A 57,671-nucleotide genomic window follows, 5' to 3' on the forward strand; every position below is an offset into this window, starting at 1 on the left:
TATTACCGGTACAAATAACTAAAATTCGGTCAAACAACAGCTCGTCTCCGTAGAGTTTGAAGTGTATCTCTCATTAACATTATCAAACGCCACAAGAGTCCATGAAATAAATATCATTAAAAGTAAGAAGAATCATTTTAAATACTTTTATTCATGTAGGCAAAGTTTCTATCACATAGAATAGACAAATACTAAGTATCAGTAATAAAAAAATAGCCGCTAATCAATAGCGGCTACTTTTTAGCAATTTAATTGAGCGATTAACTCTAAAAAAATTCGCTTAGAAACTTACGTTCATACCAACAACGTAACCTGTTTCGGCATCATCTTGGTCAGTAAAACCAACTTCCGCATAAGTACTAACGTTGTCTGTGAAGTAGTAAGTTGCATTAACATAAACATCATTAATTGCGTCATCTAAATTATCACGGTCAACAAGAGCCCAACCTGCAGAATAAGCCAAGAACTCACCTGGATCATAAACCGCCGCCAATCCAACAATGCTCTGATCGATATCATCACCAACAGCTTGCTCTGTTGTCGAAATACCATAAGTTGCAGCAAGATTAATATCACCACGCGTGTAACTTGCTTCTAAGATATAAGCATTTGATGATAGGTCACCAGTTTCAACTTGAGCACCAAATAGAGTAAAGTCAGCATCACCTGAACGTAAACCAATCTTACCATCTACTTGATAATCGTCAGAAACGTCATCTTTTTGAAGAATATACGCAACCGATGCGTACATAGTTTCTCCACCATCGTAAGAATACTTAACAACTTGATCACCAGCAGTTGCGATATTACTATTCGAGATGTGAGAGCTAAAGCCAAAATCATAATCACTACCGATACCTGCATCATCAAATACACTAGATTGTGTACCAACAGATAAGGTAGAAGAATCATTTGCAACTAAATAAACATACAAGTCACTAACTTCGAAACCTGTGTCTCCAGTACCATCAATCTCATAATAAGCACCAGCAACAAGAGCTTCAGAAGCTTCATAGCTAAAATCAGCGCTGATAGTAGAACTCTCGAGATTTAATTCAGCGTCACTGTCTTCTGCTTGACCCTTAATATATTTAACATCAGCCTCACCAGAAATTTCCAGTGCTAGGCCATCCGATGCATAAATTTCAGCTGCATTAACAGAACCGATAGTCGATAACAGAGCCACTGCAATTAACGTTTTTTTCATTTTTTTTGTCCCTATATATTCTATTAGCCAGATAATGCTTGGCTGATCAAATAGCAATTTAATAAAAATGACACTATGGAAAAGCATAGCACCTAATTTGATGATCAAATATGAAGCTATTGAGCAAAATAACATTAAAGTTAAACCGCTCTCTTTAATTTATTACTAAATTAGATAACGTACAAATAATTACAACAAGTGTTACATCGTCTTATTATGATGTTCCTCTCAACAATAAGACAAACCATATTCTAAGGTTCTACTTTATTATTTTTAACAACAGGAAGCGAACTACTTGCGCCAGCCAATACTAAAATCATGATAAACATCACTGCATTTGCTGGAGGCTGAAGATTAAAGTCAACAGTAATGTGGATAAGCATACCCACGATTGCCATCAAAGCACCTAACGCTGTACCTTTAAGAGTTTTGCTGTTTCGCTTACGTATTGCTTTTAAGCTAAGCCAAATAGCCCAAAGGACCGCAGAACCTAGAACTAGAGTTGCAGGCACTCCAGCTTCAACAATAAACTGAATATAGTCATTATGAGCAAAGTCATAGTAACCAATATTGTAATGCGAATAGCTAGGAAAAGTCGAATAAAAACTCCCCATCCCAGTCCCCGTTACTGGATAATCTTTAATAATATCCATACTCCACTCAACAACTTGGTCGCGGGTTTCTGCTTGTGCAGATGTCGCCTCTAAACGATCTTTGACTTTCGATAAACCAAATACTGTCCCCACCACCAATGTATCGATCGCAATTAACGATATGATCATCACTGTTAAGGCGCGTGGGCGATTTTTATAGAAAATCATGGCGATGATGCCACCAATCACCGTCACCGAGAAAAAAGCACTGTTACCCATTCGAGAGCGCGTCATTACTAAAGCGATGACCATTACAACCAAACAAAGACGTACAATCATTTTTGTAGACATCATCGCACTGGTCCAGCGATTCAAGCGAACATTCCAAGAACCTGATGGAGTCTGATGAAGTTGCGATATAATCAAGCCCGTTCCAATACAGAGCGACATCATCAAATAGTTAGCGAAATGGTTATGATATACAAACGTTCCGTTAGCTCGGTTGCCCTGCTCTAAACCAAATATCCAACTAATATCAGTATGGAGTAATACTTCTAACGCACCATAAAAGGCTTGGAAAGTACCTGAAATAACAATGGTATAAAGAACAAGTTTGATACGTGATATTGAATTAACCAAAATCACTGCATTAAATGCGAACAGAGTATAAGCTACGCCTTTCAACAACCCTGATAGAGTTGCGTATCGGTCAAGGGAAATAGTAAAAGAAGTACTGCCAACTAACTGATATACCTCGCTCGCATTAGGTGAAATAATTGCCAATAAGCTAGAAGGAATCGGAATTATTTGCAATAACACCCACACTTGAAACAGAGCCAATGGAACCAATAGCCATAGATAACGCTTTACTCTTTTCCAAGGAAAATGCTCACGATAACTATATAGAGTGAGCAAGGTAATAACTGCAATCCAACTTTCAAATAACGACCAAGCCCAAGGGCGATGACTCGCCAAAGGAAGCGGTAGAAAAACCAACAGAGCCAGAAGATTATAAAAGCAAAAACGTTCAGTACGAGACATACATTCCTAATTATTAAATAAACAAATTAAAAAATAAAAGCCCAAAACAGTTATAACCATTTTGGGCTTTGTATATCATTAGGCTAAGACAGTATCGTCATTAGTTTCCTGAAATACCACTACCTGAAGTAGAACGAAGACGACGAGCTGTCGTTGTACCAGCGGCAGCAGCGTCTGTTAAGGTAGTTGGATCTGCTCCTGCTAAGACAGCTGCTGTAACAACGTCATCAACACTTGCGCCTGCAGCAACAGCTGCAGCGACGATGTCACCAGCAGACTCTGGGGCTACTGTAACAGCAGAAGCGACAATAGCATCAGTCGCTTCAGGAGCGATAGCAATAGCAGCTTGAACCGCTTCCGCAGCACTTGCTGGGTCTGCTGCGATAACACTAGCAACAATATCAGACATCGCTTCAGAACAATCAGAAGCGCCTGCGCCAATACCTAGATTGACACATTGCCCAAAGATTGAAGCAACTTGTTCTGCAGCACTTGATCCTGATTGTGCTGCTACAGCTTGATCAACGATCGCTTGCTGAGCATCAGTAATAGCATAAGCTGGTGCAGCGGAGATAGCTAACGCGGCAACAACACCTAGAGATAACGATTTAAGTTTCATAGAGTTCCCTCATATATTAAACATTGAATACACTAGCTGGCGTTAGCAGGCCAATAAGTTATTCGACTAATATCACGTATTCTAGTGGATCTATGTTCTCTTATCCAATTTAATTTTAACGGTTTCATGACATTCTCACAAACAAGAAATGCAACCGCTCCTATAATAAGATCATCTTTTTTATCAGATGACTAAGTTGATATAAGTATCAACTACCTTATTATTTTGTTACCCATAGTCGTCGAATCAGGATGCAAACTGCTGCTCCGACCACTATCCCAGCATAATTAACGGCTAGATCTGATAATGAAAACGCTCGTCTCGGCAAATAATATTGACTCAATTCATCTAGCGTCACCGCGCATAACAATACTAAAGTCGGCCATCCAATAAACATCACTCGACGCTTAGAGGAAGGCATCACCAAAACCGATAAAAAACTCAATCCACTGGCGATTAAAAAGTGAAGGTGCTTATCCCCTCCTAATCGCCACTCTAAATGTGAAATCTGTTCAGCTAATATTCCCAATGATTTAAACAATGACACCAAACCGCACACTCCAGCCACCGCCACAAACAACCATAGACGATTTACCGCTGGGTAAACCTCAGTTCCGTTCGCTTTACATCGGTGGTTCTGTTGCATTCGTTAAGGCCTCACTTTTTGCGACATGACCTTAAGTCTAGACCAACAAATGTCGCTACGCTGCAAAGTTTTTCTTTTTCCAAAGACACTGCAACTAAGTCGTTGAGTTCATATCTATTAAACCCATATTTAGAATGCTCGGAAAAATAGCGAATGGCTAACAGTCGCTGATCGGTATCCAATTCCTGCCAATTAGCAAATAAAAGATCGATGCCGGTGCTTGCAGTCAAGTTCTGATAAGGACCAAAATGTTGCGCCAGTTCAAGTCGTTGCTGAACCAATTCAAAAGGTTGATTTTGATAAGTTAAAACGTACGCCTCTTCGGCATAAGTAGCAGAATAAAGGGGACGTATATGACTTGCTGAGCGATAAACCTCACTGGCTCGAGTCAGTGCAGTTTCAGCATCTTCTCCGTCCCAGTAATTAGTTGTAGCAATGTAGCCCAGTAACGCAAGTACATCAGGGTTTGCCGAATTCATATCTAAAATGTCATCGGCAAGGCGATTTACCGTATCACGCTGCTCTTGAGCTTTATCTTCAAAGTCAGGACTTTGTGTATCAGCACTGAGCATAAACTCTGCATAGCGGTCAACTTCGTTCTCGAGTCCAATCTGAAAAAGCGAACTAATCCCGAAATGCATCGATAGGTAGAGTAAAGCAAGTGAAATAACAATCAGCGGAGACTGTCGCAAAGCCGATTTTAATGTTGCACTATTTATAGTCACAATCCATCACCTTGGTTACGCTTCATTAGCTGCAGGTTAAAACATAGGCGCGTAGTTTGATAAAGACAAAAGAGAGAGTCAACATGATATCGACTCCCTCTCCTTGACGTATTTAATTAGAGTTAATCAAATAATGCCTGTTCAGAATCGACATAGCCTTGACGTTCAATACGCTCGACATCATCTTCTTCTAAATAACTTCCCGAGCGCACTTCAATAATCTCAAGAGGCAATTTGCCAGGGTTTTCAATAGCATGAGATACCCCTAGCGGGATATAAATAGATTGGTTTTCAGAAAGTAAAAACTCTTCATCACCTTTGATGACTTTTGCGGTTCCCGAAGCGACAACCCAATGTTCAGCACGATGGTAATGCTTTTGGAACGATGTTTTACCACCAGGTTTTACGGTTACTTTCTTAACATTGAAACGTTGGCCTTCTGCAATCAAGTCCGCAGATCCCCAAGGACTGTAGGTTTCACGATGAATAAGACATTCAGCACGACCTTGATCTTTTAAAAGGTTAACAATGTTTTTTACGTCTTGAACTTTGTCTTTGCTCGCCACTAACAATGCGTCTTTGGTTTCAACGATAATTAACCCATCGACTCCAACTGCGGTAACCAGTTTGTTATCGGAATAAAGATAACTATTGCTCACGTTTTCAATCAGCACGTCACCACGAATCGCATTACCATGCTGGTCTTTTTCATTCACTTCCCAAAGAGAACTCCACGAACCAACATCGCTCCAGTTAGCATCCATAGGCACCACTACCGCTTTATCGGTGGGCTCCATAACCGCATAATCAATTGACTCATCAGGACAAAGTGAGAAAACATCTTTATTTAATCGAATGAAATCAAGATCAGGATAGGCGGTTTTATCGGACTCTTGGCACGCTGCAAGAATATCTGGGCGATGTTTTTCTAACTCTTCCAAAAATGCAGATGCTTTAAAAAGGAACATTCCACTATTCCAGTAGTAACCACCCTCAGACAAATAGGATTTTGCCGTATCTAGGTCTGGCTTTTCGACGAACTGTGCCACTTCATAACTAGAAGCATCAAGGGCATTGCCTTGTTTGATATAGCCGTAACCCGTTTCAGGAGCAGTAGGAACAATACCAAATGTCACTAGTTTGCCTTGTTGCGCTTGAAGCTTTGCTTTGTTTACCGAGTCAGTAAAAGCTGCTTGGTTCTTAATTACGTGGTCAGCGGCCAAAACAAGAAGTAACGGATCATCGCCATTTTTAACCGCATTTAGTGCAGCAATCGCGACAGCCGGTGCCGTATTTCGACCAACAGGTTCCAATACAATACCACTGTGAGATAAAGATGATGAACGAAGTTGCTCCGCAACGATAAAGCGATGCTCGTCATTACAAATAATGAAAGGCGCCAAATGATCAATATCGTCAAGACGTTCGATAGTGTTTTGCAACATAGTGCTATCACTGGTCAGCGATAAAAATTGTTTAGGATAATGTGTTCGAGAGAGCGGCCATAAACGACTGCCAGAGCCACCTGCCATTATTACGGGTAAAATCATAAGTCACCAAATTTTATTATAAAAGTAATTCTAATAAGCCAATTTAACGCTGTCACTAAAGCTTGATCCCTGCTCATCTTTAGAAGAAAGCAGAGGTTGAACATTGTCAACCAACGGCCATTCTATTCCAAGGGTAACATCATTCCAAACAATAGATTGCTCAGCCTTCGGATTATAATAATCGGTGCATTTATAAACAAATTCGGCTTCTGGACTCATAACATAAAAACCATGAGCAAACCCTTCTGGCACCCATAATTGACGTTTATTTTGTGCAGAAAGAACAACGCCAACCCATTGCCCTAATGTTGGTGATCCTTCACGAATATCCACCGCGACATCATAAACTTCACCGCTGACAACTCGAACCAACTTACCCTGAGTATTTTCAGTTTGATAGTGCAAACCACGTAAAATACCTTGGTTGGATTTAGAGTGGTTATCTTGAACAAAGTGAGTCGGCTTTCCGGTTACAAGTTCTTCAAATTTCTGCTGGCTCCAAGTTTCCATAAAAAAACCACGTTCATCGCCAAAAACAGCAGGTTCTATAATTTTTACATCTGGAATGCTTGTCTGTATTACTTTCATTATGAATCCTATTTGGAATATGCTTCGATATTATTCAGCGCATCTCGCCAGTTACTGGCTGGAATGGAAAAGGTTTGCGTAATTTTTGTGGTATCAAACATTGAGTTAGCAGGTCGCTTGGTAAACGTTGGATATTCGTCGGATGTTAAGCTGATGACTTCCGGTATTTTATCTATCAGATCAAACTCAAAAGCTTTAATAAAAATTTCCTGAGCAAATTCACTCCAACTCAAGTTCGGCGCACCTGAAAAATGGTAAAGACCAAAACCTGAAAACGACTCACCTTGGCTATAAATGGTATCAGCAATCTTGATCAAAGCCGCTGCAACATCGCCGGCGTACGTTGGCCCACCAAATTGATCGCCAACAATACCAATACTCTCTTCTGATCTCGCCAGCCGAATCATTGTCTTAACAAAGTTGCTGCCTCGCTCCCCAAATACCCAAGCAGTGCGCAATATAATGTGCTTATCACAAGCTTCGCTTACCGCTTGTTCTCCAGCAAACTTACTCCGTCCGTAAACACCTTGAGGTGCGGGTACATCGCACTCTTTATACGGGCCATTTTTATCCCCAGCAAATACGTAATCACTAGAGATATGAAGAAGCGTTGCATCATGTTGTTGAGCAGCTTGCGCTAGATAACGCGGTCCCTCGCAATTGACGGCATAACAATGCGGCTTTTCTAACTCAGCGATATCGACACCGGTGTGAGCAGCTGCATTAATTATGATATCGGGAACGAAAGAGGAGACCTTATAGAACACCGCTTCTTTATCGGTAATATCGAGATTTTCTCGACCTGTTGCCAGTAATTCGATGTCATCACGTATGCTAAGTTGGTCTGTTAAACACCTACCTACTTGGCCATAGCATCCAATTACCATTACCTTCATTAAGCGTTAGCCTTCCTGCTTTCTTCAATCAAACGAACAAGGTACAAACCGTATTCATTCTTAATCATTGGCTGTGCTAATTCAAGCACTTGCTCATCAGTCAGCCACCCATTGCGCCATGCAATTTCTTCCAAACACGCGACTTTAAGACCTTGAACATCTTGAATAGTTTCAACAAATGATGCGGCTCTATTGAGACTTTCATGAGTCCCAGTATCCAACCACGCAAAACCACGACCTAATAGCTGAACATTTAAACTGCCGTCATGCAGATATAGCTCATTGAGATCAGTAATTTCTAGCTCACCTCGTGGTGATGGCTTAATCTGTTTGGCAAAATCCACGACACGATTATCGTAAAAATATAGCCCTGTTACCGCAAATTCCGATTTTGGATTCGTCGGTTTTTCTTCTATCGATAAAGCTTTCATATTCTCGTCAAACTCAAGTACACCAAAGCGCTGTGGGTCTTTTACTTGATAACCAAATACCGTAGCACCACCTTCGCGAGCGGCAGCATCTTTTAAGGTTTGACTAAAGAATTGACCATAGAAGATATTATCCCCTAAAACCAAACAAACTGAATCATCACCGATAAACTCTTCACCAATAATAAAGGCTTGAGCTAACCCATCAGGGCTAGGTTGCACCGCATACTCGATATTCACACCGAACATACTGCCATCACCGAGTAAGCGACGAAATCCTTCATTATCTTCAGGAGTTGTGATAATTAAAATATCTTTAATGCCTGCCAACATCAATGTTGATATTGGGTAAAAAATCATAGGCTTATCATAAATAGACAGTAACTGCTTAGATACACCACGAGTTAACGGATATAAGCGAGTTCCGGAACCACCGGCCAATACAATACCTTTCATTGTTACGCTCCTAATCGTTCACGTGAATATGAACCGTCTAGCACTCTTGTCCACCATTCTTGATTTGATAAATACCATTCCACCGTTTTACGAATACCACTCTCGAAGGTTTCTTCTGGTGTCCATCCTAATTCAGTTCCAATTTTCGATGCATCAATTGCATAACGTACATCGTGCCCTGGGCGATCAGTTACATAGGTAATCAGGTCTTGGTAATGTGCAACACCTTCTGGTTTGGCAGGAACAAGTTCTTCCAATAACGAGCAGATAGTTTTAACAACTTCGATGTTAGCTTTCTCGTTGTGACCACCAATGTTATAGGTTTCGCCAACGACACCTTCGGTTACCACTTTGTAAAGCGCTCGAGCATGATCTTCAACAAACAGCCAATCACGGATTTGCATACCATCGCCATAAACCGGTAACGCCTTACCTTCCACAGCATTGAGAATAATTAATGGAATAAGTTTTTCGGGGAAATGAAATGGACCGTAGTTATTCGAACAATTGGTAATCATTGTTGGCAATCCATACGTTCGTTGCCATGCTCGAACCAAATGGTCACTCGATGCTTTCGAAGCCGAATAAGGGCTTGAAGGTGCGTAAGATGTGGTCTCGGTGAAAAGATCGTCGGTTCCCTCAAGATCACCATAGACTTCATCAGTCGAGATATGGTGGAAACGAAAAGCCGCCTTTTTATCCGTCTCGAGAGAGTTCCAGTATGATCTTGCTGCTTCAAGTAAGCAATAAGTACCAACAATATTGGTTTCGACAAAGTCCGCAGGACCATCAATCGAGCGATCAACATGACTTTCAGCAGCTAAGTGCATCACCGCATCTGGTTGATGTTGTTGAAATACGCGATCCAACTCAGCTCGATCACAGATATCCACCTGTTCAAAATGGTAACGTGAACTGGATTCAATTTCAGATAAGGACTCTAAATTCCCAGCATAAGTAAGCTTATCGAGATTTACAACGCTGTCTTGGGTCTCATTAATCACATGCCTTACAACGGCCGAACCAATAAACCCGGCACCACCAGTGACAAGTATTTTCATAGTATTTTCCATTCCTAGCCAATCTGGAAAAGGTAGTTCTAAATGTTCAGTTTATCAATTTAATCAATCAACTTTATCCACGTAAAACCACATCAATCCAATTTTAGATAATAAGACACTCTTATTAATGGGTCGTTATTGGGTTAATTATAGCGTAAGAAAAAATCAGAAGAATAGGAAAACAACTTTGTATACCCTATTTCCTCGCAAGTTCTCTTATTTGAACACAAAAAAAATATTCGAATGAAAGAAACACACCATTCTGGTCGATGTTCGATACAACTCATCATCGCAGTATCAATGTAAAATCGACGCCACTCTTTAACAAAGAACTTAACAAAGAATCTAACCAAAAATGGCCCTCAAAAGAGGGCCATATAATCCTATTAAAACGCAATCATATTAAAGCTAACCACTTCAATATCGTTCCATTTAAATACGGCTTACGATACCTTCAACGAATCTTTTTCTGTAGGCACTTCATACTTTTCAGTCTCGACTCTTTCAATGCCTGTTACAGAGTTTGGCTCATCAATCGTAGCTGGTTCAACGATGCCATGATATTTTTTGTATTCATCTTCAACAAATTTACCGACATTTTGTCTAAATATTTCCGAGGAAAATCCTTCAGCATGTTTACGTATGACCAAAGGATCGAAAGACAATGTTTCAAATTTTTCCACAGCCTGTATTAACGATTGCTCGTCTTGCTTATGAAAATAAACACCGGTTTCACCGTCAACGACAGTATCTAAACTTCCGCCGATACCGTACGCAATAACCGGCGTTCCACACGCCTGAGCTTCTAGTGGAACAATGCCGAAATCTTCTTCTGCAGCAAACACAAAAGCACGTGCTTTTTGCATTTTCTCAATTAAAACAGAATACGGTTGATACCCCATTAACTCAACGTTATCACTTGCATAGGATTTTATTTTGTCAAAGTCCGGCCCAGTACCAATGACCACAAGTTTCTTATCAGGCATTTTAGAAAAAGCCTGAACGATCAAACATATTTTTTTATAAGGAACCATTCTTGACGCCGTTACGTAAAAGTCCTCCTTCGTCTCTTGCAAGGCGAAAGATGAGACATCGACTGGCGGGAAGATCACTTCCGAGTCACGCTTATAAAATTTATTAATACGCTTTTTGATAAAGTTGCTGTTGGCAATAAATTGATCTACTGATGCCGCACTTCGGTGATCCCAAATACGAATTTTATGCAGCAGATACCTCACCAACACCGACTTTAGACCCGATGTCATATTGGATTCTTTTAAATACTGAGTTTGCATATCCCATGCATAACGTATTGGAGAATGGCAATAACTAATATGAAGCTGATTTGGACTGGTAATCACGCCCTTTGCCACTGCATAGCTGCTACTTATAACGACGTCAAAACCAGAAAAGTCAAACTGCTCAATCGCAATCGGCATTAACGGTAAGTAGTTTCTATATAACTTCTTTGCAAATGGCAGTTTTTGAATAAAACTGGTTTTAACCGTTTTCCCTGCCAAATAAAAATCACGATCTTTTTGTTCAAGAAAATCCAACAGTGAAAAAACTTCACAATCAGGATATAGCTCGATTAACTGTTGTAGCACAAGCTCTGCGCCACCTGTCTGTGTTAACCAATCGTGGACAATTGCTACTTTCATAAATAGACACCTGATATTGTTTTTTGTACATGAAAGACTTCATTTCGCTTTGCCGTCACAACTGATGCAGCAATCTGTGGTAATGCTTGTTCCTTTACTTTAATGCGTAGTTCCATAACTTTTTAAGACTCTTATTTCTTATAAGCAACCCTTCACTTCTAATGTGAAATTGGCCTATATATCTTCATTAATTCATATTACTTCAAGCGAAATGTGACACATACTTCATACTATTCAATCAAAAATCTCGGCATATTAACGTGCATAACCAAGACGACTTTCGATTTGCAACCCACTTAAAAAATGTAGTTCCAAACATCCACTTTATCAATTAAATAGATGTGTTTTATCCGCCCGATGGCAGGCCAACTCTAAATTTCTATACAATCTATTGATATTTAAGCACAGAAAGGAACGAACAAAATGTAAGTAGTCGGGCAATGATATCAAGAGAAACAATATCAATGTTAGTAATCGCAAATAAAATTACGAAACTATCACAGGGGCATAAAAAAGCCCTCACGATGAGGGCATAAAGATAGCATTAACTTATTGGAGAGAACAAGCCTACTTAACCATTCTGTAACAAATTTAAGTCTGCTGCGCTCTCTTTAGATGCTCGGCAACACGCTGCAGTAAACAGAGCATCAGTAGAACTATTCAGTGCGGTTTCAGCTGAGTCTTGAACCACGCCAATAATGAACCCAACCGCAACAACTTGCATTGCAATATCATTTGAAATACCAAATAAACTACACGCCAATGGAATCAACAATAGTGACCCACCTGCAACACCAGACGCGCCACATGCGGATACCGCCGCCACAACACTGAGCAATAACGCTGTTGCGAAGTCAATTTGAATACCTAACGTGTGTACTGCTGCAAGTGTTAATACGGTAATCGTAATCGCAGCGCCACCCATGTTGATCGTCGCACCAAGAGGAATTGATACAGAGTAGGTATCTTCATCCAGCTCCAATTTACGACAAAGCTCCATATTTACAGGAATATTAGCGGCTGAACTACGAGTGAAAAATGCAGTGATACCACTTTCACGTAAACAACGCAAAGTCAGTGGGTATGGGTTCTGACGCGTTTTGTAGAATACAATTAATGGATTAACCACTAATGCAATAAACAACATCGCACCAAGTAATACCGCTAACAGTTGGGCATAGCCTAGTAATGCATCAAATCCGGTTGCTGCAATCGTCTGAGAAACCAAGCCAAAGATCCCGATAGGTGCAAAACGTATCACCATTTTTACAATTTTAGACACACCGTCAGCAAGATCAGTCAACATCAGTCTTGTGCTATCACCCGCAGCACGAAGTACGACACCAAGCCCAACAGCCCATGCAAGGATAGCAATATAGTTCGCATTGATAAGGGCGCTTACAGGGTTCTCAACCACTTTAAATAGGAGAGTATTCAATACTTCTGCAATACCTTGTGGTGGTGCGAGTGACGCCTGGTTTGTCACGAGAACAAGTTCCGTCGGTAAAACAAAACTAAAGGTAACCGCTGTTAGGGCCGCAGCGAATGTACCAATAAGGTAAAGTATAATAATGGGACGCAACTGAGTTTCACTTCCCTTCTGATGGCTTGCAATCGATGCGGCAACCAACACAAACACAAGGATAGGAGCAACCGACTTCAACGCACCAACAAATAGGCTACCAAAAAGACCAGCAACACTCGCACTGCTTGGTGATAATACCGCAAGCAACACTCCAGCTATTATCCCGATAAAAATTTGTACTACTAAACTCGCATTAATCAGTGCACCTAACGGGCCACCTTGCTTTGTATTATTCATCACTCTCATTCTCTATTTGGTTTTATATGCCGCAAAAATACACCAAATAAAGCACCCACAACTAGATCTTACGCAAACTATCAACACTTTTATCTATATAAATAGCAAACAAACAACATATATAACCAAAACTAAAAGCAAAAATTTAGAACACAAAAAAGGCCAGCAAAATAACTGACCTTAAAAAACACGGCTGACAATAATTGATTACTTATTGGTTGTTGCTGATTGCTTATTGCTTATTGCTTATTGGTAATCATAGATCGTATTACCTTTATTTTGGGCATTGCTAGCAGAGACCGCCTGAATATCTTGTTTCGTAAACAGAGCTTTAACACCTCCAGCAATGCCATAAACATGAAAGGGTAATAATGCCTTCATCATCCACTTTTTCATCAAGGTATTCGAAAAATTCTTATCGATAAAATATTGCAACGACCCATATTTCAAATCAGCCACGACTTTATTAAATCGATTCACCGTTCCCCAGCCATGCACATGAGTCACGGGATCACTGTTAATCACCCCGACTAAATAACCACGAGATTTCGCCATAATGCAAAGGTCTTCGTCTTCACCGTATAGAAAAATATTCTCATCGAATAAGCCATATTTTTCAATGTAACTCTGGCTAACAATCATCGCTGCACCACTGATCCAGCCCACAGTTTCAACACTATAGTCATTGACCACCGCTTGGTGATTATCTAAGTATGAACGGCAAATATCAGAATAGGAAAACAACCCTTTCACAAACCGTGACTTCACTATTCCAGCTTTGACAACGTAATTCGCGCCAGCTAATAGCATCGCCCACTTCAGAGCACTAGAATGGCTAAATGATGAGGTCTGCGTGCTTTTATCGGGATATTGAAGTCGAGTGCCCATGATGGCGTAGCGCTCTTCATTTTCAACACAGCGATCGACCACTTTATCTAATGAAAAGTTATCCTCAATATACGCATCAACATTGAAAATAAAGTAAAAATCAGCCTTATGACTAAAACAACCAATGTTGTTCGCCTTGCCATAACCAAGGTTCTTACCATTGGCAATCACCTTAATTTTCTCGCCATATTGCGCTAATAGCTCTAGCGTCTGATCCTTAGAACCATTATCAACGACGACAATATCAACCAGATGTTTACTCTGCACTCGGAGTAAAGAATCAATGCATTTTTCAATATGAGGGGCAGAGTTAAAGGTAACCAAAACAAAATTAACACGCTTCCCCTCAATGGGATGATCAAGTTTTAATTCTGCATTCATAAACTGCTACTCCATATTCCTACTCGAACTTTACGCTGAGTACCAAAGGACGTTGTTAAAATAAGGTCCGGTTTTATATAAATCAACCGCTGACCTTTGTAAACCTAGAGTCAGGCTACAATAAAATCTCTGCCTAAAATTACAATTATAGCTGTTAATGAAAATGTCTTAGTTCTACTCCACTGAAGCACGCCGCAAATAATTATGAGAACAATAAGAGATGAGCGGTAATTATAAGAAAGGACAGTTTTGTTTAGGTCAGCTCCATACTCATCTCCCACCGGATATTACAGCCATGAATTTCGGTGTAATTGATTTCATGCTTATATATAAAAGCATGGAAGTGACAATTACAACGATAGGAACCAAGAAATATAGTGAAATAACATCCAAGTCGTTGTTCGGATGAAGCACTTTGTAGCTAAGTTTTTGTATGACAGTTAAAAGTGGCTCATGAATAGCAAACACAAAGAAACTACAACCACTTGCCCACATGAAAGCCTTTCTTAAGTGTACAGACTCTACTATTGCTTTCGTAGCATATAACGCTGAACCGAGACCGATAAGTATCCCAACTTGGTGTATATAAAGGTTAAATGCATAAGCTTTGGTTGTAGTATCGACCACAAGAACAAGAAAGTAAGCGAATATAACTAAAGGCCCGAATCGATCGAGTGCAAATAAGCTAGTATTTGAATGTGCGAAGTAGGCTCCTGCATAAAAAAATGCGAATGCGCTTGCAGACGGAATATAGATTGGCCAGAAATTTAAGAACCAAAGTGCAAAAAGCACGAAAAGGATAGCCTTTCCTGCCTTGTTAACAAATAAATGGACTACTGGTGAAATCAATACCATTACCATTAAGTCACGTATAAACCAAAATTGATATGAAATCGGGTATCTATTAACACCAAATATGGCGTTAAAATAGTCAAAAAAACCGAATGTAGATATTGGAGCACTCTTTCCAGAAAAGAATGATTGGGTTGCAGGAAGATATTGAGCCAAACTAACAAATAAAAGGGTAATAACGTTCCAGAACAAAAATGGAATAAGAAGTGTATTAACCCGAGATGTTATTTTTTTTCTATAACTCTCTAAGGAAAAAGAAAAACCCCAAAAAAAGAAATACCCTGACATGAGGAAAAAAAGAGGCACGGCTACTCTAGCTAAGCCTTGGGAAATAATATTTCGACAAAAATCAACCCAGTATCCGGTCTCAGTTACTCCAATAGCGCCACCTGAGAAAACAAATTCTGTGCCATATCCATGGATAAAAACTATGCCTATTATTAAGGGGAAACGCAATATGCTAAATCTTTCAGATGATATATTATCAATTGGCATTCAAGTTCTCTCTATATTTTTTACACATAGACATAATAGCCCACCACTATTGACTGGTTATCTCCAATCAATAGTGGATTAGCTGAACACTAAAGGCATAATAGTTTTTTAATAAAACTAAAATTGGAGAGCATCAAGTCAAAACAATAAGATGCTTTTCATCGGCCTGATACTCATAAGGAATTTATTTAAATTGCTTATATCGAAGACAAGCATAATGTACTGCCTATTCATTATAGACGAGTCTCTAGTGCGAAGTCTATTACTCACAAGTTTAGACCATTGCTGCTACGTCATTACATCTTCTCTTATTCCTAAAAAACCTAGTGAGAAAATTAAAATCAATAAACTGTCATCACTTGTTAGGTGTGTGCTGTGTTAGTAGGCTGTTTTACCAACAAAGCCTTTAAATACGGTTAAGAAGATGATTTTTATATCGAGCCACAAACTCCAGTTTTGAATATACACCAGATCAAATTCAACCCGTTTTTGCATCTTATCCAATGTTTCTGTTTCACCGCGTAAACCATTAATCTGAGCCCAACCGGTGATCCCAGGTTTTACATGGTGGCGCAGCATGTATTTGTTAATCAAGCTACGGTACTCTTCATTGTGTGCCACCGCATGAGGACGCGGCCCAACAATCGACATTTGCCCAGTAATCACGTTAATGAACTGAGGTAATTCATCCAGTGATGTGCGACGAATAAAAGCCCCAAATTTGGTAATACGTGGGTCGCCTTTGGTTGCTTGCTTGACTACATCGCCATTGTCCATCACTTTCATTGAGCGAAACTTCCACACCAAAATCGGCTTTCCATCCAAGCCATAACGCTCTTGTTTAAAAATAATCGGCCCTGGTGACGACAGTTTTACGCCAAGCGCTACCGCACAAAGTACTGGGCTGATCATAACAGTAATGATGGAAGCAAACACCACATCTTCTATTCGCTTCACCATCGAGGTAAAACCATAGAATGGAGAATCGTAGACCGAGAGTGTCACCATATTCCCGACATTCTTTAATCGCGATTGCATCAAGTCGAAGGTGAAAAAGTCAGGAACAACGTGAACACGAGCATTGGCATCGGCGAACGCATTTAAAATCTGCTTGATACGTTTCGAGGCTTCCATTGGCAGAGCAATATACACCTCTTGTACCGCATGGCTTTTTGCTAACTCTAGGGCATCATCAATGCGGCCCCGAATCGGTGCTGGCAAACCAACTAAGCCAATTCGGTCTAAACCACGGTCATCATAAAACCCGATTAAGGTTTCAGTTTGGCGACCACGCAACTTAAGCTCATTGGCAAGTTGAATACCAGAATGCGTCGCTCCAATCACAATAACCTTACGTTTCCCCATTTCGGCAGGGAATAATAAACGGAGGATGTAACCCACCCCTAAGCGCCAGGTAATCAGTAATACAGGTGTTAGCGCAAACCAAGCGGCAACCACTACACGGGAGTAATTATCTAATACGTTAAAGACAACGCTAGCACCTAATGTGATAGTAATGCATATCGCCCAAGAAATAAGAATGGCGACAAATATGTCTCGTTGGGTAGAAAAGCGGAAGGTAAAGTAAACCCCAGCAACCTCAGCAATCAAATAAAAGAGAACAACAACAACCGCTAAGGTTAATTCGTAAATAGTTTCAAATTCACCGAGATAATAAATACACAATCCATAAAGAAGAGAAGTAATAATCGCAAGGTCAAAAAACTTAAAGGCTATGGCTGATTCTTCACCATGGTATTTAATACGACTTCCATGTTTCATAATTGTGGAATTTACCTATTTTTATGGGTTTGGTTCGATTTTTAAGATTCAATTCAAAGCGTCTTCACGCAAGCGCCACTAGGTTACATTAACGCTCTAGGTGCTTCAATCCTAAACACTATTTACGCTATTGAAGATGTGGTTCAATATTCACGATCTTCAAACTTCCCGGTAAGATGCGTCACTTTTGAGCAATGCTTATCGATAAGTGCCTGTTCAATCACGCTATTATATTGAAAAGATTCAGTCTATTAACATCGGATCTGGCAAATATAATACAAAATGATTTATCAAAAATTAGACGAACGAGCATTATTCACATCTAAAGCCATCAACACAATAGTAATATCATCGAAATCGACGTCATTATTTCCCCGTCTTATAACTAAAACTAAAAATAATACTCGCTTTAATTGGCATATACCATAACTAAACGCAACGCTGAACATTACAAGGGAATGAACTCGATATGTCATTTACAGGTTATGAAAGAGAAAGGAAAGCAGAAAAACGTTAGAAAGTGTGAATGCGCTACAAAACCGACGCATCCCCGGCTTTGTAACTCAGTCACTAGATTTAGTCTCAAAATACCATTTAGTATGAAGATGAACCTCGCTTGAAGAGAGTAAGTGTTGCACATCGAACCACTGATACGCTCCATGTTGCTGCTGCAGTGGTAAGTTTAGTTCTTCGCGATTGACCTTTAAAATATACGCAATCGCCACATAGTGAGTACCAAACTCTTCTCCAAACACATGGTCTTCGTACAGATGTGTAAATGGCCCCAATAGCCTTGCTTGGTCAATAGTAAATGCCGTCCCCAACTCTTCTTGCGTCAAGCGTTGAAAAGCACTTTCTAACGTCTCGTTCTTTTGAATTCGACCACCGGGCACAAACCAGTAATCTTTCGCTGGGCGGTTTAGTCGTTGTCCAAGCAGTGCTTGCCCATTTTGGTCGAGTACGACGAGATCAATCGACACCAAGGGGGTACTTTCTATTACTGTTGAAAATGTGGTTTTGTCTAGGTACATGATTGCCTTATAAAACGTTTGCTTATTACGGATATTTATCCTGACTATATCAATTAGACGACTGTGATTACTAGACTCAAGCGGTTAATCACTAACTTTTGTAAATTTAATATCAAATTAAAGCAAAAAACCTGACCTAAAAACAACAAATCTAGCCGAGGATAAAAAAGTCTTAACAATTGGACACGGTTTTATACCACAATAGACAGCTTGATAGGCTCACAGAATCGGCATAAACAAGTATATATATGATGTTGTTCAGTAATAAAACATAAAAATAACTTAAGTTTAAATAGGTTTCGCCGACAAACATAAAGAGAAAAGCGGCGTGCGGTGAAACAGTATGATTATGGCAGTCACATTAAAGTCTATTTTCAACCAAGCTAAATTTTAGAAACAAACGGTAGTATTTTGTTGAAAGCGCATTTATAACCAACACAAATGTAGAATCCCGTGTCAATTTATATGTAGTAATGCGCAGCTTGCGAAGGACTAAATAATGAAAACAAAGCGCCTCTGTGTGATCATTCCAATTCATAAAGAAAAGTTAGATCAAAATGAAATATCAGCTCTTAAGTCCTACCAACAATATTTTGAAAACATTGATTTAAGTTTTATAGCTCCAAGAGCACTAGATTGCTCCTTTTATGAAGAGAATTACCCTAACTATAGTATTCGTCGCTTCAATAATTATTATTTTAAGAGCCCAAAAACATATAACAAGCTGATGCTCAACAAAATTTTTTATACACAATACACCAATTATGAATATATTATAATAGCTCATACTGATGCCATTATTTTTAACTATAAAGCAGATTTAAACGAGTTTTTAGATATGGGCTATGACTATGTTGGCCCACCTTGGTACTCGCAACCAATCTCAAGAAAAACCTCCAATTGGAAGTATTTGATTAAAAGAATAGTTATTCATAAGCCTTCAGTTTTAGAATCTGGTGGCGGTGGTTTTTCATTGAGAAAAGTCGATTCCTTCGTCAGATTACTTAGCTTAGAAAATCTTTTCGTAAAAATATTTTGGCATTTCAATGAAGATATTTACTTTGCGTATAGAGGGAATGTTGGAAAAAACCGAATTTCAGTTGCACCAACAGAGGTTGCCGAGAAATTCGCTTTAGAAGAAGGTATGAATACCAAAGCTGAGGTATTAAAACCGATCGCTCTTCACGCTTGGACACACTATTTTACTAGCTTAGAAAAGCTTGAAGAAGCAAGGCAGCGTATCAACCGAACATAATGAGTCAGTAAGTGATATCACCATCAGCTGTACTAATGGGCCTATTTTCTAAGTGGTACCCTTGCACGAAAAAGCTGCTTACTAAAAAGCCATAAAAAACTGGGGTTTGTCGACAAATAACGCTTCCACAACCTTCTAGGCTCAGAGCATAAACGGAAAAACCACTCCATGCCAATAGCTTGCACCCAACGAGGTGCGTGCTTTTTGCTGCCAGCGATAAAATCATACGCAGCCCCAACACCGAGCATGACACAATTCAGTGACTCTTTGTGATCGGCCATCCAACGCTCTTGTTTTGGACAACCAAGACCAACAAACAAAATATCGACATCAGCAGTATGAATATCACTAATAACTTTCTGATTTTCTTCGTCAGTCAACGGGCGAAACGGCGGAGAGAATGAATAGGTAATATTAATGTCAGGATAACGTTTGCGCAATTTGCTTTTTATTTGATTCAATAGCTCAATTGAACTTCCACCATAGAAGCCAATATTTATCATCTTGCTTCCAGAATGTTGACAAATCGCATCCATAATATCCTGACCTCTTACTTGCCTTGCCTGCCGATGGCCTAACATTCTCTGAGCAAGCGCAAGAGGTTTACCATCAGGTATAACAAAATCTGCTTTGTTTACAATATCTTGGAATTCCGGTGAACGATACACTTCGATACACATATGCACATTTGATACGCAAACATAAGCACCAGACTTAAGTGAAACTAAGTGATCAAGATACTTCATGGTATAAGATATATCTGTAATATTAACGTCCATAGAAAGAATGGCTGTTCTGTAACTCATTACTTTCCCCCTTTTAGGCATTTGATATTAAGCAAAACACATAGTAATCGTATATCCCACAAAACTATTAACTGTGAGAATAAGGTGAAATTTTCACCTACTAAGTTAATTTAATAACAAGTATCCGGCTATTTATATGCGTTTCTTTCGATAATTTCATCCACAAAAGTCCTACCCGGATAGTAATCAAATCATATCCCTCTTCCGCGCAACACCTTAGATATGGTTCCTTTTTTAAATAACCACTTCATGCGAATGGAAAATGACTTACTGAAGAGGTGATCTTCAACCCAAGTATCGGCCAGCTTGTTTGAAGTAAATTGGGTACGTTTGGAGATTGGAAAGGATATTTTATTCCCGTATGTATTCGGTGTATATGGCTCAGGACAAGATGTATGAGTAGAGTTCTCACCAAATCCAGAATTAATCACCATATTTTGAGATGGGGAAATATGAACGCCTTTGTTTAAGAAGCAATTTATCATCCAACAGTAGTCCCATGCGCTTTTTCTCCCAGACAACACCTGTCGCAACCTAAACAACCAATAAATCCCAGCTCGATAGCTACCAAGATATGAGCAAATGTTAAAAAAAATTGATCTATGGCTATGCGATAAAAACTTATCATCATAGTGTGACCAGGCGCGTTTCCAAGTCGCCCACCCCCAACCACTGCTGTATTTAGTAAAAAAGTAATCAAACTCTGGAACACATCCGGGATAATGCTTGGTTCCACAAACAGACATGATGCTAGATTCATCCTTATATGTTTCAAGCATTTGATCACAAAACCTAAAAAAATCAGGAGAAGGCAGTAAATCATCTTCTAAAATAATAGCTCTATCGGTATGTTCAAAAAGCCAATTCAGCCCCGTTGATATTCGATTTTTACAACCTAAGTTAGCCTGAGAGATCTCAAATTTCACGTTACCTGGCCAATCTTTAAATACTGCTATAGATTCTTCAATTAATAAGCTTTCACCAATTTTATCTTCTCTTGCTCCGTCAACGATGACATAAAGATCCCTTGTTTGCTCATCATCTAAACAAGCCTTCAATGCCTTGGCATGATTTGGTCTATTAAATAAAATTATTGCTATAGGTGCTAGAACATTTTTCATCGTCGTAATATCGCTTTTAATGCAGAAAGATAAAAATAAAGAATATAAAATTGAAATACATTGATTTATAAAATTAACTTAATATTAAACCAAAAATTCACCTGCAAAAAAATCAATATGCTTTAACCTATTCACCAGCAGTAATCAACTCCCTTAACACTTAGTCTTTCTATTAGACCATATGAACCGAAGGTTTAAATTTTTCTCTGTATATTCATAGTGCATCAATGTTAACTACAAGCTATTGATATTTTCTAGCTAATTTTTGTATTAATTCCTATACCCATCTTTAAAGTTACCCATTTTTTTTATATCGGGAATCTTAATATCATATTGATGCTGTATATTATCTTCAACATTAAGTTGACCTTCGACGACTTTAATGAAATCTTCATTAGGTAATAAAACATCTCTTGGATTCTGATATTTCCCATCTCGTTGAAACACTACATTATCGTGCACATTAACCGTCTTAAAATCTAAACCGTCTATTAACCTCAACCACACACCACCTGATGATATGTTATTAAAAATACGATTCCCCTTAGCAATAGCGGGGTCATCATCATACAATTTAATTAACTCAGGGTACTTTTCACTATAAGGTGGCTGACTATAATTCATCGCATCCATACGTTGATGGAGAGTGTTATTAGTACCATTAATAAAATTTTTAGCCCAACCTAGCCCGCGAGAATCAACATTTATCGAGCGCTTTGTATCAATAAAGACATTGTCTCGTACTAAGTTATTGCGACCACCACCAATCTTTATGCCTAGTCCAACATCATAAATTACGTTTCCATAGATGTTTGTACCACTACTGAAGTCATCCAAATAGATCGCATTAACATCATCTATCTCGGGCGAGCCTAAGTGATGAAAGAAATTATGACGAATGATATTGCCTCGTTGCGTCCAATCCCGCCCTATGTAAAATGCCCCTACATCGCCGGTTTCCTTAGCAACCTGATAGATATCATTGTATTCGATAATATGCTCGTTACCGTTTAATACAATTCCCGAGTGTGGCCCATCGTGAATTTGATTATGAGCAACTCGGTTACCAACACCTTTAATTTGAATTGCCGGCTGATAGGTGCGAATCCACGAGCTGTAATTATAAATATGGTTATTGACTGCATAATTATGTGCAGGAGTTAAAGAGGTGCGTTCACCACCGACCAAACTAATTCCGCTCGATGATATATCGAAGATGTCGCATGAAGTAATACCATTATTTTTACCGCCATTAATTCTCACTGCGGTTCTAGCAATATTCCGAATGGTACAGCCTACAATATGGTTATTCGAACCGCCATTAATCTCAATAGCGGAACCACGAGAGAATTCAAATGTTAAACCGGTGACGGAAATGTTATGGGTATTATTTAATATAAATAAAGGTTTTGAAAAAAGAGAAACATAGGCTTTACTTTTTGATATCGCCTGAGGTGGCCAGAAGTACAATATTCCTACTTTGCGATCGAGATACCACTCTCCAGGTCGATCAAGTTCTTCTAAGATATTCAGCGCATAATAACGCTGATTCTTACGCAGGCCATAAGCTGATCGCCCAGTATCAACATAAATTTCTCGTGTTTCACGATCAATAGACTTCACTGGAAAAAATTCATCGTACCAATCCCAAGTCCAATAACCGTGTACCACTATATTTTTTGTATTAGTCCATTTAAGCGGTCTATCTTCAGCAAAGCTAAAGCGGCCATAATGCCTTCCTGCAGGGACACCATCGCGTAAAATGTTAGAATTTCCTTTGTGAACGAGTTTCCCTGTCTGTGGTACATCGGCAATTTTTACCCAGCCTTCATTTGGCCAACGCGCTATAGTCATACGTTGATCATTGAAAAATAGCTCAAGGCCAGGATTACCTCTCCGCGTTATCTTTCCATAATCGCTAATCCCAAGCGATTTTAAGTCGAGTTGTAAGGTATTCATTCTTGCTTGCTTCGATAGTTTACTTAAAACCGTTTTATCTGTAATAGTGCTAAAACCACTAACTTCGACACCACCAATAATTTGAACATGTTCATCTTTATAGTTCTGCCAAATGATTGGGGCATCTTGAGTACCTGAATCAGATTCACCCAAAACAAAAGATTGTGAGCGAAAATACGTCCCACCACGCAGGAAAACTTTTATGGCTGTTTGACCAACATTAGGAATTTTCTTAAAGTTTCGAACTATATCTCGAGCTCTCTCCAATGTCTGTACTGGCCCATCTGTTGAAGAATCATTTGGACTAGCGACCAGTCCAGACCATGCATCATTCCCTTCCGGTGAGACATAGATTTCAACCGATTGTGGGTTTGCTGATGATATTGGAGAGAAAAAAAACAATGTAATCAGCAGCAGACTAACAAAAGAGAGGTATTTTATAGTCATAGGACATCCATGTTTAACAGAATAACTGTAGCAAAAAAGTAAATTTATGAGTATCGCATGATAAGCCGTTTCTCAGTGCTTATAGTGATTGGTGTGAGTAAAGTAGAAATTAGCCTAGTATCAAAATTAAGTTAAAATTTAGTGAATTAGTAAATCGTTACTAGATAATTACACAGCTTAAAGCCAATGATGACCAAGAAACCGAATGGTAGAGATCAACACTGACAACAAGCTTGTTTTATGCTCTGCTCTATTTACGGAATGTATCCTGATTATCTAAGAACCATTGATAAGTCGTGGCTAAGCCTTGTTCTAATGATACTTGTGCTTTCCAACCTAAATTGGCTAAGCGTGACACATCCATCAACTTACGTGGTGCTCCATCGGGTTTAGTGGTATCAAACACAATGTTTCCTTGATAGCCGACTACTTTTGCTACGGTTTCGACCAGTTCACGAATGGTGCAATCGATGCCCGTCCCAACATTAATATGACTTAACATAGATTCAGTATTGGCTTGATAGGTTTCTTCGTCCAAATTCATCACATAGATAGAGGCCGCCGCCATTTCATCGACATATAAGAATTCGCGCATCGGTTTACCCGTCCCCCACGCTACAACTTCCGCTTGGTTGGCTAATTTCGCTTCATGAAAACGACGCAGCAATGCTGGAATCACATGGGAGTTTTCTGGATGAAAGTTATCATTCATACCATACAAGTTGGTTGGCATTACCGAACGATAATTACGGCCATATTGACGATTGTATGACTCACACATTTTAATACCAGCAATCTTAGCAATTGCATATGGCTCGTTAGTCTCTTCTAACGTTCCCGTTAGTAATGCATCTTCTTGCATTGGCTGTTCAGCCAATTTTGGGTAAATACACGAAGAACCTAAAAACAATAATTCTTGAACACCAGCCTCGTGAGCACTGTGAATAATATTGTTTTGAATGGTTAAGTTTTGATAAATAAACTCAGCGGGGTAAGTATTGTTGGCCACAATACCGCCCACTTTTGCCGCCGCCAAATAGACCTGTTCTATCTGCTGATCTTGAAAAAAGTGTCTGACTTCAACTTGATCAAGTAAGTTTAACTCGCTGCGATCACGGGTAATAATTTCCACCAAACCTTCTTGGCTAAGTTGACGAACAATCGCCGAGCCGACCATTCCTTTATGACCCGCAACAAATACACGTTTTTTACTCATAATGTCATCATTCCTGCAATAGCTGTATTCCATAATAAATCCGCATGCTATAAAAAAAGCCAGTGAATCACATAGGTGGTCTCACTGGCTTTTGTTTCTAACAATCGAACATAGATGAAAAAATTAATTAAGATTCAATCGATACGTTGACATCGAAACCACTGGCTTTTAATAAAGCGTGCTGTTGAGATTGTTTTAAATCTTCACGTACCATTTCGGCACACATCTCTTCTACTGTGATTTCAGGCACCCAACCTAGCTTCTCTTTTGCTTTTGCTGGGTCACCTAATAAGGTTTCTACTTCTGCTGGGCGGTAGTATTTTGGATCTACTCTCACAACCACATCACCCACACTCAATGCCGCTGCGTTATTACCTTCAATGGCAACAACGGTCGCGATTTCTTGCTCTTCTTTACCAGAGAACTCAAGAGTGATACCAAGTTCAAGTGCTGACAAGCGGACAAACTCACGAACCGAGATTTGCTTACCGGTTGCGATCACAAAATCTTCTGCTTGGTCTTGTTGCAACATCATCCATTGCATACGAACGTAGTCTTTTGCATGACCCCAGTCACGTAGCGAATCCATGTTACCTAGGTATAGACATTTCTCTAAACCTTGCGAAATATTGGCTAATGCACGCGTGATCTTGCGAGTCACAAAGGTTTCGCCACGGCGTGGTGATTCGTGGTTAAACAAAATACCGTTACACGCATACATTCCATAGGCTTCGCGGTAGTTAACGGTAATCCAGTAAGCGTACATTTTAGCTACGGCATAAGGCGAACGTGGGTGAAATGGCGTGGTCTCTTTTTGCGGTATTTCTTGCACTAAACCATATAGTTCAGAAGTGGATGCTTGATAGAAACGGGTTTTCTTTTCTAAGCCTAAAAAGCGAATCGCTTCTAATAAACGCAGTGTGCCCATTGCATCAACATCAGCGGTGTATTCTGGTGATTCAAACGATACGGCAACGTGTGATTGCGCACCAAGGTTATACACTTCATCCGGTTGAACTTCTTTGATAATACGGATCAGGTTCGAACTGTCGCTCAAGTCGCCATAATGCAAAAACAGATTTGCTTTAGTCTCATGAGGATCTTGATAGATATGATCGATACGAGAGGTATTGAACGATGAAGCACGGCGTTTAATACCATGGACTTCATAACCTTTTTCTAATAATAGTTCAGCAAGGTATGAACCATCTTGGCCCGTAATACCCGTAATTAAAGCCACTTTCTTTGACATTGTAATTTCCTATAAACCTATAAATATCTGTATTTTATTTTTTTAAACTAAAACGAATCTAGTGCAAACTATTCCTGAGCTTTGATTTCACCATCATCATTGTACAGACGATAGCGTAAAAATTGTTTACCGAAAAGCCATAAAAAACGAGGGTTTGTCGATGAATAGCGCTTCCATAAGCGCTTTGGTTCGCAGCATAAACGGAACATCCACTCCATACCGATTTTCTGAATCCAACGTGGAGCATGTTTCTTACTGCCTGCGATAAAGTCATAGGCGGCACCAACACCTAACATAACGCAATTTAATGAAGCTTTATGCTCGGCCATCCAACGTTCTTGTTTTGGGCAGCCAATACCAACAAACAGCACATTGACCCCTGAGTCGTTAATTTCTTTAACTACTTGCAAATCTTCTTCAGCAGTTAAAGGGCGAAACGGTGGGGAATGAGAATAGACGATATTGATATCTGGATAGATTTTGATCAAATTCGCCTTTACCGATTCAAGCAATTCATTCGAACTTCCACCATAAAAGCCGATATTGATATCTTTTCTACCTGACTGACTGCAGATATCATTCATAATATCTTGACCACGAACCTGAGCGGCATCTTTATACCCAAGCAATCTCAGAGCAATAGAAAGAGGTTTTCCATCAGGAATCACCAAGTCGGCTTTATTTACGACGTCCTCAAAATCTGGGCAGTCATAAGTTTCTATGCACATATGAACATTCGAAACACAAATGTAAGCACCCGATCTTTTGCTAGCCAATGTTTCAACATGGTTAAAAACTTTAGTAGCATCGGTAATATTGACATCCATTGAAATGATAGATTTTCTATTCTTCATTACGGACTCCCTGTCTCATTAATCGCTTGATTATAAATATTCATAAGCAACTCATAATTCTTTTCAGGCGTATATTTAGCTAAATATTCTTTGCGGGCATTACTGCCCATCAGTTGACTCTGTTCTAAATTTTTTCGCATCCACTGCACTTTTACTGCTAAGTCACGAGAGTTTCCTGTTTCAAAATGAAGACCTGTTTTGCCGACAGTAACAATCTCTTCCATGCTACCAAGCTTTGAAACTAATGCTGGTGTGCCACAAGCGAAGGCTTCAACCAACACCATAGGAAAACCTTCATACCATGTCGATGGCATAACAATAAAATCAGCTTTAGTGATTAACTCAATGACTTCTGATTTGGCTTTCAGTCCTAAATATTCAATTGAACCAGCCGAATTGTCTTCAACAAATTCTTTTAAAGGGCCATCGCCAACTACTTTTAAAGGATAATCACACCCTTGCCATGCATCAAAAAGTATATCTATTCCTTTCTCTTGACTTAGGCGACCTATATAAAGTGCATAGCCACCTTTCTTATCAACCTTCTTTTTTCCTTGATAAGGATCAGATATAAAATTAGGTTTTACTGCAACTTTTTTTTCTGACCAACCAGCTTCAATATATTTATTACGAGCAAAGTTAGTCAGTGTGATAAAGCGGTCAACCTTCGTTAGCCAAGTTCCGAGGTATTTATGTAACTCAACCATAATGGCCAATATAAAAGTGCCGACAAATGATCCGCGATAAACTTTCTTTAATACAGTCCACCATGAACGGCCATGAATACTCCGTTCATTTATCTCCCGATCATGCATCAATAAAGCGGTAGGGCAAACTGCACGATAGTTATGTAACGTGTGAACAACTGGGATATTAGCTTTCTTGCATGCATAAAAAATCGAAGGAGAAAATAAAGGAAAATAATTATGCACATGAACAACATCTGGTAACTCTTTCTTCAATACAAGCTTGAATTTCTTATATTCAGTATATGAAAAAGGCACGTTTATCATCGTTAACAATTTTGAAAGCAATGACTTAATGTGATCATTGTGTATTGTATATTCGAGAACGATATTGCCATTCTCTTTTAATAAGTGAACTTCATTTTCCATCACACCATCTTCACCACCGCGAACTTGGTAGTAATTATGAGCAATCAATATTTTCATCTATTATTACCTATGACCTTAGCAGGGTTACCAGCAACAACAGAATTAGCAGGGACATCTTTAACTACAACAGATCCAGCACCTATAATTGAGTTTTCGCCGACAATAATGGGACCAATTAACACTGAATTAGGACCTACGATCACATTGTCGGCTATTTTCGGTGAGCCTAAATCATTACCCTCTTTATCTTCTTTATTACCAATTGTCGTACTATGTTTTAGTGTAACATTATTGCCAATCACAACATTTTTATTTAGTACTAAACAACGACCATGATGGATTATAAACCCTTTTCCTATTTTGCAAGAAATTGGAATTTCACACCCTAAAACAATATCTGTAATAAATTTGTACAAAACTATTAATGGAGCACATAAAGTTAGCATTATTTTATTTGAACATTTAACACGAATGCTATTAAAAAAATAAAAGCAAATAACAATTATTAATCCTTTAAGATTTTCATTTTTCTTAATAGCATACTTGATTTTAGAAAACATATCTATTTCCTACTTTGATATCAAAGTTTTAATAATCGAGTGATTTTTGTCATCACCCTAGTATAAAGTGATAGTGGTTTTCTAAATTGCTTCAATACATTTTCATCAACCGCTATTGATGGGTCAAATACAAAATTAGTTTTACCGCTTTGATCTAGATTTGAACTAAACCTTGCTTCCATTCCTGCCGTATGTGATGCATCTACGCTAAAACCAATATTTAGGATTTTCGACTCAACAGGAAGAACGTCATAGGCTTGTTGTTTAAATTGGGCATAACAAAAACGAATCGCCCAAGAATTAATTTTACCGATTCTTTGATCATGAAGCATTTTACACATATCGCTTCCACCTCGGTTAAATGCCTTACGAGCTTTTCTATCTTTCGAGAATTGCTGGTAGTCAGAAACATCCCAATCGACGAGGTCCCAACGATCTTTCCATGTTGCCCAGCCCCACGAAGATGCCCTTAAACCAAACGCATTATCAAATTGATAACTATCTTGATATTTAATCGGAAATGAGAAACCAGATATGCTCCACACCTTTGGTGATGCTTGATAAAATGACAATGCTTGATTCATGTAGGCTAGAAAATTTTTAGATGTAATCAAATCATCTTCTAATACTATTACTTTATCATATTGTTCGACTATGTTACTAACGCCGCAAATAATAGACTTAGCAAGACCAAAATTCTCGGTTCGCTCTATAACGGTAACATTCTTAAAACCTTTTATATTCCTAATATATTGTCTAACTGAATTGACTGCCTCTTTTGCTTTTTCATTCTTTGCTGCATCTGAAAAAATAAAGAGTTCTGATTCGAGTGCTCCTGCATTATGACTAAGTGCATTTATAGTTTCTTTTGTTTCATGGAGGCGGTTATAAACAAATAGACAGATTGGGGCTAACTTCATTTTAGTTTTCATATTTATGGGCATTAGATATTAGTGAAAGTTCATGACACGTGATTAAATTCTAATTAGCAACATCCAACTTAAAAATTGCTATCAATAAAAGCAACGACTTTATATTAAGAATAATTAACGTTCGAAAATATTAATATTGAATTCACTTTTAATTAATTTAGATATGTCAGAAATTCGCTTATCATTTTGATGAGCGCCTAGATTTTTTGTATAAAGGTTGGAGTTATTTCTATTATATATATTTAAATAAAATTGAAATTTACCTGTATATGCTATTTTTCTTGAATTTAAAATAGCACAACAGTTTAACCAAATATCATCAGCATCTCGACCAGCATTCATAAACAAATCATATCTTATAGCGTACTCGTGGAGAGACCCTACAGGATATAATACCCCTCCACAACCAGTTGGCAAAAGATCGCTTCTGCTTTCGCTATTTTTAGATTTAATCATGTCCCACGACTCATATGATTGATTCTGATTAATCACAGCACACCGGTTAGCACAAATGTCATTAGGGTATTTCCTATGTGTTTTAAGTAGTGATTCAACTAAATCTGATGGATAAAAAATATCATCGTCCACGATAATAAAAGGTTTACCCTCAATTTCTTTTAATACGTAATAGTATTTTTTATAAGAGCGTAAATCACCACTTCTAATATATATTTCTAGACCTCTTTTTTTTAATTCTAACAAGTTTTTTGGCAGTTCTAACTCAGAGCTAAATTGTTCTTTTGATAGCCATAAGATAATCCTACTAGGTGATACTGTTTGCCTCATTAAAGATTCAATAACTAAGTGAGCCCGATCAATCCGAGCTGGAAAAGAAGTCAAAGATAGAATGATATCTGATTTTTTTTCCTCAGTATTATTAACATACAAAGAATATTTATTCTTTCTAAAGAAAAATACGACAGGAATAAAAACATTACTAAGTATAAATAATGTAAACCTAAAAGCTTTAGCTAAAGTAATAGATTTAATTCTAAAGCTAGAATTATATAAATTGTAAAATTTATCTGTAATCATATTATTAATCTAAGGAGTCCGTTAAAAATTGAAGTGATAATGCTCTAAGCTTATTTAGGTTTAAATCAACTTTAGAGTAGTCTATTTTTTCAAAAACTTGGTCCGAACTTAAAGCATCATCTAAATTACGATAATAACGATTGGATAAACCTAACTCAGCAAGTAGAGAGGTCATACGACCGGCTCGAGCTTCGATTGCTGGTATCGCTATAAAATTCTTTTTAAATAAGATAGAAAAAACCATACAATGAAACGAGTCTGTAATAACAAATTCAGAAGCATCAATATATGACAGCCATTTAGAGACATTTGGATAAGGTATTGAATCAATTCCTTTTCTAATTCGCACGTCATTAAGGATAACAGGCTTTAAACCTAACTTACTTCCTACTTTTTTAATATTAGAAATTTGTAATTTATCCTTATTAAAAACATAACAAGCCATACGCTGATCTAAAGTTCGTTTTTTAAACAGTTTATAATAATAAGAAGGTTCAATAAGCAGCGTAGGATCAATTACTTGTGTACTTTCTAAAGCAAATTTCTCTTGTAGAATATCTACTCCTGATTTTTCACGAATTCCAATCGTTTTAAAATGACTAAGTAATTGTTTTGAGCGTTGAGTTTGCTCCGAAAAATTCCAGTCTGACACTCCAAAACTCGCCGCATAAGCTATTCTTTGTTTGTCACCTAAAGTGCTCCCCATGAACTTTTCAAATTCGTTCTTAGTAATATCAATATTCCAAATTTGATCACTACCGAAGATAAAAGCGTCTATTTTTGCGATGTCATTCGACAGACTGGGGAGTTCTTGCTCCCTAAATTTAAAAAATGCTAATTTAGAAACAGCTAAATTTCTAAGCTTAGCCCTCAAGCCACCCATTTTTTCCGTTAGAGTTATATCGGCTAAGTAAACCTCATGTCCAAAGATTTTAAGTTGTGATGCTAACGCGTAACACTGTAATACTGCACCATAATTATTTGCGTTAAAAAAAGTTACTATTCCTAATTTCATGTAGCCGCTCTGATTTTTAAAGATTCATTAGTTAATTTATAGTGTGAAAGATTAATTAAGTATAAAGCAATACAAATGGGCCCATACATCCCAGCTCGAAATATCTCCGCGGTTGTTATAGATGATATAATGAGGTATATAAAAAAGGTCTTTAAAAACAAACTATTTTTATCAACACTAACCAAGATCCCCTTTAGAAATATAGCCAAAAAGCAAAATGTAGATAAAACCCCATAGTAAAATGAAAATCCAATTAGCCCTAAATCTGCAGCAATGAAACCAAGACTTTCAGCGCCATATCCCAAAACATAATTACCATAACCGGACCCTAAAAATGGCCGACCGTTTCCGAACACTACTGAAACCCAATTTTCATTTACATTGGTATATAAAAATTCAAATGTTAGAAAGCGTATATAATCTGCTCCCTGAGAAAGTTGCTCTTCGGTTCGTAATAATGTCTCTTCAATAAACATTTGGAAAAATTCGGTTTGAGTTACTATCAAGGCTAACAAAAATATTGGCAACATTGATATTATCAACCTGACTGATACTCCTTTGACCATAATGAAGAGTAATATAGATGATAATAAATATGTTACTGTTAAGGTTCTAAACCCAAGAATAAAAACAAAAGTAAAACTAACAAAAAATAATATTAAATTAACTTTCTTATGCTGAGATAAATATTGATTTAAGAAATAAAACCCAGATAATGTCAAAAATCCAACACCTTCTAATCTTAATCTCAAAAACCCGCGATCAAACTCTGTAGTTCTACCAAGAGGAACAATTTCATGAGGAAAAATTAACAATTGCAACGAAAAAACAATAATATATGCAAACCAAAATGCGAGCATAATCTTTATTATTTTATCTTTATCGAGACCCGAAAATAATAAAACAAAGTAAAATATAAAGAAAACAAATTCACGCATAGCTAACACAGTTAACAACGGGTTCTGTCCATGAAAAAATAAACAAGACAACGATGAAATTGCTAAAAATATATAGAATATGAATATATTCTTTGAAAATAACCACTTACTTTTAGGGATTATTGATAAATGGTCATTGCGCAAAAACCTAAGTAATACAAAGAAAACTACTGCATAAAATATGACATCTATTAAATCATATAATTTATCCGATATACTATGATACAACCCAAACATATGGATGGAACATATACCTGAAATAACAGCTAAACTCTGATATAAATTTTTTTTTCTTATTATCATTGTTAAGGAGCAACTGTAAGCGAATTTGATAGAGGGTATCTGTATGATTGTGCGATGTTTAGAGACTCAGCTACCTTGCCACCAGCTATCATAGCAACAAAGACCTCTGAGTCGGGTACATTAGTCACTCTATGCATTTTTCTATCTTTAGCTGGGTCATGTGAAGCATTTAATATACAAGCTCCTAACTCTTTAGCATGAAGTGTGTACAATAAATTCATAGCGTACATACCACCATCAACATAACCTAAGTTTCTTTCTTGTTGTTCAAAATACTTTGAAGATTCAAATGTAACGACTATTAGAAATTTAGCCAAATGACTAAAGCCTCTAGAGCCTCCCTGTAAGTCTAAAATCTTTTGAATATCCAAAGGTTTTTCATATAGATGCACTCTTACAGCCTGTCTGTTACATGCTGATGGTGCATTACGACAATGATCTAGGACACTCAGCATTAAGTCATGGTCGACTTGCTCATCAGAAAAATTTCTCACGGAAGAACGAGAATCAGAAAACTCAAAAAATGGTGCGTTTATTTTTGAAAAGTAACCTTGTTTTGTAATGTCTTCAGTATTATTTGCCTTTATGTTGTTATCTGGCATCAGACTATCAAACCTTGAAAATAGAGATAACACGCTCTTGTCGACCGCCACATCATTTTTCTCATGTAATTCTATATACTCTTGAACAACTGAATATCCATGGTTTATATGGCAATCAGAAATACCGTACCTTTCTATATAAAAAATAATATTTTCTAACAACACTACTAGTCTTGGAATGGCAAAGCCTAAATGCCGTTCTGGCATAGAAAGCCCTTTTTCTATAACATGAGTGTCCATTATTATTTTTGATATTAATTTATCTTTACTGTTATTATCAAGGCTCATTGAATATTTATAATAATTAGAAAAATCATAAAAATAGCTTTTTGATAATCTTATATATCTAACTATATGCCTAATAATAGTGTATACAGATTTTGGTACAAACTTATTAAAATAGACTTTCACATCACTCCCCACTTATCGAATTTTTTTATTTTTACAGCTGGATTTCCAGCATATATGTAGCCACTATCAGATGACTTACTTTTAAAAACCGATGATATACCTAATATAGTGTTATCACTCAAATCTGCTCCTTTTAGCACTATAGAGTTGGCTCCAATCCACACATTGGAACCAATAACTATAGGTGAGTCCATATTTGATAATTTGTCATCTATATATATACCATGTAGGTCAGAATCTAATATATTACAATTCCACCCGATAGAGGTTGATTCTCCAATAGATATCTTTTTTCCACATTGAACTCGGCAGTTTTCATTAAAAAACGTATTATCACCAATGCTTAACACTGCATTTTTTCGAACAACTACTTTAGAGCCACGGTGAATTCCGACTGATTTTCCGACATGAAGAACACTGTTTTCATGCAGATCTAAAATTGTTCCTTCAATACGGTTAAAATGTATACCTAAGTATAGTGATGAATAATTATTAGCAAATGAAATTTTTGCATCTTTCTTTAAATACAATCTACAATTCTTTCCAATTATTATTTTCCCTCGAAACTTAAAGGAATAATAAACAGACTTGATTATTGATATTTTTGGTAATATTTTAATTAAGAATCTAATATTCAAAACTTACTTCTCAACTTGTTATTTATAAATTCCATAGCGTTGATTGAATAATTATTTTTTAATGCTGAATTTACTAAGATTATTGATGAAAAAATAATAAACAACCCAAAAGTATATCTATATATATAAGAATCCAAATATACAATAAAAAATGATAATGAAAGAAAAATAACTATGTAGATAACTGTTTTAATTAGTACTGCCGAAAAAGTAAATCCAATCTCTTTTTTACAAAATATAAACATCATTACTAAATATAGAGCATATGAGATTAGATAATTAATACCTAACCCACTTTCTCCATACATTTCAACAACACCAACAACTAGTATATAATTAATGGTCGCAAATATAAATTGAGATATCATATACTGTTTTGATTTACCTTTTGCCATCAAAGCATAACCAAATGGAAAACCTAACAATCTCATAGCAACCCCTAGCATTTGCCATTGTATAATTGAGCTACCATGTACAAATTCTTCACTATACAACAGAAAAAGAAGCTCAGATGAAAATATAAAAACTCCCAAAATAATAGGAGCAGATATTAGCAATCCAAGGGTAATTTGATCATTAATTACTTTATTTACTTGATTTTTATCTTGAATTATCTGGCATAGTTTAGGAAATAAAGCTACTCCCATAGATGAAAGAATAATACCTATATACATATTCGATATTGTCCAACATGCTTGATATACTCCAAGCATCTCAACGCTAAGGCTAGTCATTAGGTATTGTCTAATCTGATACTCAATAAATGCCATATAAAGTGCTGGCAACCAAAAGCCAATGCCAATACTAAGAATGCTTTTATAGCAAGAAAATAGTTCCGACCACGTTGCTGACTGTTGCGGTATATTAAGCTTTAAATAAAAGTATAGGGCAAAGCCAAGGTTGTTCACACCGATAATGATAAAGCAATATGGCAAATACTCTAAGTTAATGAACGGTAGAGTACAGAAAACAACTAAGTTTCCAATTAACACTCCAAATAGTTGTGAGAGTGCATATTTTTTTATTTCTCTTAAACCATTAAGTAGAGATGTTGTACACAAAGCATTGCAATTAAAGACTAGATAAACCGCTATTAATATACTAACCCCGGAGCCAACAGTCGAAAAAACTTTAGCATCTAAGTAATCTGAAAAGACTGTAATGCCTAATGCAACTAATAGTGAATTAACTAGAAAACTCCAGCGAATAACTCTTATCGCTATAAGTTGCTGTCGTTGATTCTCAAAGTGCTCAGAAATAGTTTTAACGCCAGCTTTATCCATACCCATAAAACTGGCTTGTTGCATCATTTCAGAAAATGATAAAAATATTGCCCATATACCGACACCTTGTGTGCCAAAACACAACGCGATTAATTTATTTCGAATCAGTCCTGTTAGCAAACGAATTATCTGTACGCCACCAACAATACCAGTTTCTTTTATAATACTGCTATCTTTCTTTTTCATAGGAAATATACAACTAAAATACGGACATTATCATTATAGAGATTAAGGTTGGGCTTCATACTGTCCATATTCCCCATAGCCATATTCGGCACTGGCCAACTTACGACTAATCTGATTAACCACCACGCCTTGAATATTGACTTCATGCTGAATTAGCTTAGCAAAAGCTTTTTTGACAGACTCTTGTTTGGTGTCATTGGCTTTAACGACCAGCAGTGCATTTTTAGTTAGCTGACCGATAATCAATGAGTCACTGACAGGAAGTGTTGGTGGAGTATCGATAATCAGATGATCAAACTGTTGATCAAGAGTATTTAATAATTCGGCAAACTTAGGGGAGCTCAGTAACTCTTGCGGATTAGTCGTCAACATGCCAGCAGGTAAGATGGTCAAGCCTGATTTCTGATCTTTGTACAAGCAATCAGCAAGTTCCGCACCCATGAGTAAATGATTACTTAGTCCCTGTTGAAACTTCTTCAAACCAAAGCGCTCTGCCACTGAGGATTTACGTAAGTCACAGTCAATTAATACGGTATTTTCTAGGCTAGCATAGGCCATAGCAATGTTAATTGAAACCGTGGTTTTTCCTTCTGATGGTAAGGAAGAGGTAATCGACAAACGTTTATTGGTTTTATTATTAAGCATTAACGATGTGCGGATTGAACGGATTGATTCTCCAAATGCGACTTCGTGAGCTTCAAATAAAACCGTATTATCAAGGGGTTTTTTCTTAAAGCGACTGGCTTTAATACGAGGTATCGCACCAAGTGGAATCAAGCCAAAACGGTCTTCAAAATCTTTGCTCGACTCAATAGTGCTTTTCACTGCATCACCAATAAACACCAAAATAATCGCCATGCCAAAACTCAGAACGAATGCAATAACAACAATCAATCCTTTTTTAGGCGCACTTGGTGCTTGTGGAATCTCAGCTTCAGCGGCAAAGCGGGCCACCGTTGAGTTAAAGTCTTGTGTTGCGCTGGTCTCTTTTTGGCGAGTTAAAAATACATTTAAGACATCACGGTTGGTAGCGACTTCTCGCTTAAGCGATGCATAGCGGTTCTTTTTCACCGATAGCGTTTGAAACTCATCACGGCGTTGGGTAATCGTTGCTTGAAGTGATGCTTCTTGTTTACGTAACGCTTGCACTTCTTTGCTAAAGCCACTGACTAAATTGCTAATCGTTTCTGCCGCACGCTCTTCTACCGCATCTAACCTGGCTTGAGCAGCAATCATTCTGTCGTGTCGGTCTCCATAACGTTTACGCAGCTCATTGACTTCGTTTTTCGCTTCTAACTCAGCTTGACGTATTGCCACCACTTGTGGGTGAGTGGAAATCGAAGGAATCGAGGTAATTGACGCGACATCCTGAGTATTGGCATTTCTTAGTGCAGAATAGGCCGATTCTACCTCGATACGGCGATCACGGACTTCAGACAAGCTCTGAGTTAAACTGGCCAACTCTTGGCTAGCTAAGGCATCAATACCACTGTCATCGATCAATTTCTCTTTGACTAGATAATCGGATAACGCTTTCTCTGAAGCAGCTAACTGTCCTTGCAGCTCTGCCAAGCGTTCAGAAATCCAACCCGAGGCATACTTAGTGACCTCTAAACGGGCTTCGAGGTTTTGTTCGATGTAAGAACGCCCAACCTCATTGGCGATTTTAGTCGCCAACTTAGGATCTTGCGAAGTAAAACTGATTTTAACCAACTGAGTGTTTTTTATAGGGCTAATCACCAAATTATTAGTAAAATTGCCAATAATACCTTGTTTAATCGCTTCATCGATGTCTTCTTGTAATGGTTTCGGGCCATCTCGTTTAAGTAAGGAGGCAATCAATGGAATTTCTTTAATGCTGTCTTTTAATGTTTTTTCATGATTGAGGGTATGATTAAACTCAGGGTTATTCGCCAAATTGAGTTTTTCGATTACGCGCTTAGCAATCGGGATTGATTTTAAAATTTCAAATTGAGTTTGGTAGTACTCTTTTTGACTTGAATCGATGCCAACCACCTCTTGAATTGAAACTGCTTTGTTCTCTTGCGCTTCAATTAATAATGTCGCAGTAGCGGTGTACTTAGGTGTAATTTGCAACACAATCAGTATCGCCAGAACCGTCACCATAAAAGTGAATAGAATGATCTTTAACCAACTCTGTTTTAACACTTTTAGGTAGTGAGATAGATCAATGAACTCTTCCTGATCTGAATTTGAATCTTGTAATACTTGTTGCATGCAATAAACCTAATTTGTTCGTTGATCCGTTCTCATTAAATAAATGAGAATTTACCAATAGAAAATGCTAAATGAAAACCACGATAAATAACGTCGGCTTACCAAAAAGAGCTCACCACATAAATGGTATCGCCAGGGCCGACGGGATCATTTAAGTCCGATTTTTTCTTGTTATCTAACAAGTCTTCAATTTGATCTTGGGTTAAACCTTGCGTTTCATTTGCTTTGGTTAAGTAAATACCCTTAGTCTTACGGTATTTCGCTAAAAAGCCACCGGCGAGTGCAATCGCTTTTTGTACCGTTAAATCGGGTTGGTATTCATAACCACCGGGGTTATTCACAACGCCATTAATATAGACATTGCGATATTTAACAATGTTAACCGTGACTTTTGGATCCATCAGGTAGTTACCATCCAAACCTGCTGCAATGGCTTCTTGCAATGCTTTAGGCGATTTACCTTTAAGATCGATGACACCCACATATGGATAATCGAGAGCTTCACCACTGTCGATAAGGTACTGGTCGAATGAGAGTTCTTCTTCTCCGTAAACTGAGATTCGAATCGTATCCCCTGCACCCAACGTATATGCTGCCTGCGCAGAGCTTATAAAGAAACAACAGGCACTTAACACCAACAGTGCGCATTTCATTATTTTGTTCAACATCATCTACCCTTTTATGTGTGTACATCTATTAGAAAGCTATAAGAAAAAGTGCTATGTAAAAGCTTTATGTGAAAACAGCGTACGGTTAATACGCTGTTTTACCTACAAACCCTTTAAATGCGGTCAAGAATATTATTTTTATATCGAGCCATAGGCTCCAATTCTGGATATAAACTAAATCGAATTCAACTCGCTTTTCCATTTTATCCAGTGTTTCTGTTTCGCCACGTAAACCATTCACTTGTGCCCACCCGGTAATACCCGGTTTGACATGGTGACGCAGCATGTATTTGTTTATTAGGCTACGGTACTCTTCATTATGTGCCACCGCATGTGGACGAGGCCCCACGATGGACATTTGCCCAGTGATAACATTAATAAACTGTGGTAATTCGTCTAACGAGGTGCGACGAATAAACGCGCCAAACTTAGTGATACGTGGGTCACCTTTGGTTGCCTGCTTCACCACTGCGCCGTTATCCATCGCTTTCATTGAGCGGAACTTCCACACCAGAATCGGTTTACCGTCTAGGCCGTACCGTTCTTGCTTAAAGATAATCGGCCCAGGAGACGAGAGTTTTACGCCAATCGCCACCGCGCAAAGCACTGGACTTATCAAAATCGTTATTATGGATGCAAATACGACATCTTCAATCCGCTTCACTATCGAGGTTAATCCATAGAAAGGAGAATCGTAGACTGAAAGTGTCACCATATTGCCGACGTTCTTGAGGCGCGATTGCATGAGGTCGAATGTGAAGAAATCGGGAACAACATGAACTCGGGCATTGGCATCGGCGAACGCATTTAAAATCTGTTTAATTCGCTTAGAGGCTTCCATTGGCAGTGCTATGTATACCTCTTGCACTGAATGGCTTTTGGCTAATTCTAAGGCATCATCAATCCGACCGAGAATTGGCGCAGGCAAGCCAACTAAACCAATTCGATCTACGCCGCGATCGTCATAAAACCCAACCAATGCCTCACTCTGGCGACCACGCTGCTTAAGTTCTTGAGCAAGCTGAATTCCAGAACGTGTCGCACCTATGACAATGACTTTACGCTTGCCCATTTCAGCTGGAAACAGGAGGCGAACCACATAGACAAATGCGAAACGCCAGCCGATAAGCAAGAGTGGTGTGAAAATAAACCAAGATCCCATCACCACACGCGAATAATCTTCAGAGATTTTTAAAAAGAAGCTTACGCCTAACGTGATCGCCATGCACACCGTCCAGGAAGCAAGGATGGCAATAAATATGTCACGTAGGGTAGAAAATCGGAAGGTTAAATAGACGCCTGCTATCTCAGCGACCAAATAAAATAACACCACCACGGCTGCCAGTGTTAATTCATAAATGATGTCGAACGAACCAAGATAATAAATGGACAGTCCATAGAAAAGAGAGGTAATAATCGTGAGGTCAAAAATCTTGAAGGCTACTGCGGATTCTTCGCCCTGATATTTAATACGACTTCCATGTTTCATAACTGTGGAATTTACCTATTTTTTATATATTTTTATGAATTGAGCTGTGAGTTTTTCATGAATTAAGCTGTGAATTAAGTACGCTACCGCCCTTAGGTTATAGCTCCCCACTTGCTCAATCTAACCAACCATTTTACCGTTAAGATTGTCTCAATCGGTAGACGTATACACTTGTTTTCAATACTTATTTATTCTTATTATGAGCTTTTTTCTATCTCATCAACGTTCTAACTAGCACGTCGATACTGTATTATTTCGAGCGTTTTTTGCCACAGATCACTTAATCTAGTCCATTTATATATCAAAAATTAGACATACGACTATTATTCACTTGTTAGTCGGTCAACACAACGAGAAATAGAATGACTAATGACAACATTATTCACTCATCTCAGGTTTAAGACACTCTGTTTCAATATGTCACATTGATTAACATGGCACATAAAAACCCACACCAATATTTATCTGAGTTATATTAGTGTGTTGTTTTAAACATATTTCTGTTAAATCAGAGTGGTAAATTTAAATGAAGCGAAGAGAACCGCTAGAATTGCTTATTTATTATTAGTACTATCAATTGCAAATAGAACTCACTTCAGAATCAACGTTATTTGGAAATAAGCCTTAGTTGTAAACTACGTTGGCTGCTTCGTTCATGTTTTCCATGCCACCATTGGCGCATTTCTCGACTACTTTGTCACCAGAAGTAATGATATTGTTGTTTTCAACCGTCACAGTATTCGCATTTCGATTAACAAATGTTGTGTATACACAGACGCCAATGAAGTTATCACTTTTCTCAATGAGGACATTATCTTTAATCACCACGTTTCCATGACCAACGGCAATACCGTTTGCTCGATAACCGTTGATATTTGTCACACCTGAAATGTTATTGTGCTCAATTCTAACGTTAGAATCTTCACCGTATCTCGCCGCAGTCGCAACAGTGATCGCCCCATTAAAGTGAAGCTGAGTATCGGTAATGGTATTCGACTTAATTAGGACATTTTTGGCGTTAATTTTTACGTCGATCGCTTCATTGCCCGAATTGAAAATGTGGTTACCAACAACTTCAATATCGTAGAGCTCTTCGTTATAGTTATCTCTACCATCACCAAGATAAATACCCTCTCCATATTGAGAGTTTTTCTTACCGATATTGCTGATGACATTATTGCGAACAACAAAATTTGATAGTGGCTGTTGAGAGATTTCTGACTTGATGACGATACCTTCTTGGCCGATATCGTAAATGTTATTACCGGTGAAAGTCATATCCGATGAACCCGTGGAATATATCCCGTACAAGCCACCCGTGATTTTCAAACCCGATACCACAATATTCTTCGAATTTTTGATAGCAACGCCCGTCCCAGAATAGTTGTGGCTAAGAATCACAACCTCTTCACCTGGTACTGAACGTATCGTTATATAATCCGATCCGCCATCAATGTCACTGATACCAAATGCGGAATAAATCCCTTGCTTAAAACAAATGGTGTCGCCCGATACGCTATTTTGCAACGCCTTTTCAATGTCGAAAAAGAGATCATCTTCAGCTGGTTCTTCATCAGAATCTACCGAAGAAACCCCATTAGTAACATAAATGGAGCAGGCCTCGGCATCGCGGTGTGGCCAAGAAAACAACAATACTGTAAAGACTAAACTGGCTATAAATGCTTTACTTCCAATAAAACTTTTGAAGTAACACATAACATACTCCTGTAAACACCAAACTCATCCCTGATAGTACACATAGATAGATAAACGCATCTAAATAAACCAGTCCATCTTTGACCAGTGTAGTTGCATTAAAAAACAACAGATTTAGATATGAAACTAAAATTAGAACAAAAATAAGCAATAGGTTCGTACGTGACAAACTTTTGAATATACGTTTGTGCATAAGCCAGAAGCATTGAATGAAATTGATCACGTAGCCGGCTACCAATAACTTACATAACAAAACTAAATCGGTTAATAAAACGCCCGAAATGATCATCGCTACGTTAACAATTGAGCTAAATACCCCACAGTAGAACTGCAACTTGGATGCACCCACTGCTTGATAAATCCCACCTGTCGAGCTCAACACCATTTGTAATGGAATACTTACTGAGAAAATCGCTAAGTAGACGCCTGCTTCTGCCCATTGAGAACCAAACATAATAAAGACGATCTCTTCACTGCCCCAGAATAAAACTGATGATACGAAGATCCCTAACATCGCGAGTTTAAACGCTATCGGGTAATACTCTTTCTCGATCACATCGGGCTGATCTTTATATTTGGTTAAGACCGGTTGCAATGCAGGTGTTATTGCGAAGGTAAACAATTGAAGTGGGTAACGCATCACTTGATACGACTTCTCATAAAAACCGACCGTTGCCACACCAAAATACTTGGTGATCAACAAGGTATCTAAGTTTCTTGAAAAGTAGTTCAAAACGTTAAATAGAACTTGGAATTTAGCGAAAGCATAGAGAGAGGAAATAGCGGAGACGTTGCGCCCAAAACTGGCGCGTCCAATTTCAGTATCGGCTGATTGCAGATAGTAAAATACAAATCTAAACACCGGCACGAAGAGTAACTTACTTGCCAATGCTTCAACACCGTAACCAAAGTAAAACAGTATTAGGGTAATCCCCAATGAAATTAACTCTGCATAGACTTCAGCTCGCGCCAAAATCATAAACTTGGCGTCTTTTTGCAACGATGCCATTGGTAGCATTGACAGTGCTGAGAACAACACATTAATTGCCAATACCCATGAGAGTACTTCAACGTACTCCAACCCTAACCAAACGACTAAATATGGCGTCGCGAATAGAAAGACGATTGAGCAAACAATTCCGATCAACAATGTTGCCGAAAAAATCCCATTTCGTTCTTCAGTCGTTAGAGTACCTTTATATACGACCGCAGGCGCTAAACCTGAGTTTGCGATCAATTGGAAGAAAAGTATGAAAACTTGAAATGCCGCTACAACACCAAACATTTCAGGCGTAAACAAGCGAGATAATATGGCTAATGATACGATTTGGAATATATAGAGAAAATACTTTCCAAGCAGGCTCGATAAAATGGCTTTATTCAGCTCTTTTTTAATTTTCACAACTTTCCCTTGTCGTCACTGCACATTAAAAAAGGGCGGCATAGTACCACCCTAAAAGAAAGAAATATACCATCTAGCTTGTTAGAATGTCCTTGAATTTAAGGGCAAAATCTTGGTTTATGATGTCACGTTCTTCATCATAAATGCGATACTGACACAGTTCTTCATAAGTAATGTCGGTAAACTCATCCTCAGGGAAAATAACATCAAAGTTTACATTGCGGATTTCGTTAGCAATTTGCAATTGATGATCATCTGAAAACTCGTTGTGCTCTGCCACTCTTGGGAAGAACATCGTCTTCTTACTGTAAGAGAGTACTAGGTGAATACTACCAATACCACAATGACTGACCACTAATGACGCATCTTTGACAATACCACCGACTTGGTCTCGAGGTAAAAGATCATAAACCTCATAGTTTGCAGGAGGATTTGTCAGCGTTGATTTCCCAGTTTGAATGATCCATTTAACGCGTTCGTCTTGATAGATACTCAGTTTGGAGATCCTTTCAAGAAGACGATCAAATTTATAGTCATTTGTTCCAAGGGTCACAAATACCGTTGGCGTATCCGTCGTATGGTATGACGCACTTTCATCAACATTTTCATTCAATATATCAAAACATTTTCCGATATATTTGAGGTTCTTTTCCTTTGCCATCGCTTCCCACTGGCAATACATGTCATCAGCCAGCTTATGTTTGTGAATAAATGAAGCTGTATTAGATAACTCTTGAACCCGAGACAAGGTATCGAGATAAACAAAGTTAGTACGCAATATTCTTGATGCAACACCGAACCCTAGTGCAATCGGCCCACCGGTTGAAATAATACTTTTTGGTTTATATTTCAGTATGTAATACATAGCAATGAAAACATTCAGAAAGTGATAAAAGTAGTTAAACTGGGTATCAATAATCCCAAGTATTTTCTTAACTCTATGGTCAGAAAAGTCCTTAGAGTTAGTACACAAAATGACTTTTTCACACTGACTGATTGCACATAATGCTTGAGTTAAATGTCCCCCAGCAGACGCAATAAGCAGGATATTGTTATTCGACTTATTCATTTCACTTCCTCTATGTTTACGCTACTTATAACCCTATTAGTCATATATTTTACCTTTATAGACATCGACGATGTTTTCTTTATAAAAGCCATCAAAATAACCTTGACTGGCTAGCTGCTCTATATTGTTAGAATATTCATTAAATTGAGATTCGAGTTCGGTGATGGCTTTACTGATTGTTACGCGATCAACCGATTCTAAACGAGTACCAATTGAAACCGATGGATCATCGAAATAGCCGTCAATCCCAGTCCCTTTAACATAGACTATCGGAGTATTAACCAACAAGGATTCAACATACACCATGCCAAAAGTCTCAGCCTCTGACGGTAAAATAAGTGCTTTACTGTATTTAACAAGTTCCACCACTTCCGCTTGGCTGACTTGCCCTTTAAAAAAGATTCTGTCCTCAATACCAAGATCCGTTACGAGAGACTGCAATAACGCTTTAACCGCATCATCACCTCCGCCAACAACATCTAAATTAACGTCGACACCTTGGTTTTTTAAATCTGTAATGGATTCTAATAATGGTACGATGCCTTTGCGCTTATACTGCTTAAACCCAAATACGGTAATGTAATTTTTCTTCTCTGTGGCGCTGACCTTTTCACTGTCGTACGCTGAGTAACACATATTAGGGAAGTTAACCTGATCATTACGCTCACAGCCTAACGCGCGCTCTAATGGCTCTTTCGCCCATGGGCTTACAAAGAACAGCGATGAGGCCGACATATAAATCTTCTTAAAAAACCCACGGCAATCAGGCAACCGTTCGATATTTCTTAAATCTGATCCCCCCCTCACTGAAACAAGATTAGCGACCTTAAGTTTCTGTGACAGATAAAACCCAAACACCCCTTCCGTCGTGAGCTTATGTGAGTGAACCACATCAATGTTAATCCCACGCTTGATTAAAATGCGACAAATGAAGTAGCTCCATATCGCTATCGTAAATCGATGAATAAAAGGTTTGGGAATGCTCCAGTAAACAATTGATAGACCTGCATCAAAATCCTGGATAGAACACTTGAAGGGATTGGAAGTGCGATTAACTGAGAGAACATAGTGCTCAATCTTATCGTCTGACTGTTTGCACTCTCGAATTAAATTAAAAACAGCGTTGGTATATGGATAATGTCTTCCATCTGGAAAGTCTTGATGTATATGTAAAATTTTCAACTTAAATTCCTATTCATACACAATTAACTCTGAGTTAAAAGCAAACGCACATCTATTTATATAGTGGCATTAACACACCAACTCCTCGCCCGTACATCTCATCACAATTGAGAGTACCTTAAAGGAGTTGGAAGTTTTGCTACTGTTGCGGTGAAGTATTTTCAACTTCTTTCGTATTATTTTCTAAGAAACTAATCGATAGCATAAACAAAATCATAATCCACACTAGGTGTGAATCTCGAACGAAACTTGATTCCGTTACATTGTGTATAACACAAAAGAAGAACGTATTGATAAGAAACGTATTTTTAATACTCATTAGCTCTTTCCACAGTGACATCATCATCGTTAAGACGACAACCAAACCGACAGTCCCTAACTGAACTAAAGTATCGATATAGCCATTGTGTGATTGGTTAATAAACTGCAAGAAGCTGTATTGAATATTAAACATATCCGGAATAACACCGGTTCCCCAAAATGCAGCAAAACCGACACCAAGGAAAGGATTTTGGTTAACTTGCTCGATAGATAGCTGCCAAATTTGTCCTCGGCCAGTTAAGTCAATGGTGCCAAAGAAACTACCGTAAACATCAAAAAAGTCTACGCTACTGTAAAAATAGGTAACTAGAGGGACGATAAAAAATATACCTAGAACAGTGAATAAGAATGTTCTAGTGGTCAAGCTTATTAGTAGATGGTTTCTAGAGATCGCATTATAGGCAAAAATCATCCCCATCAAAGAGATACTGGTTTTAGATTGAGTTAATAGGAGGATAAGAAGCCAAAGCGCTAGCATCTTACCGCTATGTCGTTTATTTAAACCGACAAAGTAATAAGAAATTGAACAACCAAAAAACGCCACCAATCCTAAATAGTTCTTTGCAGTGTAAAAGGCACTCATCTCCCCACCTACATCAAAAGCGTAGCCTGGGAAAACAATGGTAAATAAACAGATATATGCCGCTAAAGCCACAAAGTAAATATAAATAGTTTCCATTACTCGCTTTGTGCTTCCGAGTAGCATGACCGACGAATAGATAACAATGACCAACATTGTCTGAAATATCGCTCGTTTGGCGGTCAACATGATAAAGTCTGACCAAATCATGCTCGCAAACATCAAAGAAAATAATGACAACAGCAGAATTGTTGACCTATTAACACTCTTTACTTCTGCCCTATCGCTGTGTGTGCCCCACATATAAATAGAAAAGAATAGTAACAAAATCATGTAGACTTGCTTCACTAGAGCGCCACTGCCTTGCGACTCTGTGATTGCAGATAAATCCAACTCCATAAGCGTGTTTTTTACACTTAAACTTGGATTCAGTACATCAGTCACAAATATCAGCAACAACAGCAAAGGAAGAGACTTTGCAAATTCGTGTGTTTTTTCTTTACTAAAACTTATAATCATCAAAAAACATCTCGTCTTTGTAATTGATACATACTATCTTCATCTTTCTTTTCAATGAAATGCTTGGGTAAGGCACTCACTGTCGTACGATTCAATGGTTTGAGTTATAACCACTTTATAGCAATGTCTATGCTTATTTGTTCTAATCTATTTCTCTGTTCGACGTTTTAATTAAAGACGAACCATTCAAAAACAAACTAATAAATATCTTTAACTTCTTTATTAAATAAATAGTTTAGCTTACCCAACTTATCATACATCTGTAATAATTTTTTGTAGTAGCTTGCTTTTCCCTTTAATGCGAAAAAAGGAATGGATATTGTTGTCACGATTAACTTTGCTAACACATCAAAGAAATATTTAATCGTATCTAAGTTTGAATAATCGTTTGTTCTATATTTAGTATAAGTACAGCCAATTCGATATTTTCTTGCTTTTAGAAATTCGATATTCAATCGATTGTGTTCTATATATTCACTTACTTTTGCTTCTTTACAATAAACAATCTTAGCACCGTTTAAATGAAGACGATTAAAGAACTCTGAATCCTCACCACCCGACAGCCCATAAGATAAGTCAAATCGTTGATCATTAATTGCGCTTCTTTTTACTAGCGTCGAATTTGCAGCGCAAGTTGATAATACCTTTCCGGTTTCATGGATTGTACGTTCGAAGAAACCACCTTCGATAATCCATTCCGGTGTTTCAGGGTAGTACAATGACACCACTTGTCCCCAAGCGATATCAGCATCATGATCGGTCGCTGTTTGCAGTAAATTCACAAGCCATTCAGAGTCTGCAACTTCATCATCATCCAAAAATGCGACCCATTCACCATTCGCATTTTCTATACATTGATTTCGAGCAAAAGAGATATTTCGTTTGCCGGCAAACGAGTAATTCACTGGGAGGGTTGAGTGCGCAGAAAATTCTTCAACAATCGCTTTACCAAACTGATTCGGATCATTATCAACGATCACAATCTCGATCTCTGCATTTTCAGGAACCGTCAAAGCATCAAGACTTTCCAATGTATCCTTTAAATGTTCTCGCTTGTAAGTACATGCACATACAGATATCAACACGACTTTGGCTCCTTTAACCTTAAGCAAAGCTTCTCACCAACCGAATCACCACGTTTACCCAAATAAGCTAGACGTTGTGGCTCTACAACTATTGGTGGCTATATAACGTTTGCCACCTTACTCCCGTAAGAAAGTAAGGTGGCTCTACACATTCATTTTAGCTCAAAAAAGCCAAAAGTTTATGTTACTTAACCTTGCTGTGCACCATATTGCCCGTAGCCATACTCTAGGTTAGCTTGCTGCTGACTAATTTGGTTAATCACCACACCTGCAATTTTCACTTCATGTTGCAGTAACTTGCTAAAGGTTTTCTTAACCGCGTCTTGTTTGGTCTCATTCGCTTTCACAACCACAAGCGCATTCTTAGTCAACTGACCAATTATCAATGAGTCACTCACCGGTAAGCTTGGTGGGGTATCAATTACGATTCGGTCGAATTGGGTTTCAAGGGTATCCAATAGCTCGGCAAACTTATCAGAGCTTAAGAGCTCTTGAGGAGTCGAAGCTAACATACCTGCGGGTAATATCGTTAATCCAGATTGCTCATCTTTGTATAAACAATCCGCTAAATCCATTCCCATCATCAGGTGATTGCTCAAACCTTGTTGGTACTTATTCAAACCAAAGCGCTCTGCGACTGACGATTTACGTAAATCACAATCAATCAATACGGTTTTTTCCAACTTGGCAAACGCCATCGCAACATTAATCGATACGGTTGTTTTCCCTTCTGACGGCAGTGAAGATGTTACAGCCAAACGCTTATCTCCATTACTATTCAGAATCAATGAGGTACGTACTGAGCGAATAGACTCACTAAAGGATAGCTCGGAATTATCAAACAACACGCTATTATCCAGTGGCTTTTTCTTAAAGCGTTTTGATTCGATACTCGGTATTCCACCTAATGGTATAAGACCAAATCGGTCTTCGAAGTCCTTGGCTGACTCAATCGTATTCTTGACAATATCGCTAAGCAGAACAAGCACAATCGCTAGCCCAAAACTCGCAATAAATGCTAGAACAACAATGAGTTTTTTCTTTGGATACGCTGGAAGTTGAGGCACCATCGCTTTATCGGTAAAACGTGCATTCGACGCTTTAAAATCCTGAGTCGCGCTGGTTTCTTTCTGACGCGTTAAGAAGACATTTAATACATCTCGGTTGGTTTCAACATCACGCTTTAACGATTCATAACGAGTCTTCTTCACCGATAAACCTTGGAACTCATCACGACGTGTATTGATCGTTGATTGAATTAAAGATTCTTGTCTACGTAATGCTTGGACTTCTTTAGCAAAACCAGTAATTAATTGCCCTACAGTTTTTTCTGCACGCGCTTCAACAGCATCGAGACGTGCGATAGCTGCAATCATTCTGTCGTGTTTTGCACCATAACGCTTTTTCAACTCATTCACTTCGTTTTGAGCTTCAAGTTCAGCCGCTCGAATCGCAATAACTTGTGGGTGATTTGAGATAGCTGGAATCGATGAAATTGCAGCAATATCGCTCGCACTGGTGGATTTCAATGCTGAATACGCAGACGACACTTCAATACGACGATCACGCACTTCTAGCAAACGCTCCGTTAAGCTCGCAAGCTCTTTACTGGCTAAAGAGTCGATTCCGCTATCATCGATCAGTTTTTCTTGTACTAGATAGTCTGACAGAGCTTTCTCAGAGGCCATTAGCGTCTCTTGTAAGCCTGTTAATCGACTGTTTATCCAGTTAGTGGTGTAAGTCGTTAGCTCTAATCGCGCATCGAGGTTCTGTTCGATATAAGCTATACCGACGGCATTCGCTACTTCAGCTGCCAGTACAGGATCTTCCGAGGTAAAGCTAATATTCACCAACTGAGTATTCTTTACCGGGTCGATCACTAACTTTTGATGAAACACACCTAACACCTTTTGGTGTATTGCTTCATCAATCGCTTCTTGTGATCGCTCATCCACTTCTTTGGTAAATAATGAGGACAATATAGGCAATGATTTTATACTACTCATTATCCCCCCTTCCTCACCAAGTGTAGGATTAAACTCCAGCAGATCTTCTAAGTTCAATGTATCAATCACACGACTTGCAATCTGATTCGACTTTAAGATTTCAAACTGAGTTTGATAGTACTCTTTTTGAGTAGAATCGATGCCAGGTATACTTTGGATCGAAACAGCTTGAGCTTCTTGGGCTTCAATCAATAGCGTCGCAGTTGCGGTATATTTAGGTGCAATTTGAACTAACACCAATATGCTAAGGATTGTCACTAATGAGGAAAAAAGTAAAATCTTAAACCAATTCTGCCTCAACACTTTTAAATAGCGCGAAAGGTCAATGATATAATGGGTGTTCGAATCTTGAAGTACGTGTTGCATGCGTTAAACCTAATTTGTAATGTGATTCAGTAACAAAAATGTTTTTACCAAAAAGAACTCACCACGTAAATGGTATCGCCAGGTCCGACTGGGTCGTTTAAATCTGACCTTTTCTTATTGTCTAGCAAATCTTCTATTTCATCTTGAGTTAGGCCTTTGATTTCATCCGCTTTGGTCAAATAAATACCTTTTGTCTTACGATATTTTGCTAAAAAACCGCCAGCTAATGCAATGGCCTTCTGCACGGTTAAATCTGGTTGGTACTCATAGCCACCAGGTTGATTAACCACACCATTAATATAAATATTACGATATTTCACAATATTTACTGTTACTTTAGGATCGGTAAGGTATCCACCTTTTAACCCAGCAGCAATTGCGCCTTGTACATTTTTTGGGGTTTTGTCTTTCAGTTCAATGACACCGACATAAGGGTAATCAAGAGTCTCACTACTATCGATTAAGTACTCATCAAAAGACAGCTCTTCCTCTCCATATACCGAAATACGAATCGTATCTCCGGCCCCTAATGTATAGGCAGCCTGAACAGAAGAGACAAATAAACACCCTACTCCCAACACGATCATTACATGCTTAAATATTTTGTACAACATCATATACCCTATGTATTTAACTCTTGCTATGAGTGAGAAAGCGAACAATTTCACGTCAATTTACTAACAAAATTTTGCCCACTAACACTAATAACAACAGTCCCAAAACAAAAAAAGATACTACTTAAGGCAAGGTACGTCTTAAAAAGTTCAGCATATACAAAGGTGATAGGCTGGACATACTCACAAGATAAAATAGTTAGACTATGAATATATTGTTACATTACTTGCAGTTACATCAATAAACTCTATGTCAATATTTATCAATTTTATGTAACTTAATAAGTCAAAAAAAATGACAGATTTGACAATAAGTAATCGTTCAGCTGGTAAGGGATTGTGGTAGTTTCTATGTGCAGTTTGGTGGCATAAGTAAAAACAGCCTTGCTCCAGTTATAGAGCAGGGCTGAAAGTATGTTTAAAATCAGCTTGAAACGCCCTCAATTAATAAAGAGGGATCGTTTCAATATTAACTATTTTCTAACACGTTTGATTCAATGGATTTCCATGCTTTAACCGCAAGGCTATCTGGTATCTCAATGTCATCAAATGTAATTTGTTGTCCAGCTTTAATCTCTCGTTTAATAGTCACATCTGCCATTAAACCAATCGGAACATGTCCTGGGTTTTCAGCGATTTTAACCACGATACCCCTAACATCAAAGCTGCCGATGCCTTTTTTAATTTGGTCACCCGGTTTTAAATCTCGTTTTGCAATCGTAGTAGTACTTAAGGTCGGCGTTTTACTATTATCAAGTAATACACCACCGCCGTTGAGTACTCTATCTACGGTTTTAAACATTTCCATATGACATAGATGATAAGGTCGGTCTAACACATAATATGGCCCATCACCCATTTTGTAATAACTTAGACTCGCCTGCTGGTGTGAACTGTGTTCACAAGCGATAAATACGCCAGGTTTCAATGTGCGAGACAATAGATAATCTGTGATCGGTTGACCGAGCTTCTTCGCTTCTTCAGCTAAAAACTTGCCACCCTCTAAAGTGTCATCATAAGAAGGGCCTAACAAATCATCTTTGGCAATAGTACATCCATACATGTTACCGACTAACGTTTGTTCCAATTGAACTTTTGTACCATCGGTAAAAGAGGTCACCATATCCAAACTAATACCGGACTTTTTACCCCAGTAGGTCATATCTTCTAACGTTGGATTGTGATTTAAAAACCCTTTGATATTCGAATACGCAACAGGCTTGAAGCCCATTGAAACAGCTTCTTCATGCAGTATTGCTAAAGCACCTGGTTGGTCACCTTCAGCTTCGGTCACTAACCCTTTATCAATGAAGTACGAACCAACGGTCACGTGGAATTCGGTATTCATAGTGACGACAGGAATCGCTGCTTTAAGAATTCTATCGATAGTACTGCAGGCGTAAATCGCATCACCACTGCATTCAACAACCAGATCTGAGTTTTGAATAACCTCATCCAAGTCATCAGTAATATTAGGAAGAAAGTTATTCAACTCTTCTCGTTGACTGACATCACTTCTCGTCAGGATTTTACCTAGTTCATGTCTTGGATGGTCTATCAATAGATTTATAAACCCTCTAGCTATAAATCCGGTACCAATTACACTTATTTTCGCCATTTAACTTTTCTCCATCCTAAGTACACTTATTGGTTGCAACTATGTTAACTATAAAAAGTTATTGTTCTGAACTTAGCCGTACCAACACTCCCAATTTACATAAAAAGGGACGTACCATCTGCCAAACTAACGCTTAATAGTACAAGTTTAAATCAACTACTAGCCTATAATTATTTGCGGTGATTCTATAGTAGAACAGTATTGCTAAGAACTGCCACAAGCAGAAATATCAAACCATTCTCATATAATAGACATAATATATTGGAATCAAAAACCATCATAATTCTAAACAAATGAATTATAGTCCATTTACAAACTATTAATGTTTTATTAATGAAATAATTAACATTATTGACATACCTAAATGCCACTAATTTTATATGCAATCAAATTTAAGAAAGCCTATTTAACTTAATAATCAGAATAAATTCAAAATGTATGATGAATAATTAGTTTTCAATATTTCTAATCAACCAAAAAATGCTCGCTTAAAAAATAAGGCGCTACCTAGCAAATAGCGTTTCCATAGTCTTTTGGGTTCCAGCATTAAACGATACAACCACTCACATCTTAAGTCTCTCAAGAGTTTTGGCGCTCGTTTAATCATTCCAGAATGGAAATCAAAAAAAGCTCCCACACCAATCGCCACTCTTACATTTGTTGGATTACAGTGCTGTGCTATCCATTTTTCTTGAATTGGATTACCAAAAGCAACCAATAGAATATCAATTGAGCTATTTTTCAAATGAGTACTGATTACCATCTCATCATGAGATCTATCATAACCATTTAAGTAACCAACAAAGTTTAAGTGAGGGTGTTCTCGCTTCAGTCGCTCAAAACATACCGACACACTTTCTTCTTTCGCCCCATAGAGAAAGACATTACCGCGCTTCATATTTTTTAAGATTAAAGGAAGTAAATCCGTACCATTTAAGTTCTCTGGAAACACTTCACCATATTTTACTTTTGATACGACATCGACCCCGGCACCATCATTCAGTAAATGAAAGTTTTTCAGCGCCCTTTTTAATTCAATGTCCTCATAAACCATATTAAGTAGATTCGCATTAGCAAAAGCTAACTTAAGGTGTGATTTTTTATCTATTGCATCGTTGATCTCATCAAATATCTGCTGGGATACTTTAACGTCTATCTCAGTACCAAGAATATACCTAGATTTTTGTTCTAGAATATTTTTATCCACGATTTATATTCTTCTGATTAATGCTCTTGAGAGATGAATAAATTAGAGTTGTCATATATTAAATTAGCCCTCTCTAATTTATATGTTTAAATATTATGAATCAAAGATCACAATTATAAATACAGACTATGAAACGAAACTAAAATTTACTTATATTTTTGGTAATAGGACAGTGAAGATAAAATAGAAAAATGAACTTTTAAGATCATACCTTTGTTAAAAAAGTAGTTAAAAACAGTGAGATTGAGTAATTCCGTTAGCATAAAAGCAACCCCAGCTCCAACAACTCCATGCTGGCTAATAAGTTGATAACTTAGCACAATAAGGATCGGTGAAGAAAACAAGGCTTTCTTAAATAAATACCTTCGACCACCACTCACCGAGTTGATCATACGATTAGTCACAAAACCAAGTGTACTCAAGATAACCGCTACCGATACAACAAATAACACCTTTGATGCTGCTGTATACTGAGCGCCATAAGTAAGGCTTATTACCATATCTGGGATGTAATAAGTAATACACAGTATTGGTATAACACTTAAGAGAGTAACCAATGAAACAAACGAGTATCCTTTAATCATCTCTTCTTCTGCTTTTTCTTTCATTGGTTTTGAAAGTAAAGAAATACCAATTGAACTCGGAATAAAATTCCATGCATAGTTAAGAGCAATACTAATACTAAAAATACCCACCGCTGTATAAGACACAACATTCGCTAGCATAACTTCATACATCCTTGCATAAACGGTCACGCTGGCAACCGTAAATACTAGAGGTATTCCTGTTACAAAATAGCTATTTCGATAATGCGTTGAATGCGAGCATTGGACCTTATCAAAGCACTTTCTTCTGATATAAAAAATCAACCATCCTTCAATGACAAATGGGATAAAAAAGTATATGACATTCACATCATTAAAAACAAATAACGCTCTTACTCCCATTGCCAACACTTTGGCAAACATCGCCGATTTAGCATTGATTTTGGATTTTAATATCGCGTTATAGTGAAATTGGTAGATATCTAGTGCCAAGAACACTTGGGATAAGACAACAAGTGCAATCAGATTATAGTCATCAGTTTCATAGTTTCCTGATAGTAATAACCAGATATTGATTATGGCAAAAACTGCAATATAGAGAGCGAAGCGATACTTTTCAGTACTGTAAATATAGAAAGCACTTCGTTTAGGTTTTGTTGCGGCAGTATTAAAGATTGTGTAATCAGCACCCCATTGGGAAATAGCAATAGCAAAAGCCCCGAGTGCGACACCATATGAAATCAAGCCAAGTTGTTCAGGGCCAAGATACCTCGCTACCATGACGGTAACGATAAAGCCACCTAGTAAGAGAAATGCTCTTTCAACAAACATCCATAGGATATTGAGAACATGAGCATTTCTTAACATAAGTCCGCTACAGTTCTATTGTGTTGCCCCATAGCTTCCGTACTGTCCGTAGCCATATTCTAAACTCGCTTGCTGCGGACTAATTTGGTTAATCACCACACCTGCGATGTTTATCTCATGTTGCAGTAACTTACCAAAGGTTTTCTTAACTGCATCTTGTTTGGTTTCATTCGCCTTCACAACCACAAGCGCATTCTTAGTCAACTGACCAATTATCAATGAGTCACTCACTGGCAAGCTTGGTGGTGTATCAATCACAATTCGGTCGAACTGGGTTTCAAGGGTATCCATTAACTCGGCAAACTTATCTGAACTTAATAGCTCTTGAGGACTTGTCGCTAACATACCTGCGGGTAATATCGTTAATCCGGATTGCTGATCTTTGTATAAACAGTCCGTTAAATCCATTCCCATCATCAGGTGATTGCTCAAACCTTGTTGGTACTTCTTCAAACCAAAACGCTCTGCGACTGACGATTTACGTAAATCACAATCAATCAATACGGTTTTTTCCAGCTTAGCAAACGCCATCGCGATATTAATCGATACGGTTGTTTTGCCTTCTGACGGCAGTGAAGATGTTACAGCTAATCGTTTATTACCATTGCTATTCAGCACCAATGAAGTACGAATCGAGCGAATCGATTCACTAAAGGAAAGTTCTGAATTATCAAACAAGACGCTATTATCTAATGGCTTTTTCTTAAAGCGTTTTGACTGAATATTTGGTATTCCACCTAATGGAATAAGACCAAATCGATCTTCGAAATTCTTAGCTGACTCAATCGTATTTTTCATCATCGCACTAAGTAGAACAAGCACAATCGCTAGTCCAAAACTCGCAACAAATGCTAGAAGAACAATGAGCTTTTTCTTTGGATACGCTGGAAGTTGAGGCACCATCGCTTTATCGGTAAAACGTGCATTCGACGCTTTGAAATCCTGAGTCGCGCTGGTTTCTTTCTGACGCGTTAAGAATACATTTAATACATCTCGGTTGGTTTCAACATCACGCTTTAACGATTCATAACGAGTCTTCTTCACCGATAAACCTTGGAACTCATCGCGACGCTGATTGATCGTTGATTGAATTAAAGATTCTTGTCTGCGTAATGCTTGGACTTCTTTTTCAAAACCGGTAATTAATTGTCCTACCGTTTTTTCTGCACGAGCTTCAACAGCATCGAGACGTGCGATGGCTGCAATCATTCTGTCGTGTTTTGCGCCATAACGCTTTTTCAACTCATTCACTTCGTTTTGAGCTTCAAGCTCAGCAGCTCGAATCGCAACAACTTGTGGGTGATTTGAGATAGCTGGAATCGATGAAATCGCGGCGATATCGCTCGCACTGGTGGATTTCAATGCTGAATACGCAGACGACACTTCAATACGACGATCACGCACTTCTAGTAAACGTTCTGTTAGACTCTCAAGCTCTTTACTGGCCAAAGAATCAATGCCACTATCATCGATCAGTTTTTCTTGTATTAGATAATCTGACAGTGCTTTCTCAGAGGCCATTAGCGTCT

At 38.1% G+C, this 57,671-nt stretch carries 48 protein-coding genes and 1 pseudogene (2 of these 49 cut by a window edge); 2 read left to right on the forward strand and 47 right to left on the reverse strand.

Annotated features, from left to right (window positions below; all coding sequences use genetic code 11):
- The 15 genes from ACWU4D_RS13825 to ACWU4D_RS13895 all read right to left on the reverse strand — a co-directional run.
- Positions 1–37 carry the 5' end (the start) of a low molecular weight protein-tyrosine-phosphatase gene (locus tag ACWU4D_RS13825; RefSeq protein WP_456052028.1) on the reverse strand. Its footprint begins 407 nt before the window's first position, so only the first 37 of its 444 coding nucleotides appear in the window; it begins with the start codon at positions 35–37; the stop codon falls past the left edge of the window.
- 243 nt (positions 38–280) lie between these two features.
- On the reverse strand, positions 281–1,207 hold the full coding sequence (locus ACWU4D_RS13830) for a porin (protein WP_456052029.1): 927 nt from the start codon (positions 1,205–1,207) through the stop codon (positions 281–283).
- A 251-nt stretch (positions 1,208–1,458) separates the two neighbouring features.
- Positions 1,459–2,841 carry an O-antigen ligase family protein gene (locus ACWU4D_RS13835; RefSeq protein ID WP_456052030.1) on the reverse strand — a complete coding sequence of 461 codons (1,383 nt, stop codon included), beginning with the start codon at positions 2,839–2,841 and terminating at the stop codon, positions 1,459–1,461.
- Between the two features lie 100 nt (positions 2,842–2,941).
- Positions 2,942–3,460: a hypothetical protein gene (locus ACWU4D_RS13840; RefSeq protein WP_456052031.1), complete on the reverse strand. Its 519-nt coding sequence runs from the start codon at positions 3,458–3,460 to the stop codon at positions 2,942–2,944.
- Between the two features lie 220 nt (positions 3,461–3,680).
- Positions 3,681–4,106, reverse strand: coding sequence for a VanZ family protein (locus ACWU4D_RS13845; protein ID WP_456052032.1), 426 nt, complete (start codon positions 4,104–4,106; stop codon positions 3,681–3,683).
- An 11-nt stretch (positions 4,107–4,117) separates the two neighbouring features.
- On the reverse strand, positions 4,118–4,831 hold the full coding sequence (locus ACWU4D_RS13850) for a hypothetical protein (RefSeq protein WP_456052033.1): 714 nt from the start codon (positions 4,829–4,831) through the stop codon (positions 4,118–4,120).
- Positions 4,832–4,953: 122 nt separating this feature from the next.
- Entirely contained in the window at positions 4,954–6,381 is a 1,428-nt protein-coding gene (locus ACWU4D_RS13855) for a mannose-1-phosphate guanylyltransferase/mannose-6-phosphate isomerase (protein ID WP_456052034.1), read from the reverse strand.
- Between the two features lie 30 nt (positions 6,382–6,411).
- Positions 6,412–6,969 (reverse strand): dTDP-4-dehydrorhamnose 3,5-epimerase, encoded by a 558-nt coding sequence (gene rfbC, locus ACWU4D_RS13860; protein WP_456052035.1) that lies wholly within the window; start codon positions 6,967–6,969, stop codon positions 6,412–6,414.
- Between the two features lie 8 nt (positions 6,970–6,977).
- Positions 6,978–7,865 (reverse strand): dTDP-4-dehydrorhamnose reductase, encoded by an 888-nt coding sequence (gene rfbD, locus ACWU4D_RS13865; protein ID WP_456052036.1) that lies wholly within the window; start codon positions 7,863–7,865, stop codon positions 6,978–6,980.
- Positions 7,865–8,749, reverse strand: a complete 885-nt coding sequence (rfbA, locus tag ACWU4D_RS13870; RefSeq protein ID WP_456052037.1) for a glucose-1-phosphate thymidylyltransferase RfbA — start codon at positions 8,747–8,749, stop codon at positions 7,865–7,867. Before rfbA ends, rfbD begins: the two co-directional genes overlap by 1 nt.
- A 2-nt stretch (positions 8,750–8,751) precedes the next feature.
- The gene (rfbB, locus tag ACWU4D_RS13875; RefSeq protein WP_456052038.1) at positions 8,752–9,810 is read right to left on the reverse strand and encodes a dTDP-glucose 4,6-dehydratase; all 1,059 of its coding nucleotides are present in this window, start codon (positions 9,808–9,810) and stop codon (positions 8,752–8,754) included.
- A 443-nt stretch (positions 9,811–10,253) separates the two neighbouring features.
- Positions 10,254–11,471, reverse strand: coding sequence for a glycosyltransferase family 4 protein (locus ACWU4D_RS13880; RefSeq protein WP_456052039.1), 1,218 nt, complete (start codon positions 11,469–11,471; stop codon positions 10,254–10,256).
- A gap of 571 nt (positions 11,472–12,042) precedes the next feature.
- On the reverse strand, positions 12,043–13,293 hold the full coding sequence (sstT, locus tag ACWU4D_RS13885; RefSeq protein ID WP_456052040.1) for a serine/threonine transporter SstT: 1,251 nt from the start codon (positions 13,291–13,293) through the stop codon (positions 12,043–12,045).
- A gap of 246 nt (positions 13,294–13,539) precedes the next feature.
- Positions 13,540–14,562 (reverse strand): glycosyltransferase family 2 protein, encoded by a 1,023-nt coding sequence (locus ACWU4D_RS13890; protein WP_456052041.1) that lies wholly within the window; start codon positions 14,560–14,562, stop codon positions 13,540–13,542.
- A gap of 270 nt (positions 14,563–14,832) precedes the next feature.
- Complete coding sequence (locus tag ACWU4D_RS13895) at positions 14,833–15,909, reverse strand: acyltransferase family protein (RefSeq protein ID WP_456052042.1); 1,077 nt, start codon at positions 15,907–15,909, stop codon at positions 14,833–14,835.
- 192 nt (positions 15,910–16,101) lie between these two features.
- Here ACWU4D_RS13895 and ACWU4D_RS13900 point away from each other — a divergent pair.
- Positions 16,102–16,270: pseudogene (locus ACWU4D_RS13900) on the forward strand (IS110 family transposase); the annotation flags it as partial.
- Positions 16,271–16,287: 17 nt separating this feature from the next.
- Here the strand turns inward: ACWU4D_RS13900 and ACWU4D_RS13905 are convergent.
- Positions 16,288–17,691, reverse strand: a complete 1,404-nt coding sequence (locus ACWU4D_RS13905; RefSeq protein WP_456052043.1) for an undecaprenyl-phosphate glucose phosphotransferase — start codon at positions 17,689–17,691, stop codon at positions 16,288–16,290.
- A gap of 563 nt (positions 17,692–18,254) precedes the next feature.
- Positions 18,255–18,722: a GDP-mannose mannosyl hydrolase gene (locus ACWU4D_RS13910; protein WP_456052044.1), complete on the reverse strand. Its 468-nt coding sequence runs from the start codon at positions 18,720–18,722 to the stop codon at positions 18,255–18,257.
- Positions 18,723–19,221: 499 nt separating this feature from the next.
- Between ACWU4D_RS13910 and ACWU4D_RS13915 the strand changes: the two genes are divergently transcribed.
- Positions 19,222–19,977 carry a DUF5672 family protein gene (locus ACWU4D_RS13915; RefSeq protein ID WP_456052045.1) on the forward strand — a complete coding sequence of 252 codons (756 nt, stop codon included), beginning with the start codon at positions 19,222–19,224 and terminating at the stop codon, positions 19,975–19,977.
- 41 nt (positions 19,978–20,018) lie between these two features.
- On the opposite strand, the gene ACWU4D_RS13920 is transcribed toward ACWU4D_RS13915, so the two are convergent.
- The 30 genes from ACWU4D_RS13920 to ACWU4D_RS14065 all read right to left on the reverse strand — a co-directional run.
- Positions 20,019–20,783, reverse strand: a complete 765-nt coding sequence (locus ACWU4D_RS13920; protein WP_456052046.1) for a WecB/TagA/CpsF family glycosyltransferase — start codon at positions 20,781–20,783, stop codon at positions 20,019–20,021.
- Between the two features lie 191 nt (positions 20,784–20,974).
- Complete coding sequence (locus tag ACWU4D_RS13925) at positions 20,975–21,904, reverse strand: hypothetical protein (protein WP_456052047.1); 930 nt, start codon at positions 21,902–21,904, stop codon at positions 20,975–20,977.
- A 270-nt stretch (positions 21,905–22,174) separates the two neighbouring features.
- Positions 22,175–24,310, reverse strand: coding sequence for a right-handed parallel beta-helix repeat-containing protein (locus ACWU4D_RS13930; RefSeq protein ID WP_456052048.1), 2,136 nt, complete (start codon positions 24,308–24,310; stop codon positions 22,175–22,177).
- 250 nt (positions 24,311–24,560) lie between these two features.
- On the reverse strand, positions 24,561–25,526 hold the full coding sequence (gene fcl / locus ACWU4D_RS13935) for a GDP-L-fucose synthase (RefSeq protein WP_456052049.1): 966 nt from the start codon (positions 25,524–25,526) through the stop codon (positions 24,561–24,563).
- 127 nt (positions 25,527–25,653) lie between these two features.
- Positions 25,654–26,778, reverse strand: a complete 1,125-nt coding sequence (gmd, locus tag ACWU4D_RS13940; protein WP_456052050.1) for a GDP-mannose 4,6-dehydratase — start codon at positions 26,776–26,778, stop codon at positions 25,654–25,656.
- A 68-nt stretch (positions 26,779–26,846) separates the two neighbouring features.
- Complete coding sequence (locus ACWU4D_RS13945) at positions 26,847–27,632, reverse strand: WecB/TagA/CpsF family glycosyltransferase (RefSeq protein ID WP_456052051.1); 786 nt, start codon at positions 27,630–27,632, stop codon at positions 26,847–26,849.
- A complete protein-coding gene (locus ACWU4D_RS13950) occupies positions 27,632–28,804 on the reverse strand; it encodes a glycosyltransferase family 4 protein (RefSeq protein WP_456052052.1) in 1,173 nt (390 codons plus the stop codon). Before ACWU4D_RS13950 ends, ACWU4D_RS13945 begins: the two co-directional genes overlap by 1 nt.
- Complete coding sequence (locus ACWU4D_RS13955) at positions 28,801–29,307, reverse strand: serine O-acetyltransferase (protein WP_456052053.1); 507 nt, start codon at positions 29,305–29,307, stop codon at positions 28,801–28,803. Before ACWU4D_RS13955 ends, ACWU4D_RS13950 begins: the two co-directional genes overlap by 4 nt.
- 20 nt (positions 29,308–29,327) lie before the next feature.
- Entirely contained in the window at positions 29,328–30,251 is a 924-nt protein-coding gene (locus ACWU4D_RS13960) for a glycosyltransferase (RefSeq protein WP_456052054.1), read from the reverse strand.
- A 102-nt stretch (positions 30,252–30,353) separates the two neighbouring features.
- Positions 30,354–31,274, reverse strand: a complete 921-nt coding sequence (locus ACWU4D_RS13965) for a hypothetical protein (protein WP_456052055.1) — start codon at positions 31,272–31,274, stop codon at positions 30,354–30,356.
- Between the two features lie 4 nt (positions 31,275–31,278).
- Positions 31,279–32,289 (reverse strand): polysaccharide pyruvyl transferase family protein, encoded by a 1,011-nt coding sequence (locus tag ACWU4D_RS13970; RefSeq protein WP_456052056.1) that lies wholly within the window; start codon positions 32,287–32,289, stop codon positions 31,279–31,281.
- Positions 32,286–33,227 (reverse strand): hypothetical protein, encoded by a 942-nt coding sequence (locus ACWU4D_RS13975; protein WP_456052057.1) that lies wholly within the window; start codon positions 33,225–33,227, stop codon positions 32,286–32,288. Before ACWU4D_RS13975 ends, ACWU4D_RS13970 begins: the two co-directional genes overlap by 4 nt.
- Positions 33,228–33,532: 305 nt before the next feature.
- On the reverse strand, positions 33,533–34,543 hold the full coding sequence (locus ACWU4D_RS13980; protein WP_456052058.1) for a nitroreductase family protein: 1,011 nt from the start codon (positions 34,541–34,543) through the stop codon (positions 33,533–33,535).
- A complete protein-coding gene (locus tag ACWU4D_RS13985; protein WP_456052059.1) occupies positions 34,540–35,181 on the reverse strand; it encodes an acyltransferase in 642 nt (213 codons plus the stop codon). Before ACWU4D_RS13985 ends, ACWU4D_RS13980 begins: the two co-directional genes overlap by 4 nt.
- The gene (locus tag ACWU4D_RS13990; protein ID WP_456052060.1) at positions 35,178–36,650 is read right to left on the reverse strand and encodes an oligosaccharide flippase family protein; all 1,473 of its coding nucleotides are present in this window, start codon (positions 36,648–36,650) and stop codon (positions 35,178–35,180) included. Before ACWU4D_RS13990 ends, ACWU4D_RS13985 begins: the two co-directional genes overlap by 4 nt.
- 42 nt (positions 36,651–36,692) lie before the next feature.
- A complete protein-coding gene (locus ACWU4D_RS13995; RefSeq protein ID WP_456052061.1) occupies positions 36,693–38,888 on the reverse strand; it encodes a GumC family protein in 2,196 nt (731 codons plus the stop codon).
- A gap of 98 nt (positions 38,889–38,986) precedes the next feature.
- Complete coding sequence (locus tag ACWU4D_RS14000) at positions 38,987–39,556, reverse strand: polysaccharide biosynthesis/export family protein (protein WP_456052062.1); 570 nt, start codon at positions 39,554–39,556, stop codon at positions 38,987–38,989.
- Between the two features lie 85 nt (positions 39,557–39,641).
- Positions 39,642–41,045, reverse strand: a complete 1,404-nt coding sequence (locus ACWU4D_RS14005) for an undecaprenyl-phosphate glucose phosphotransferase (protein WP_456052063.1) — start codon at positions 41,043–41,045, stop codon at positions 39,642–39,644.
- 624 nt (positions 41,046–41,669) lie between these two features.
- Positions 41,670–42,761 carry a right-handed parallel beta-helix repeat-containing protein gene (locus ACWU4D_RS14010; RefSeq protein WP_456052064.1) on the reverse strand — a complete coding sequence of 364 codons (1,092 nt, stop codon included), beginning with the start codon at positions 42,759–42,761 and terminating at the stop codon, positions 41,670–41,672.
- Positions 42,730–44,163 (reverse strand): oligosaccharide flippase family protein, encoded by a 1,434-nt coding sequence (locus tag ACWU4D_RS14015; RefSeq protein ID WP_456052065.1) that lies wholly within the window; start codon positions 44,161–44,163, stop codon positions 42,730–42,732. The genes ACWU4D_RS14010 and ACWU4D_RS14015 overlap by 32 nt, the downstream gene beginning before the upstream one ends.
- A gap of 73 nt (positions 44,164–44,236) precedes the next feature.
- Positions 44,237–45,232: a glycosyltransferase gene (locus tag ACWU4D_RS14020; RefSeq protein ID WP_456052066.1), complete on the reverse strand. Its 996-nt coding sequence runs from the start codon at positions 45,230–45,232 to the stop codon at positions 44,237–44,239.
- A gap of 36 nt (positions 45,233–45,268) precedes the next feature.
- Positions 45,269–46,414 (reverse strand): glycosyltransferase family 4 protein, encoded by a 1,146-nt coding sequence (locus ACWU4D_RS14025; RefSeq protein ID WP_456052067.1) that lies wholly within the window; start codon positions 46,412–46,414, stop codon positions 45,269–45,271.
- A gap of 139 nt (positions 46,415–46,553) precedes the next feature.
- A complete protein-coding gene (locus ACWU4D_RS14030; RefSeq protein WP_456052068.1) occupies positions 46,554–47,834 on the reverse strand; it encodes an O-antigen ligase family protein in 1,281 nt (426 codons plus the stop codon).
- Between the two features lie 197 nt (positions 47,835–48,031).
- Positions 48,032–48,919 carry a glycosyltransferase family 2 protein gene (locus tag ACWU4D_RS14035; RefSeq protein WP_456052069.1) on the reverse strand — a complete coding sequence of 296 codons (888 nt, stop codon included), beginning with the start codon at positions 48,917–48,919 and terminating at the stop codon, positions 48,032–48,034.
- A gap of 188 nt (positions 48,920–49,107) precedes the next feature.
- Entirely contained in the window at positions 49,108–51,291 is a 2,184-nt protein-coding gene (locus ACWU4D_RS14040) for a GumC family protein (RefSeq protein WP_456052070.1), read from the reverse strand.
- Positions 51,292–51,335: 44 nt separating this feature from the next.
- Positions 51,336–51,905: a polysaccharide biosynthesis/export family protein gene (locus tag ACWU4D_RS14045; protein WP_456052071.1), complete on the reverse strand. Its 570-nt coding sequence runs from the start codon at positions 51,903–51,905 to the stop codon at positions 51,336–51,338.
- Positions 51,906–52,374: 469 nt separating this feature from the next.
- Positions 52,375–53,523 (reverse strand): hypothetical protein, encoded by a 1,149-nt coding sequence (locus ACWU4D_RS14050; protein ID WP_456052072.1) that lies wholly within the window; start codon positions 53,521–53,523, stop codon positions 52,375–52,377.
- A 469-nt stretch (positions 53,524–53,992) separates the two neighbouring features.
- Complete coding sequence (locus ACWU4D_RS14055) at positions 53,993–54,730, reverse strand: WecB/TagA/CpsF family glycosyltransferase (RefSeq protein ID WP_456052073.1); 738 nt, start codon at positions 54,728–54,730, stop codon at positions 53,993–53,995.
- A 146-nt stretch (positions 54,731–54,876) separates the two neighbouring features.
- Positions 54,877–56,142: a hypothetical protein gene (locus ACWU4D_RS14060; protein WP_456052074.1), complete on the reverse strand. Its 1,266-nt coding sequence runs from the start codon at positions 56,140–56,142 to the stop codon at positions 54,877–54,879.
- A 15-nt stretch (positions 56,143–56,157) separates the two neighbouring features.
- Positions 56,158–57,671 carry the 3' portion of a GumC family protein gene (locus ACWU4D_RS14065; RefSeq protein ID WP_456052075.1) on the reverse strand. It continues 682 nt past the right edge of the window, so 1,514 of the gene's 2,196 nt are visible here — the last part of the coding sequence; its start codon lies off the right edge, out of view; the stop codon is at positions 56,158–56,160.

This window comes from Vibrio phycocola, assembly GCF_053850235.1.

Bases quoted from the DNA above. Each gene is read 5' to 3' on its own strand.
- ACWU4D_RS13830 (WP_456052029.1), bottom strand. From the start codon at position 1,207: ATGAAAAAAACGTTAATTGCAGTGGCTCTGTTATCGACTATCGGTTCT.
- ACWU4D_RS13835 (WP_456052030.1), bottom strand. From the start codon at position 2,841: ATGTCTCGTACTGAACGTTTTTGCTTTTATAATCTTCTGGCTCTGTTG.
- ACWU4D_RS13840 (WP_456052031.1), bottom strand. From the start codon at position 3,460: ATGAAACTTAAATCGTTATCTCTAGGTGTTGTTGCCGCGTTAGCTATC.
- ACWU4D_RS13845 (WP_456052032.1), bottom strand. From the start codon at position 4,106: ATGCAACAGAACCACCGATGTAAAGCGAACGGAACTGAGGTTTACCCA.
- ACWU4D_RS13855 (WP_456052034.1), bottom strand. From the start codon at position 6,381: ATGATTTTACCCGTAATAATGGCAGGTGGCTCTGGCAGTCGTTTATGG.
- rfbC (WP_456052035.1), bottom strand. From the start codon at position 6,969: ATGAAAGTAATACAGACAAGCATTCCAGATGTAAAAATTATAGAACCT.
- rfbD (WP_456052036.1), bottom strand. From the start codon at position 7,865: ATGAAGGTAATGGTAATTGGATGCTATGGCCAAGTAGGTAGGTGTTTA.
- rfbA (WP_456052037.1), bottom strand. From the start codon at position 8,749: ATGAAAGGTATTGTATTGGCCGGTGGTTCCGGAACTCGCTTATATCCG.
- rfbB (WP_456052038.1), bottom strand. From the start codon at position 9,810: ATGAAAATACTTGTCACTGGTGGTGCCGGGTTTATTGGTTCGGCCGTT.
- ACWU4D_RS13880 (WP_456052039.1), bottom strand. From the start codon at position 11,471: ATGAAAGTAGCAATTGTCCACGATTGGTTAACACAGACAGGTGGCGCA.
- sstT (WP_456052040.1), bottom strand. From the start codon at position 13,293: ATGAATAATACAAAGCAAGGTGGCCCGTTAGGTGCACTGATTAATGCG.
- ACWU4D_RS13890 (WP_456052041.1), bottom strand. From the start codon at position 14,562: ATGAATGCAGAATTAAAACTTGATCATCCCATTGAGGGGAAGCGTGTT.
- ACWU4D_RS13895 (WP_456052042.1), bottom strand. From the start codon at position 15,909: ATGCCAATTGATAATATATCATCTGAAAGATTTAGCATATTGCGTTTC.
- ACWU4D_RS13905 (WP_456052043.1), bottom strand. From the start codon at position 17,691: ATGAAACATGGAAGTCGTATTAAATACCATGGTGAAGAATCAGCCATA.
- ACWU4D_RS13910 (WP_456052044.1), bottom strand. From the start codon at position 18,722: ATGTACCTAGACAAAACCACATTTTCAACAGTAATAGAAAGTACCCCC.
- ACWU4D_RS13915 (WP_456052045.1), top strand. From the start codon at position 19,222: ATGAAAACAAAGCGCCTCTGTGTGATCATTCCAATTCATAAAGAAAAG.
- ACWU4D_RS13920 (WP_456052046.1), bottom strand. From the start codon at position 20,783: ATGAGTTACAGAACAGCCATTCTTTCTATGGACGTTAATATTACAGAT.
- ACWU4D_RS13925 (WP_456052047.1), bottom strand. From the start codon at position 21,904: ATGAAAAATGTTCTAGCACCTATAGCAATAATTTTATTTAATAGACCA.
- ACWU4D_RS13930 (WP_456052048.1), bottom strand. From the start codon at position 24,310: ATGACTATAAAATACCTCTCTTTTGTTAGTCTGCTGCTGATTACATTG.
- fcl (WP_456052049.1), bottom strand. From the start codon at position 25,526: ATGAGTAAAAAACGTGTATTTGTTGCGGGTCATAAAGGAATGGTCGGC.
- gmd (WP_456052050.1), bottom strand. From the start codon at position 26,778: ATGTCAAAGAAAGTGGCTTTAATTACGGGTATTACGGGCCAAGATGGT.
- ACWU4D_RS13945 (WP_456052051.1), bottom strand. From the start codon at position 27,632: ATGAAGAATAGAAAATCTATCATTTCAATGGATGTCAATATTACCGAT.
- ACWU4D_RS13950 (WP_456052052.1), bottom strand. From the start codon at position 28,804: ATGAAAATATTGATTGCTCATAATTACTACCAAGTTCGCGGTGGTGAA.
- ACWU4D_RS13955 (WP_456052053.1), bottom strand. From the start codon at position 29,307: ATGTTTTCTAAAATCAAGTATGCTATTAAGAAAAATGAAAATCTTAAA.
- ACWU4D_RS13960 (WP_456052054.1), bottom strand. From the start codon at position 30,251: ATGCCCATAAATATGAAAACTAAAATGAAGTTAGCCCCAATCTGTCTA.
- ACWU4D_RS13965 (WP_456052055.1), bottom strand. From the start codon at position 31,274: ATGATTACAGATAAATTTTACAATTTATATAATTCTAGCTTTAGAATT.
- ACWU4D_RS13970 (WP_456052056.1), bottom strand. From the start codon at position 32,289: ATGAAATTAGGAATAGTAACTTTTTTTAACGCAAATAATTATGGTGCA.
- ACWU4D_RS13975 (WP_456052057.1), bottom strand. From the start codon at position 33,227: ATGCGTGAATTTGTTTTCTTTATATTTTACTTTGTTTTATTATTTTCG.
- ACWU4D_RS13990 (WP_456052060.1), bottom strand. From the start codon at position 36,650: ATGAAAAAGAAAGATAGCAGTATTATAAAAGAAACTGGTATTGTTGGT.
- ACWU4D_RS13995 (WP_456052061.1), bottom strand. From the start codon at position 38,888: ATGCAACAAGTATTACAAGATTCAAATTCAGATCAGGAAGAGTTCATT.
- ACWU4D_RS14000 (WP_456052062.1), bottom strand. From the start codon at position 39,556: ATGTTGAACAAAATAATGAAATGCGCACTGTTGGTGTTAAGTGCCTGT.
- ACWU4D_RS14005 (WP_456052063.1), bottom strand. From the start codon at position 41,045: ATGAAACATGGAAGTCGTATTAAATATCAGGGCGAAGAATCCGCAGTA.
- ACWU4D_RS14010 (WP_456052064.1), bottom strand. From the start codon at position 42,761: ATGTGTTACTTCAAAAGTTTTATTGGAAGTAAAGCATTTATAGCCAGT.
- ACWU4D_RS14020 (WP_456052066.1), bottom strand. From the start codon at position 45,232: ATGAATAAGTCGAATAACAATATCCTGCTTATTGCGTCTGCTGGGGGA.
- ACWU4D_RS14030 (WP_456052068.1), bottom strand. From the start codon at position 47,834: ATGATTATAAGTTTTAGTAAAGAAAAAACACACGAATTTGCAAAGTCT.
- ACWU4D_RS14040 (WP_456052070.1), bottom strand. From the start codon at position 51,291: ATGCAACACGTACTTCAAGATTCGAACACCCATTATATCATTGACCTT.
- ACWU4D_RS14045 (WP_456052071.1), bottom strand. From the start codon at position 51,905: ATGTTGTACAAAATATTTAAGCATGTAATGATCGTGTTGGGAGTAGGG.
- ACWU4D_RS14050 (WP_456052072.1), bottom strand. From the start codon at position 53,523: ATGGCGAAAATAAGTGTAATTGGTACCGGATTTATAGCTAGAGGGTTT.
- ACWU4D_RS14060 (WP_456052074.1), bottom strand. From the start codon at position 56,142: ATGTTAAGAAATGCTCATGTTCTCAATATCCTATGGATGTTTGTTGAA.